The 57,671-nt window shown below is 45.1% G+C and carries 49 protein-coding genes (2 of these 49 only partly in view); 20 read left to right on the top strand and 29 right to left on the bottom strand.

The genetic code is table 11. The features are described 5' to 3' along the window. A protein-coding gene (locus AC1DCV_RS23570; RefSeq protein ID WP_477025445.1) for an SDR family oxidoreductase crosses the window boundary here: on the bottom strand, positions 1 to 17 show its 5' portion. It extends 760 nt beyond the left edge of the window; 17 of the gene's 777 nt are visible here — the first part of the coding sequence; it begins with the start codon at positions 15 to 17; its stop codon lies beyond the left edge, outside the window. Positions 18 to 171: 154 nt separating this feature from the next. Here AC1DCV_RS23570 and AC1DCV_RS23565 point away from each other — a divergent pair, with 154 nt between their 5' ends. After that, complete coding sequence (locus AC1DCV_RS23565) at positions 172 to 540, top strand: winged helix-turn-helix transcriptional regulator (RefSeq protein ID WP_441574333.1); 369 nt, start codon at positions 172 to 174, stop codon at positions 538 to 540. Between the two features lie 13 nt (positions 541 to 553). Here AC1DCV_RS23565 and AC1DCV_RS23560 read toward each other — a convergent pair whose 3' ends face one another. Both AC1DCV_RS23560 and AC1DCV_RS23555 read right to left on the bottom strand, forming a co-directional pair. Next, positions 554 to 1,327 (bottom strand): helix-turn-helix domain-containing protein, encoded by a 774-nt coding sequence (locus tag AC1DCV_RS23560; protein ID WP_477025444.1) that lies wholly within the window; start codon positions 1,325 to 1,327, stop codon positions 554 to 556. Positions 1,328 to 1,455: 128 nt separating this feature from the next. Then, positions 1,456 to 2,322 (bottom strand): NAD(P)-dependent oxidoreductase, encoded by an 867-nt coding sequence (locus AC1DCV_RS23555; protein WP_477025443.1) that lies wholly within the window; start codon positions 2,320 to 2,322, stop codon positions 1,456 to 1,458. A 360-nt stretch (positions 2,323 to 2,682) separates the two neighbouring features. On the opposite strand from AC1DCV_RS23555, the gene AC1DCV_RS23550 reads away from it, so the two are divergent. Continuing rightward, a complete protein-coding gene (locus AC1DCV_RS23550; RefSeq protein WP_477025442.1) occupies positions 2,683 to 2,880 on the top strand; it encodes a winged helix-turn-helix transcriptional regulator in 198 nt (65 codons plus the stop codon). Positions 2,881 to 2,966: 86 nt separating this feature from the next. On the opposite strand, the gene nudK is transcribed toward AC1DCV_RS23550, so the two are convergent. After that, on the bottom strand, positions 2,967 to 3,545 hold the full coding sequence (gene nudK, locus AC1DCV_RS23545; RefSeq protein WP_477025441.1) for a GDP-mannose pyrophosphatase NudK: 579 nt from the start codon (positions 3,543 to 3,545) through the stop codon (positions 2,967 to 2,969). Between the two features lie 58 nt (positions 3,546 to 3,603). Between nudK and AC1DCV_RS23540 the strand changes: the two genes are divergently transcribed. From AC1DCV_RS23540 to AC1DCV_RS23525, 4 genes are all read left to right on the top strand, one after another. Then, positions 3,604 to 4,350: a DeoR/GlpR family DNA-binding transcription regulator gene (locus AC1DCV_RS23540; RefSeq protein ID WP_477025440.1), complete on the top strand. Its 747-nt coding sequence runs from the start codon at positions 3,604 to 3,606 to the stop codon at positions 4,348 to 4,350. Between the two features lie 42 nt (positions 4,351 to 4,392). Beyond that, positions 4,393 to 4,962 (top strand): Crp/Fnr family transcriptional regulator, encoded by a 570-nt coding sequence (locus tag AC1DCV_RS23535; RefSeq protein ID WP_477025439.1) that lies wholly within the window; start codon positions 4,393 to 4,395, stop codon positions 4,960 to 4,962. Between the two features lie 126 nt (positions 4,963 to 5,088). Beyond that, on the top strand, positions 5,089 to 5,478 hold the full coding sequence (locus AC1DCV_RS23530) for a RidA family protein (protein WP_477025438.1): 390 nt from the start codon (positions 5,089 to 5,091) through the stop codon (positions 5,476 to 5,478). Between the two features lie 145 nt (positions 5,479 to 5,623). Continuing rightward, positions 5,624 to 6,313 carry a DUF4272 domain-containing protein gene (locus AC1DCV_RS23525; protein ID WP_477025437.1) on the top strand — a complete coding sequence of 230 codons (690 nt, stop codon included), beginning with the start codon at positions 5,624 to 5,626 and terminating at the stop codon, positions 6,311 to 6,313. A 13-nt stretch (positions 6,314 to 6,326) separates the two neighbouring features. Here AC1DCV_RS23525 and AC1DCV_RS23520 read toward each other — a convergent pair whose 3' ends face one another. Then, positions 6,327 to 6,578, bottom strand: a complete 252-nt coding sequence (locus AC1DCV_RS23520) for a hypothetical protein (protein WP_477025436.1) — start codon at positions 6,576 to 6,578, stop codon at positions 6,327 to 6,329. Positions 6,579 to 6,608: 30 nt separating this feature from the next. On the opposite strand from AC1DCV_RS23520, the gene AC1DCV_RS23515 reads away from it, so the two are divergent. After that, the gene (locus AC1DCV_RS23515; RefSeq protein ID WP_477025435.1) at positions 6,609 to 6,968 is read left to right on the top strand and encodes a hypothetical protein; all 360 of its coding nucleotides are present in this window, start codon (positions 6,609 to 6,611) and stop codon (positions 6,966 to 6,968) included. Here the strand turns inward: AC1DCV_RS23515 and AC1DCV_RS23510 are convergent. The 9 genes from AC1DCV_RS23510 to AC1DCV_RS23470 form a co-directional block, all read right to left on the bottom strand. Beyond that, positions 6,935 to 7,732: an alpha/beta hydrolase gene (locus AC1DCV_RS23510; RefSeq protein WP_477025434.1), complete on the bottom strand. Its 798-nt coding sequence runs from the start codon at positions 7,730 to 7,732 to the stop codon at positions 6,935 to 6,937. The two genes, AC1DCV_RS23515 and AC1DCV_RS23510, sit on opposite strands and share 34 nt — an antisense overlap. A gap of 65 nt (positions 7,733 to 7,797) precedes the next feature. Continuing rightward, complete coding sequence (locus AC1DCV_RS23505) at positions 7,798 to 8,718, bottom strand: hypothetical protein (RefSeq protein WP_477025433.1); 921 nt, start codon at positions 8,716 to 8,718, stop codon at positions 7,798 to 7,800. A gap of 469 nt (positions 8,719 to 9,187) precedes the next feature. Further along, positions 9,188 to 11,140 carry a penicillin-binding protein 2 gene (gene mrdA, locus AC1DCV_RS23500; RefSeq protein ID WP_477025432.1) on the bottom strand — a complete coding sequence of 651 codons (1,953 nt, stop codon included), beginning with the start codon at positions 11,138 to 11,140 and terminating at the stop codon, positions 9,188 to 9,190. A 106-nt stretch (positions 11,141 to 11,246) separates the two neighbouring features. Next, positions 11,247 to 12,050, bottom strand: coding sequence for a hypothetical protein (locus AC1DCV_RS23495; RefSeq protein WP_477025431.1), 804 nt, complete (start codon positions 12,048 to 12,050; stop codon positions 11,247 to 11,249). A 147-nt stretch (positions 12,051 to 12,197) separates the two neighbouring features. Continuing rightward, complete coding sequence (locus AC1DCV_RS23490) at positions 12,198 to 12,806, bottom strand: glycoside hydrolase family 76 protein (protein WP_477025430.1); 609 nt, start codon at positions 12,804 to 12,806, stop codon at positions 12,198 to 12,200. 416 nt (positions 12,807 to 13,222) lie between these two features. Continuing rightward, entirely contained in the window at positions 13,223 to 14,671 is a 1,449-nt protein-coding gene (locus AC1DCV_RS23485; protein ID WP_477025429.1) for a SusD/RagB family nutrient-binding outer membrane lipoprotein, read from the bottom strand. Between the two features lie 17 nt (positions 14,672 to 14,688). Further along, on the bottom strand, positions 14,689 to 18,141 hold the full coding sequence (locus AC1DCV_RS23480) for a SusC/RagA family TonB-linked outer membrane protein (RefSeq protein WP_477025428.1): 3,453 nt from the start codon (positions 18,139 to 18,141) through the stop codon (positions 14,689 to 14,691). A gap of 124 nt (positions 18,142 to 18,265) precedes the next feature. Continuing rightward, positions 18,266 to 19,180 (bottom strand): FecR family protein, encoded by a 915-nt coding sequence (locus AC1DCV_RS23475; protein WP_477025427.1) that lies wholly within the window; start codon positions 19,178 to 19,180, stop codon positions 18,266 to 18,268. An 88-nt stretch (positions 19,181 to 19,268) separates the two neighbouring features. Next, positions 19,269 to 19,799: an RNA polymerase sigma factor gene (locus AC1DCV_RS23470; protein ID WP_477025426.1), complete on the bottom strand. Its 531-nt coding sequence runs from the start codon at positions 19,797 to 19,799 to the stop codon at positions 19,269 to 19,271. A 296-nt stretch (positions 19,800 to 20,095) separates the two neighbouring features. Between AC1DCV_RS23470 and AC1DCV_RS23465 the strand changes: the two genes are divergently transcribed. Continuing rightward, entirely contained in the window at positions 20,096 to 21,406 is a 1,311-nt protein-coding gene (locus AC1DCV_RS23465) for a sensor histidine kinase (RefSeq protein WP_477025425.1), read from the top strand. On the opposite strand, the gene AC1DCV_RS23460 is transcribed toward AC1DCV_RS23465, so the two are convergent. The 9 genes from AC1DCV_RS23460 to AC1DCV_RS23420 form a co-directional block, all read right to left on the bottom strand. Continuing rightward, complete coding sequence (locus AC1DCV_RS23460; RefSeq protein ID WP_477025424.1) at positions 21,407 to 23,824, bottom strand: ABC transporter permease; 2,418 nt, start codon at positions 23,822 to 23,824, stop codon at positions 21,407 to 21,409. A gap of 163 nt (positions 23,825 to 23,987) precedes the next feature. Continuing rightward, complete coding sequence (locus tag AC1DCV_RS23455; RefSeq protein ID WP_477025423.1) at positions 23,988 to 24,377, bottom strand: hypothetical protein; 390 nt, start codon at positions 24,375 to 24,377, stop codon at positions 23,988 to 23,990. A 73-nt stretch (positions 24,378 to 24,450) separates the two neighbouring features. After that, the gene (locus AC1DCV_RS23450; protein ID WP_477025422.1) at positions 24,451 to 25,215 is read right to left on the bottom strand and encodes an SDR family oxidoreductase; all 765 of its coding nucleotides are present in this window, start codon (positions 25,213 to 25,215) and stop codon (positions 24,451 to 24,453) included. 142 nt (positions 25,216 to 25,357) lie between these two features. Next, the gene (locus tag AC1DCV_RS23445; protein ID WP_477025421.1) at positions 25,358 to 27,154 is read right to left on the bottom strand and encodes a TlpA family protein disulfide reductase; all 1,797 of its coding nucleotides are present in this window, start codon (positions 27,152 to 27,154) and stop codon (positions 25,358 to 25,360) included. Positions 27,155 to 27,165: 11 nt separating this feature from the next. Continuing rightward, positions 27,166 to 28,557 carry a RagB/SusD family nutrient uptake outer membrane protein gene (locus AC1DCV_RS23440; protein WP_477025420.1) on the bottom strand — a complete coding sequence of 464 codons (1,392 nt, stop codon included), beginning with the start codon at positions 28,555 to 28,557 and terminating at the stop codon, positions 27,166 to 27,168. 37 nt (positions 28,558 to 28,594) lie between these two features. Then, positions 28,595 to 31,804 (bottom strand): SusC/RagA family TonB-linked outer membrane protein, encoded by a 3,210-nt coding sequence (locus AC1DCV_RS23435; protein WP_477025419.1) that lies wholly within the window; start codon positions 31,802 to 31,804, stop codon positions 28,595 to 28,597. 267 nt (positions 31,805 to 32,071) lie between these two features. Next, positions 32,072 to 33,265: a FecR family protein gene (locus AC1DCV_RS23430; protein WP_477025418.1), complete on the bottom strand. Its 1,194-nt coding sequence runs from the start codon at positions 33,263 to 33,265 to the stop codon at positions 32,072 to 32,074. Positions 33,266 to 33,348: 83 nt separating this feature from the next. Then, positions 33,349 to 33,993 carry an RNA polymerase sigma factor gene (locus AC1DCV_RS23425; RefSeq protein WP_477025417.1) on the bottom strand — a complete coding sequence of 215 codons (645 nt, stop codon included), beginning with the start codon at positions 33,991 to 33,993 and terminating at the stop codon, positions 33,349 to 33,351. 216 nt (positions 33,994 to 34,209) lie between these two features. After that, positions 34,210 to 34,839, bottom strand: a complete 630-nt coding sequence (locus AC1DCV_RS23420; protein ID WP_477025416.1) for a helix-turn-helix transcriptional regulator — start codon at positions 34,837 to 34,839, stop codon at positions 34,210 to 34,212. A gap of 285 nt (positions 34,840 to 35,124) precedes the next feature. Here AC1DCV_RS23420 and AC1DCV_RS23415 point away from each other — a divergent pair, with 285 nt between their 5' ends. The 3 genes from AC1DCV_RS23415 to AC1DCV_RS23405 all read left to right on the top strand — a co-directional run bounded on the left by AC1DCV_RS23415 (position 35,125) and on the right by AC1DCV_RS23405 (position 39,428). Beyond that, the gene (locus AC1DCV_RS23415; protein WP_477025415.1) at positions 35,125 to 35,694 is read left to right on the top strand and encodes an NADPH-dependent FMN reductase; all 570 of its coding nucleotides are present in this window, start codon (positions 35,125 to 35,127) and stop codon (positions 35,692 to 35,694) included. 244 nt (positions 35,695 to 35,938) lie between these two features. Continuing rightward, positions 35,939 to 37,681 (top strand): ABC transporter ATP-binding protein, encoded by a 1,743-nt coding sequence (locus AC1DCV_RS23410; protein ID WP_477025414.1) that lies wholly within the window; start codon positions 35,939 to 35,941, stop codon positions 37,679 to 37,681. Further along, the gene (locus tag AC1DCV_RS23405; RefSeq protein ID WP_477025413.1) at positions 37,665 to 39,428 is read left to right on the top strand and encodes an ABC transporter ATP-binding protein; all 1,764 of its coding nucleotides are present in this window, start codon (positions 37,665 to 37,667) and stop codon (positions 39,426 to 39,428) included. The genes AC1DCV_RS23410 and AC1DCV_RS23405 overlap by 17 nt, the downstream gene beginning before the upstream one ends. Positions 39,429 to 39,439: 11 nt before the next feature. Here the strand turns inward: AC1DCV_RS23405 and AC1DCV_RS23400 are convergent, their stop codons facing one another. Beyond that, a complete protein-coding gene (locus AC1DCV_RS23400; RefSeq protein ID WP_477025412.1) occupies positions 39,440 to 40,348 on the bottom strand; it encodes an ADP-ribosylglycohydrolase family protein in 909 nt (302 codons plus the stop codon). Positions 40,349 to 40,445: 97 nt separating this feature from the next. Between AC1DCV_RS23400 and AC1DCV_RS23395 the strand changes: the two genes are divergently transcribed. From AC1DCV_RS23395 to AC1DCV_RS23375, 5 genes are all read left to right on the top strand, one after another. Beyond that, on the top strand, positions 40,446 to 40,658 hold the full coding sequence (locus AC1DCV_RS23395) for a hypothetical protein (protein ID WP_441574369.1): 213 nt from the start codon (positions 40,446 to 40,448) through the stop codon (positions 40,656 to 40,658). Positions 40,659 to 40,771: 113 nt separating this feature from the next. Then, a complete protein-coding gene (locus tag AC1DCV_RS23390; RefSeq protein ID WP_477025411.1) occupies positions 40,772 to 41,356 on the top strand; it encodes a TetR/AcrR family transcriptional regulator in 585 nt (194 codons plus the stop codon). A gap of 102 nt (positions 41,357 to 41,458) precedes the next feature. Beyond that, a complete protein-coding gene (locus AC1DCV_RS23385; RefSeq protein WP_477025410.1) occupies positions 41,459 to 42,691 on the top strand; it encodes an MFS transporter in 1,233 nt (410 codons plus the stop codon). A 37-nt stretch (positions 42,692 to 42,728) separates the two neighbouring features. Then, positions 42,729 to 43,526 (top strand): PhzF family phenazine biosynthesis protein, encoded by a 798-nt coding sequence (locus tag AC1DCV_RS23380; RefSeq protein ID WP_477025409.1) that lies wholly within the window; start codon positions 42,729 to 42,731, stop codon positions 43,524 to 43,526. A 4-nt stretch (positions 43,527 to 43,530) separates the two neighbouring features. Next, positions 43,531 to 44,652: a serine hydrolase domain-containing protein gene (locus AC1DCV_RS23375; RefSeq protein WP_477025408.1), complete on the top strand. Its 1,122-nt coding sequence runs from the start codon at positions 43,531 to 43,533 to the stop codon at positions 44,650 to 44,652. 1 nt (position 44,653) lies between these two features. Here the strand turns inward: AC1DCV_RS23375 and AC1DCV_RS23370 are convergent, their stop codons facing one another. The 4 genes from AC1DCV_RS23370 to AC1DCV_RS23355 form a co-directional block, all read right to left on the bottom strand. Next, positions 44,654 to 45,418 (bottom strand): ThuA domain-containing protein, encoded by a 765-nt coding sequence (locus tag AC1DCV_RS23370; RefSeq protein ID WP_477025407.1) that lies wholly within the window; start codon positions 45,416 to 45,418, stop codon positions 44,654 to 44,656. 176 nt (positions 45,419 to 45,594) lie between these two features. Continuing rightward, positions 45,595 to 47,469, bottom strand: a complete 1,875-nt coding sequence (locus AC1DCV_RS23365) for a glycosyl hydrolase family 18 protein (protein ID WP_477025406.1) — start codon at positions 47,467 to 47,469, stop codon at positions 45,595 to 45,597. A gap of 34 nt (positions 47,470 to 47,503) precedes the next feature. Next, positions 47,504 to 48,676, bottom strand: coding sequence for a DUF5009 domain-containing protein (locus AC1DCV_RS23360; protein WP_477025405.1), 1,173 nt, complete (start codon positions 48,674 to 48,676; stop codon positions 47,504 to 47,506). 30 nt (positions 48,677 to 48,706) lie between these two features. Then, positions 48,707 to 50,473, bottom strand: a complete 1,767-nt coding sequence (locus AC1DCV_RS23355; RefSeq protein WP_477025404.1) for a glycoside hydrolase family 9 protein — start codon at positions 50,471 to 50,473, stop codon at positions 48,707 to 48,709. 246 nt (positions 50,474 to 50,719) lie between these two features. Between AC1DCV_RS23355 and AC1DCV_RS23350 the strand changes: the two genes are divergently transcribed. Then, a complete protein-coding gene (locus AC1DCV_RS23350) occupies positions 50,720 to 53,620 on the top strand; it encodes a ligand-binding sensor domain-containing protein (protein WP_477025403.1) in 2,901 nt (966 codons plus the stop codon). A gap of 283 nt (positions 53,621 to 53,903) precedes the next feature. Further along, positions 53,904 to 55,169: a glycoside hydrolase family 99 protein gene (locus tag AC1DCV_RS23345; protein WP_477025402.1), complete on the top strand. Its 1,266-nt coding sequence runs from the start codon at positions 53,904 to 53,906 to the stop codon at positions 55,167 to 55,169. 110 nt (positions 55,170 to 55,279) lie between these two features. Here AC1DCV_RS23345 and AC1DCV_RS23340 read toward each other — a convergent pair whose 3' ends face one another. Further along, entirely contained in the window at positions 55,280 to 55,606 is a 327-nt protein-coding gene (locus tag AC1DCV_RS23340) for a hypothetical protein (RefSeq protein ID WP_477025401.1), read from the bottom strand. Between the two features lie 383 nt (positions 55,607 to 55,989). On the opposite strand from AC1DCV_RS23340, the gene AC1DCV_RS23335 reads away from it, so the two are divergent. Both AC1DCV_RS23335 and AC1DCV_RS23330 read left to right on the top strand, forming a co-directional pair. Beyond that, on the top strand, positions 55,990 to 56,661 hold the full coding sequence (locus AC1DCV_RS23335; RefSeq protein WP_477025400.1) for a response regulator transcription factor: 672 nt from the start codon (positions 55,990 to 55,992) through the stop codon (positions 56,659 to 56,661). Beyond that, on the top strand, positions 56,636 to 57,671 hold the 5' portion of the coding sequence (locus AC1DCV_RS23330; RefSeq protein WP_477025399.1) for a sensor histidine kinase. The gene runs 287 nt beyond the window's last position; 1,036 of the gene's 1,323 nt are visible here — the first part of the coding sequence; it begins with the start codon at positions 56,636 to 56,638; its stop codon lies off the right edge, out of view. The genes AC1DCV_RS23335 and AC1DCV_RS23330 overlap by 26 nt, the downstream gene beginning before the upstream one ends.

Here is a 57,671-nt window from a genome sequence, read left to right as displayed (position 1 = left end):
TAATTGGTTGTCGTCATGTACTTGTTTTTTTGATAAATAATACCGCAAAGTGACGTAGATCCGGGGAACAGAACAATAACGGATATTATCTTCCTATACGGAAAATTTTATCCCTATGCCCACTATTCACGGAATAAGGATAATTTTGTCCTTATTAAAAAACAGATAGCTATGTATGAAAAAAAGATCCCAAAAAGTTTTGCATGTGGCATGGCCATCATCATGGAAATTATTGGTGGCAAGTGGAAATCTTACCTGGTGTATCTTATTAACAAAGGCGTAAAAAGACCCAGTGAACTACAGCGTGCCATGCCCAGCGCCAGCAGACGGGTACTGGATTTACAGCTACGGGAACTGGAATTCCATGGTATTGTTCAGCGTACTATATTTCATGAATTGCCGCCTAAAGTAGAATATTCACTCACCGCGTTTGGCGAATCTTTATTACCCGTAGTAGATGCGATGGATAAATGGGGAGAGGATTACCAGGATGTTTTTGAACAGCTCATGGCGAAGAAACTGGAGGCTACAGCCGTATAATAGCAGCATGGCATTACCACCACGTTTCATTCTTAAAAAAAGCCTGCGGTGTTTGCCCGGTAAATGCTTTAAAGTCTTTAATAAAATGTGCCTGATCGAAATACCCGGCATTATAAGCGGCTTCCGTCAAACTCTCTGCTTCAGAATAATGGTCCAGCAGATGTCTTAATCTCACAATGGCTGAAAACTGTTTGGGCGTGCTACCTACGCTTCGCCGGAACCTTTTTTCAAATGCATCATGGCTGATGAATAAGTCCGCCGCCAGCGCCTTTATCTTTATATTTCCGTTGGTATCTTTAATCTGCTGTACAGCATGACTCACCAACAAATCAGGTGATTGTGTTCTTAACCCGGCTAACAGGAACGCCTCTACGATTGCTATCCGTTGCTGATCATCTGCGGCTTCACTCAATCGCTCCTCCACTTCCCTGATTTTATGCAAACGAATCACATCATCCAGTGGTTGTTGTGCTTCAAACAATTCATGCAATGGCGTTTTAAAAAAAGCTGTAGCGCCACCTTCCTGGAATACCACCAACAGATTAGCCGTATTAGGTTCATATTTCAGCAGACGTGCTGATTTTCTAAGTCCGCTTAATGCTGCTTCCGGCAGTTGATTGGTTAACGTTTGGGTGATATGGCTCACTGCACCTTTCACCCGGAAACTCATGACAACAGACGTATCCGGCAATGTTGTATTCTCCATCCCTTCGCTGCTTTCAATAAGGAGAAAAGCTTTGACAAAAGGCCGGAGAACAGCAATCGGAAGATGACGTTCCATTTTCATATCACACGAGATTTCGCCTGCGAAGATAAACAAAATTTAGCCTTACAGTTAGCTGCAATATTTCCATTGGCTGCCCGCCTGCGGTGTGAAAATGATGCAGTACCAACTGTAAGACTAAAGCTTGTTAACTATCGCATGGCTTTTATCAATGCGCCTAATTGCTCCTCTCCATATCCTGCCTTTATTCCTTTGTTCATCAGTTGCTGCAGGAAGTTGGGTACCTCCGCTGTGATGCCTGCTTCCTGTGCTTGTTTTATCATTAAATCCATCGATACAATACAGGTTTTCAGGGTGCTTTGAGGATGGCCAAAATCATTGTTGCTGATTACAACTCCTTCATGTCTTACCATTTCTCCCAACACGGGCGCGATGAGGTTGATCATATTGCCCAATTCATTCACAGGAAGTTTTTCAGATTCAAAAATCCTGGCGCCCTGCAGGAAGCCAGCAATCAGTCCGAACAAACTGGATAGTATGGACAGGTCCCATGCCGCCGCAGCTCCTACAGCGTCTCCCATATACATACTGTTTCCGCCCAATACTTTGAGTATCGCTTCTCCGCGTTCATAAGCGGCCTTAGTTCCTGCTATAAAAATGGGGGTATCTGCTTTACCTATTTGTCTTGGTGTAGCCAGCAAAGCCCCATCCAGGTAATCAGCGCCCTGAGAAACGGCCCACGTTTCCGCATTTCTGGCATCCTGCGGCGTACCGGTGGTGAGTTCCAGCAGTAGCCGGCCACGCAGGTTTGCTCCGGCTGTTTCCAGCACGCTGCGGGTGATCTCATAACTATTCAAACAAGTAATAACAACGGGGCTTGCCTTTACGGCTGCTGCTGCATCCGCGGCAAATACCGCCCCATCCTGCAACAGGGACGCTGCTTTTTCAGCGGTACGATTCCATACTGTTACCTTGTATCCATTATCCAGTAAGGTACGCGCCAATACAAATCCCATGGGGCCCAAACCTATCACAGAGACGTTTTTATCTACGTTCATAGTATTCATTTTAAATGTTTACAATGACGCAAATCTCATCACAATAGCGACCACTAACAATATGGGAAAAAAGATTCGGGCATGGAAAAATTTTTCACTATCCTACTGTGGCGGTTTTGCAGGGAGACAGTCAGCCTAAGGATATCTGCTTCTTTAAAAAAGCTATCTTCATCACAAATATCAACGCATGTACGAGAAAAAAATACCAGAAAACCTGGACTGTGGCATCAGTGTATGCATGAAAGTAATGGGAGGTAAATGGAAAGCCTGGATCATTGAATCTATCCACGATGGCATCAGGCGGCCCAGTGAAATTCACCGGCAAATGGAAACTGAAGGTGCCAGCTACGCGTCATTACCATGCACCTCAGGGAACTGGAAGACCTGGGCGTACTCTATAAAAAGATATATCCCGGCACACCATTAAAAGTAGAATACTATCTCACAGAAGTAGGCATGAGTACGCTGCCGCTGATCAATGCCATGTCGCAATGGGGCAAAGAAAAGAAGCCCTACCTGATCGCAGGCGAACGTACTGCTTATCTGGCGGTTAATTAAAACACCGTCATTGATAATTTCGTTTAGCCGGGAAAGTGATCATATCACTATTCCGTATAGCCGATAATGTTAGATCAAAATTTCGTTTATCCGCACAGGTTATTGATGGCTGCGTACTGCAACAGCATAATGGTTTTCCCATCCTTTATTTCCCCGGTCCGGATCATATCCATAGCTGTTGTAAAGGGTAATTCCAGTACTTCAATATTCTCCTGCTCTTCTTCCAGTCCGCCGCCGGCATGCACCTGCTGCTCTTGGGAATAGGCTGCCACGAAGAAATATAATATCTCAGTTACAGAGCCCGGCGACATATACGCTTCAAATACCTTACGCACATCAGTTATATTATAACCCGTTTCCTCGATGGTTTCCCGGCGTATACATGCTTCCGGATTATCCTGGTCCAGCAGCCCTGCACAACACTCTATCATCATGCCGGTGTCATTGCCATTAATATAAGTAGGCATGCGGAACTGCCGGGTGAGTATTACGGTTTTATTTTCTTTATTATATAGTAAGATGGTAGCCCCATTCCCCCTGTCGTATGCTTCACGCTCCTGCCGTACTACTACCCCATCATTTCCCTTCGCTTCATAGCTAATCTTTTTCAGTACATACCAGTTATCAGACAGGATTGTTGTTTCAAGGATCTTTATCTCTTTCATATTAAATTGATCGTTTTTGATCGTTTTTGTTTATTTTTGATCAAGTTAAAGATTTAAAATGAATTTCCAGTTAAGAAAGCAAAAAATTCTGGCGCAGTTATCCGCACAGGGCGAGGTAGATACCAAAGCCCTGGCACAATCACTGGGCATTTCGGAGATCACCATCCGCAGAGACCTGAACCAACTATCGGATCATGGCCTGCTCTATCGTACCCATGGCGGCGCTATCCCCGTAACACACCCGGAAATGCCACACCGGTTTATTAATAAGGCTGCTGTCAACCAGGCTGCGAAAGATAAAATCTGCAGCAAAGCCGCTGCACAGATCAATGACGGCGATATTATTTTCATGGACTGTGGCAGCACCGTTTTCCGTTTATGTCAGTTCATTAAAGGCAAAAGGATCAAAGTCATCACCAACTCCATGCCAGTGATCAGTGAACTGCAAAACAGCCAGGTATCCCTGAACATCATTGGCGGCGAATATGATGCAGAGCGACAAGCTATTCATGGCAGCATGGCCATAGAACATATCCAGAGATACCAGGCGGGTAAAGCTTTTATTGGTGTGGATGGCATATCCGCGCAGGGATTATTTGCACACAGCGAAAAGGAAGCCGCTATTGCCCTCGCGCTGGCCGCACAAAGCACACAAACCTACCTGCTATGTGACGCCGGTAAAATAGATAAGCCTTCCTATTTAAGGTTTGCTCCACTGGAAATGGTGTACGCCATTGTAACGGATGCTGATCCGGCGGAGTTGAAATATTGTAAGAAGAAAGGCGTAAAAGTAATTGGTGTGTAGGACGCGTTTAAAAACGTATGAACCGCTAAAAGAAATAAGTACATGCAGGAACTACTACGAAAACACATAGAAAAAATAGTCCCGCTCACAGATGAGGAATTTGCGTTTGTAGCGGCTCATTTCACCATTAAAAGTTATAAAAAAAGAGAGTTTCTTATACAGGAAGGTGAAAGCGTAAAGTATACTTACTTTGTTGTCTCGGGCCTGTTAATGCTGATATATAACGACGATTCGGGGAAGCAGCATATTGTTTCCTTTGCCATGGAAGACTGGTGGGAAAGTGATTTCCTGGCTTTTTATACCCAAACTAAAGCCACTATGTCTTTACAATGCCTGGAAGACACCGATGTGTTCTGTCTTTCGCTGGCAGACTATCAAAACTTATGTGCAGGCCTCCAAAAGATGGAGCATTTTTTTCTTAAAAAAGCAAATGGTGGCCACATTGGATCACAGCAACGCATTTTGTCTTTCCTGACCTCTAATGCAAAAGAACGTTACGAACAACTCCTGAAACGATATCCTTTCCTGTCTCAAAGAGTACCTAAAACACTCCTGGCTTCCTACCTGGGCATTTCGCGTGAAACCCTTAGCAGAATTTGGCATTCCTCTTAACCTTGTTTCCATCGGCTTGTAATTGTGATATTTGTCACACAAAAGAAGTCCTATTATGCCTCACCTTTGCCATGTACAATTCGTTAATTGTTGTCTCTGCAGTGGCACAAACAAAAAAGCAAACAAATGGAAAAAAGAGTAATTAATCCGTGGAAATGGCAGGATGAGCGTAGCTATGTGCAGGCAGTTGAAGTAAAACAGACAACAGGTACCCTTTATTGTGCAGGACAGGCAGCCGTACACCCCGATGGGCGTTCCAGTACTGATGACATGAAAACCCAGTTGATACTGGCTCTGCAAAACCTGGAACAGGTAATCAGCGAGGCCGGGTACGAATGCAGCGGCATCGTGCGGTTAAATGTCTATACTACTTCATCAGCAGAATTTTTCACCTGCTTTGACCTTTTTCAGGATTGGATAGCGAAGCATGGTGTTAAACAGGCGCTTACATTGTTCGAAGTGAAAAGTCTTTTTGAAACATTAAAAGTTGAATTTGAAGCGACGGTTGTGAAATAATTATTAAACGTATTAGAAGACCAAGGCCTGGTATTGTGCCAGGCCTTTGGCATTTTTTGAACTAGAATACGCTGAGAAAAAAGACGTGAAAGTGATTACTGCATAGAAATACAAGTTGTATATTGCAACATATCCCTATATACTGATGACAATTGCAACACAAGAACTCCTTACCCGAAAAGAAACGCTGGAAACACGACTCAAAAAGTTCATGATAGATATTGAGGTTACCCATCTTCCTTACCTGGATTATTCACACGAAGAATTTGCCACTGCAAACGAAGCAGGTAAACGCATGATCATTCTTTATGCTGTCGCATACATTGCCCAATCCGGTATTCACGAAACGCAGAATGTCACCAAGCTTATGACTTGGCTCAAAGAAATAAACTTATGGGAAGATGTAAGCCAGAATGAAAAAGAGCTGTTTGAGGGAAGTTTAATCGATGATCCGGACAGGTTGTCTAAATTTTCCTGGAGAATAGAAGCTGCCTATATGCTTGCATGGGCGCTTGGAATCGTAAAAGAAAAGCCATCGCCAACCGGAGAACTTTCCCATGAGCAGGTAGATAATTTTATGAATGCTGTTCCCCGATTACTAAAAGATCCTACTGTTTTTTTGAATGGCCTGATACTGATTGATAAAACGAACATATACCTGGAGAATCTTTTCAACGAACTCGGTACCGCCCATCTCCGGGATTTATATTTCAGTGGAAAAGAGAATATTACCCAACTGCATAGCACGGCTTTATTGGAAAGACATAGAGTACTTAACTGGCTACGAAGATTTTCGGGCATTACAGACTGGGATGATACAGATACTTCCACCTGAGATAATGCTTTCACTATATAACAGCAATACCTGGATACCGGTCCGACAACATCTTTTTAAACACATTAAAATCAGCACTCTCGTACCGGTACTCCTCTTTATAGTTGTCCGTATCCATCACATCATTTCCATCAAAAAGAAAAGCGTATAACTTAAACAATTCATCCCTGTAACTCATTTCCAGCGTATACCCCTCATAATGGAGCACTAAAAGACGTTTATTCTTAAGGGCAACAAATATTCCTTTAAATGTTAAAACTGACATGTCATTTTTTTCAACAACCAAGGTACAACAATGAAAGCATTCATTTACTCTCATCAGCACCTCATCGGTGAAACTGATTTAATGCCCGGTGACGTTAGTATGGGCTGTGTGCAAGGCATCTTTGAGCCAAATGAATATTACATCTTCTCTGTTCAAAAGACTGTACATGAACTCAACAATCATCAAAAAACACAGCACCTTAGCTGGCAGCAATTAAAATTGAGTATACAATTGGAAAATGGGCGCTTTCTTCATCCTGCGGGCGGCTGCGTGATCAACGACCTGGAAGCGCTACCGGATGAACACATCTCCATCGATGTCATGGGACTTGATCACCACATTATCAGCGACTATTTCTATTCCAATATCCGCCCCAATGCAACTTTATAATCCGGATTCTCCGTCATCCCATTATGTCCCTGCCCGGGCAGCGTTATAATCGTATCCGTGGGCTTCAAACAAGCTTTCAGCTTTACTGCAGACGACTCATAATAAATCACCTCATCCTGATCGCCGTGAAAAATAGTAATCGGTGCAGTAGTGGCCTGTACATATCTGTAAGTAGGAAAAGGATATTTTAAGATAAACGAAGGCAGAAAAGGATACTGATGGTTCGCCATATCCGTCATACTGTAATAAGGCGCCTGCAATATAAGCCGGCGGGGATGGTTTGTGGCCGCCAGTTTCGCGGCAGTGCCGGTACCAACAGAATAGCCCAGGATGGTAATTTTACTCTCCGGGTAATTTTTCTTCATGCTATCATATACTGTCTGTGCATCTTCATAAAATTGTGCTTCACTTTTAATGTTGCTGCCACTTTTTCCATAGCCCCGGTAATCAAAAATAAACACGTCATATCGTAAACGTGTATACGTAGCTGCTACTTCTCCCCAGGTATCCAGGGCGCCGGCATTGCCATGCAGATAAAAAATCAATCCTTTGGCGGAATCTCTTTTAAACAACAACCCATGCAGCAAAGTACCGTCATTCATGCGGATCTCCTGCTCTTCAAAAGGCTGATGAAAGTGAAAGCTATAGTCGGCCGGTAACTTCTTAGGAAAAAAAAGTAAATGCTCCTGGATGAAGTATACAAGTATGCACACTGCTACATAAAGCAACAATAATATACCAGCTATTTTCCAGATGATCTTCATCTTACTAATATACACAACAAAGCCGTTCCAACAGAGCGGAACGGCCCTACTATTAACAAACTATTTTATAAGCTTCCTATCAATGCGGTATTGCTATAATCACACTGATTGCAACCATCTACAGTACCCAATGCGCCATCGGTGCCTCTGCAGGAAGTGTAGTTCCAGTAAGCGCGGTCGCGATAAAGCGGACCACTGCCAGGGCTTCCCCAGCTACCGTTGAAATTGAACTGGGTAATATTGCATGACATCTCCACCAGGTTGTTACCGGTAATAGCTTCATCTTTGGTACCATTAGGATTCCGGTAATCGCCCCAGTAACTGCAGGAATAACCGGGGAAGCTGATCGTATTTCTAAAATGATAGCTGCCGTGGGCAATCTTGCCTACAAATACCGGTATCTGATTATTTGATATTACATTAGAAGCTTTCTTGGTATACCAACCGGCATGTTGGAAATAAGTAACCGTGATTGCCTGTTGGGTAGACCGGTTAAATTGCACCACTACATGTTCCAGGTCATAATCATGACCACCTAAGCTACCGAAGCAATTCTCCTGACGCTTATACACCCACCAGTAATCCACAAATATTCTGTTGGCGTCATTGGGACTTGCCTGGACTTCATAGTAAGTGGGAAATAGCAAACTACGGGGAGGGATGTTGTTGGTGAGTACCAGTGTACCACCACAAACGATGCTAGCCGGACTGGTACTATTCCACACATCTTCCACAGAGGTGGGATAATCAGGCGCCGCCTGGTCGAACTTTAACAGCGGCGCAAACTGTACGGCCCATGCGCTGGCATTGGCACCGGTAATTTTATTGCTGCTTTCATTGCAGTTACAAGCCAGCGCAGAAGTAGCAACTAACGCCTGCAATGGCTTACCGGTTAAGGGATCCAGGCCGCCATTGGCCTGTTTACTACATTGTGTGAATAAGAGCGCAATGCTGCCGCTCAATAAAAACAGGGGGAGTTTTTTCATGTGAGGTGAATTTTAAAGTAACAAATATGAACAGCCTGGGTTCTGTACCAGGTCAGGATTTAGTACCTACTCTCTCCATGAAACCGAAAACCGTCACTCATCTATCTTGTCATCGTCATAGCAGCGTGGACCTGCGTGTTTACAGCACTCATTTGTTTTTCTACTGTTTTGGGGAAGACGCGTAATATTGCTTTAAATGCAGGATCACTACCGGGAAAACACAATGAAACAGCAGATTGTATCAGATCTGGCATAAAATGGAAGCGGATTACAACACAAAGTAAAGAGGTTATATGAACTCAATGTTATTAAGCGGCTTGCTGCCATAAAAGACGGGTAAGCGCTATCCCCCGGATGATGATAACTGGTAGTAATTGCTCATGGCTGATAATAATAACGTGGAATAAATAAAAATACAATGGGCCTTCCACATATGGAAGGCCCTAATAAGTTACATCAAAAATTTTGATTAATGAAAATATTGCTTCAGCATCTCTGCTGCGGTTAATGCACCTGTAGTGGTATTTAAAGAGTCGATCTTCGACAACTCCAGTTTGGCAGCTGAAATGGTTGTTGTTTCCAGCATACGTTTCATTGTCAGCATTTTTGCCGCAGGCAGGGAATCCCGCAGGTACTTTTCCATCATCAGGTTGGCAATAGGTACTGCAAAGGTGGAACCCATACCGGCATTTTCCACAATCACAGCAATAGCAATACGGGGATGATCCCTCGGCGCAAATGCCACAAATACAGAATGGTCTTTAAGGTCAACTACTTTGCCATCTACGATGCCCCGGTTCTCTGCAGTGCCGGTTTTACCACATACATCAATTCCGTCCATGTGAGCTCCCCTGCCGGTACCATGTTCTATTACATCTTCCATTCCAAAAATAACAGATCGGTAAGCGGTATCAGATACGTTCGCTACCACATGCTTTTCCTTGTATTTTTTCAGCAGGTCAGAATTATCCTGGTCAATCGACTCCACCAGGTGCGGTATATAATAGAAGCCCCTGTTGGCAATCATACACATGGCATTGGCCATCTGCAACGGTGTTACCGCTACCTGCCCCTGTCCCATGCCTACATATAATTCAGAACAGGAATTCCAGTTGCCGTTATAGAGCCGGTTCAACACGGTAGTATCAGCCACTATGCCCGGGCTTTCGCCCGGTATGTCAATACCCAGTTTATGCCCCAGTCCGAATTTAGACATATACTCTTTCCATTTGGTATGTCCTTTTTTCACACCACCCCATTTATTATTGTCTACTTCCATCCGGTACAGATGCATAAAATAGGAATTGCAGGAATGTGCCATGGCAATACGCAGGTTGCTGGCATGACCAGCTTCACTGTGCATACAGTGAACAATGTGTCCACAGGCGTTATAAGCCCCGCGGCAGGGATATCCAAAGTCGGGTGTAATCAGTCCCTCATCCAGTGCTACTATGGCCGTTAGTGGTTTCATGGAAGATCCTGGCTGATAGGTAGCCTGTATGCCCCGGTTCAGGAACGGCTCTGTAGGATCCGTAAACAGCTTGCTGACATTTTTTGTGCGGGAACTACCGGTGAGCAAATTAGGATCAAAAACAGGCCCGCTCACCATCGCCAGGATACCACCACTCTGCGGATCAATGGCTACGATGCTGCCTATCTTGTTGCGCATCAGTTGTTCTCCCAGCACCTGCAATTCAATGTCCAGCGACAGCCGCAGGTTTTTACCTGCAATAGCAGCGGTATCAAACACACCGTCCTCCAGTGATCCCTGGGGACGGTTTAAATTGTCTTTTATAATATACTGTGTACCCCGTTGCCCCATTAATATGGACTCGTACGTTTTCTCCAAACCTGTCAACCCTACATAGTCACCCGACTGGTAGTCGGCATATCCTTTCATCTTCAGCATAGCCGGCGATATTTCACCAATATAGCCCAGTATATTGGCGGCGGCCTTATAAGGATAAGCACGTACCGGCCGTTGTACCAGCTCAAAGCCGGACTGGAACAGGTACATACTTTCCTGCAAACGACTGTAAGTGGAGGGAGACAATAACCCTGCGAAAACGGAAGGACGTACCCTCCCGTTTTTTTTCACGGCATCGGCTATACGCGATTTAAATTCTTCGGTCGTTATCTGTAGAATATTACAGAGGTAGGCCGTATCTATCTTCCTGACGGCAGCAGGTGTAACCACCAGGTCATACAAAATATCATTACTGAGAATACTCCGGTTTTGACGATCGAAAATGATGCCCCTGCTGGGATACACAATTTTCCGCGTGACAGCGTTGGCATCAGCCAGTCGCACATACTTTTTATCGATTACCTGCAGGTAGAGCAACCTCGCAACAAAAATTAAAACTAATCCTGTGATAATGAATATTACAACAAGTTTCCTGGGTTGATTATAAACGGACATGGTAAGTGATGGCGGGCATCTTTTAGAATTACAAAACTATTTCATAAAAATAGTTCTGTATAGAAAAATAGATGAGCGGCCATTACAAATGATGAGATCACCAACTTTACTTCCCTTCTTTTTTGAAGGTACCATTCACGCCATCCCAACTGTATTTTGCAGCGTCTTTCGTCACAGACATAATCGGTTCTCCTTTCTTATTCACTTTCTCTGTCTCTACTTCCTCCACCATATTCCAGAAGATCATATCAGGTTGCCCATTCTTTTCTGCCGGGAAAGTAAATGTTTCATCGTGATAAAAAACACCAGCATCACCTACCGTATATCTATCCGGCAAAGGTACAAGGCGGCCGCTATTCATCCAGGCAAAGTAGTAAAAGTTGGAAGGTACTCCACAGGCGGCCCCGTTAAAGCCCAACGTGATAATGTTCTGTACATTGGAAAGTCCCAGCCCACTCATTATTTTAGACTCTGTAAAATTAGCATCCTCCCCGTCAGATATGAGGCAGGAACTGATAGCCATCAACTTCCCGGCCTGCACCACTTTCAGCTTTACCAGGAACATCTTTGAAACAGTATTAACACCATCGTTGACAAACGTTGAATCTACATGACGATCAATGGCATATACAAACTTAGTATCCCCCCTGCGCATTGGTGTAAAGGAGATTAATCCCTGCCAGAGAAATCCTTCCTTATCGATACCGTTCTTTTTATATTTTATCTCTAACCAGGGACCTTTAAGCCCTTTCAGGGTAAGCAGTTTATCGGTAATGGCGGTAACCGTGATATCATCGCCGGTTAAAAGCGTGTCTATTGGAGGTTGCTTGGTATCTGCGCTGATACGCACATAGGCAGTATCTGCAAAAATATAGCGGGAGTCATTTACCTGTAAACTCCAGGTACGCATATCAGGCTCAGTTTCCTGGGCAAAAGCTACAGCCGTAATAAGAAAGGAGCAACAAACAAACACAAAAAAAGCCATCGTTTTCATGAAGTATAAATAGATATTGAAACCCAAAAGTAACACTTTACCTCCTGAAAACGATGGTCCTTATCATTTTGCAGGAGGACAGATCTGCATCATATACACTGCACTGCTGACCTCATAGGATTGCAGCACACCCGTTGCACAAGGCACCTTATAATTGCGGTAAGTAAGTCCCCTGGTAACATCCCGGTTGCCCCAGGCGGCATTAATATTTTTCTGCATCCAGGGCAGGAACTGTGTTTGTTTAGCATCGGTAATCAGCAGCAGCATGTACTCACCCAAAATAGCTTTCAGCACTCCCTGCTCATTCCAGCCACCTTCTGCCGGCAGAATACCGTTTACATCACTCATCGTTTTCTGTGTGTAAGTCGCCGCCAGATTGGCCTGGTCAAGATAGCTTTTCGTGCCGGTCACTTTATACAACATCACCGCTGCACCAATAAAGGTACCCTGGTTATAGGTATAATCAGACCAACCTTTATTTCCATTGACATTGTTATCGGCAACCCTGCCGGTATTGGGATCAAACAGGTTATTCACACCCCAGCTATACACCTCTTTCGCTTTCTGTAAATAGCTGTCGTCACCAGTAATTTTATAGAGCGTCATGGCAGCTATAACGGTTGGAAAATTGATGCAGGAATTTTTACCACTATGATTAAAATCCCAGAACATGCCTCCCTTCACCGGATCATAGGACCCATCTCATACCCGTTTGAAACCAGACACAGAAAAATCCAGGTATTCTTTGGTACCGATGAGCTGATGCGCTCTGGCCAGGGATATTACCCACCACATGATATCATCATAAGGGCCTGCCAATATTTATCATAAATCGATTCAAAAGCAGTGGTATCATCTCTTTTTATGAGCTGTAATAAATCTCCATCACTCAACATTTGTTCGCGCATATTAAAAAGTGGGGGGATACCTTTATAATTTCCCGCGGACGAAAAATAATGATAATCTTTTAGCTTTTAGCCATTAGCTTTTAGCTTTTAGCAAAAATGCAGCGAAAAGAGAAGCGTAAAGGCTCATCTTCGCTGCATTTTTGCTAAAAGCTAAAAGCTAATGGCTAAAAGCTACTATCGCTACTGCTTATCCCACCAAAMCCGGCTGCTCAGATCATCCGGCCCGCCGATGCGCTGTACAGCCTCATCATAATGCTGCTTGTTCAGCAACGCCTCCCTGGATGGATACCCATGCCTGCGGGGTATTTGTCCGTCACGGGTTTGTGCATTCGCCGGCGGCAGTAATTTCGGGAACCCGGTTCTCCTCCACTCATACCAGGCTTCCCATCCATTCAGGAAAAGAGCTACCCACTTCTGCGTACCTATCAGCTCCAACGCTTTAGCAGGACTGTACACCACCCCGGGCGAGGTAATACAGGCGGCATAGGCCGCATCGGTATATACTCCGAACTGCTGCATCGATGCTTTGATGCCTGCCAGGTAATATAATTCTGCATCTGCATCGGTACCGGGTATCCACGTTAACTTCACCGCCTCTGCCAGCGCAAACTGGACTTCTGCAGCGGTATAAAAGTATACCGACGATTCCGGCTTACGCATGGCGGCACCCAGCAAAGACATAGAGGAAAAATTAGTGTTGATCACCCCATACGCCTGTCCGTGATATAAACCATCTCCCGCCTTGTCCCCGAATTTGGGTAACCGGGGATCATTGCTGGCCTGTAAATTATTCACCAGCGTGGCAGATAAAGCATAAGGGTTATTATCTACCCGCCAACTGAAAGACCAGTAATTCTCATTGTTCTGATCTCCTGTGAGATAATTATATACCACGTTGTCTTTATTATCCAGGATCACCCCATCCGCAAGTGCAGCATTAAATGCAGCTTTCCCTTTTACGGCGTCAATCTTCGACAACCGCAGCGCCATTACCAGTCGCATCGTATTGGCAAATTTTTTCCACCTGGCCGGATCTCCGCCAAACAGGATATCTCCTTTTACATTTACGCCGCCATCAAATTGTGCCGCCGCTTCCTTCAATTCTTTAAACAGATCCGTGTAAATATCCTGTTGCTTATCATAGGCAGGCGTCAGGTTATCACTTCCTTTCAGCGCATCTTTATAAGGTATATCTCCCCAACGGTCTGTCATGTGCAAAAAGAAATATGCCCTGATGATACGGGCAATGGCCAGCTGATTGGCATTGGAACCAAATGAACTGGCTTCCAGTTTTTTTGCAGGATCCAAATTGGTATTGATCACTACCTGCAAATCGTTCAATGCCCCCTGGTAATATCCATAGTCCCAATTCCCTCTTACGTATACTCCTTCCCGTTGGTAAGTCATCTCCGCCAGGTGCTGTGAATACAAGGGCGCCTCCCGCATCAGGTTATTGCTGCTGCCTACAATAGTGGACGCCATATCACGCAGAATATTAGTAATCAGGTAACCGGTATAAGGCCGCTTAGGCATGTTGGGATTGGTGTTGATATTCCCGAAATCTCCCGGTTTACAGCTGTATAATGTCAGTATAAGTAATAGTATGCGAGTAATAAATGGATGCTTCATAAGTAAATGTTTTATGGCTATAATACCAGTTTCAGATTAAAACCAATGGTGCGTGTGGCCGGCACCTGTCCTCTTTCTTCCCAGAAGCTTTCCAGCTCGGAAGTATCAATACCTTTCAGGGCCGTATAAATCAACCACGGATTTTGTGCATACAACGCCACGTTCAAACTGGTAACGCCCAGGCGTTTGGTCCACGGCTTCGCGGCAAAAGTATACCCCAACCGCAGCTCCCGTAGTTTCACATAACTGGCATCATAAATAAATGGTGGTGCTACCTTGTTAAACAGGTAAGTCCAGTAATACGTACGTGCTTCCACGTAGCCGTTGAAAGGCGTACCGTCTGCCAGTACCCCATCCGGCTTGATACCACCACCCTGTGCTACCGGCAAACGCCAGTCGTTGCCCTTGTCGTTGGTGCCTACAGTAGACGGATCCAACCCGGTACCCAGCAGGAACATTTTGGTGAGTGACAGGAACTTGCCACCTACCTGGTAGTCGATAGAAAAAGTAAAATCAAAATTCTTATACACAAAGGTGCTACCCAAACCACCGGTAAACTTTGGCAGAATAGATCCCAGCGGCTGATTTTCATTCGTGAGATAAGCACCGTTGGCATTTACAATCGGTTTACCATTATAGGGACTTTCTATGTTTTTACCATTGGCATCTTTGGCCTGGTAATACTGGAAGGTAGGCCCTACCAGCAATCCCCACTCAGCTCCTTTCCGGTGATCCAGCTCCAGCCGTAACCCGTTTTCCCGGGAAGCTGCCAGGTAGTTGTCCATGTTCGCTGCCAGATCTATGACCTTGGATTTATTAGTCGCTGCATTCACATACAGGTCCCAGGAAAAATCCCGGTTACGTATAGGCGTAGCTGTGATGGCAATGTCCATTCCCTTACTCTGTATTTCTCCCAGGTTAGTTAAATAGCTGTTGTAACCATTGGTTTCGCTGATGGCCAGGTTAGCAATCTGCTTGGTATTTTTATTATTGTAGAAACTAACATCTACCCCTACACGATTATTAAAGAGCTTTAAAGCCAACCCGGCTTCTATACTTGTACTGAGCGAAGGCGACAACCGCGGATCTACCAGCTGATCCGGTGTATTCAATGCCGGTGAGCTACCATAAGGGTTTTGCAGGTTATAACCGGTATTGATCGCATAAATGCCGGCATCAGATCCGGCCTGTGCTACCCCCAGTCTTACTTTACCAAAGTTCAGCCAGTTACTTTTAGGCAACAGTTCTGTAAAAATAAAACTACCGGATACAGAAGGGTAGAAATAATAATTTTTGGCTACGGGCAAGGTAGACGACCAATCGTTACGCCCTGTAATATCTACATACAGTAAACGCTTGTACCCCAGCGACACCTTAGCATACAGACTTCTGATCTCCTGTTCCGCGTAGTCATTAAAAGCATTGGGACGTTGAATGGAAGCTGTAATAGCATATAGATTAGGAACACTTAATCCTCCAACAGTATTGGCTTCATTGCGGGTTGCTTTATAATGGCGGATGTTACCGCCTAACAATCCATCTATAGAAAAATCATGCAGTTGTTTGTTGTAATTCAGCGTCATTTCATAGTTGAACTCACGCGGCAGTGAAGCACCGGATTTATACATATCCTGCTTTACCGTACCGGAAGCGATGCGATCATCATAATCATCTACCATGATATCGGCACGCATCATCGATTGTAATTTCAGGTTGGGTAATATTTTATAATTGAATCCTGCATTACCGAATACCCGGAAGTTGGAATAGCGGCGATAGCTTTCATAGTACACACTGTAAGGATTATCGCGCTTGCGAGGCCGTAAGGTGGTAGCGGAGTCGTTGCCATTAGGGCCTACAATATTCCAGGTACGGTAAGTACCATCTGCGGTTTTATAATCCCGCAGTCTTTTCATATCTACAGACCGTTGAAACTCCTGGTTGAACTGCGCCATGATACTACGCTGATTGGAGTTTCCACCATCAAATGGTTCTGCCATCTGTGTAGTACTGACTACGTTGATATCTGCAAAAACAGAAAACTTATCGGTCACATCAAAGTTACCGGTGAAGTCAATAAAATTACGTTTACGGTTGGCATTCGGATAAATAAGGTCGCGGTACTGATTGGCATAAGACAGGCGGTAGGAGGCTCTTTCCGTACCGCCGGAAAATGCTACGCTGTTATTAAGGTTGATGCCGGTCCTGAAAAAATCGCGTACATTGTTAGGATGCGAAACGAAAGGAGTTTCTTTTCCAAAGTCTTCCCCCGGGTACCAGCTAAACCATTCCCTCACCATAGTACCATCCATTTTTGGCCCCCAGCTCTGGTCCATATAATATTGCACCATTTTCTGGCCGTCAAATTTCTGCCAGTCAGCCGGATGTTTGTTGGGATCAAAATGGAAGACATCAAAATTCATATTGTCGCCAGCGCCATAAGTATTCTGGTATTCCGGGATCACGGATAATTTTTCAAAGGCGGTACCGGAGTTGATTTCCACCCGCATTTTCTGATTGCGCTTACCGGTTTTGGAGGTAAGCAGCACCGCGCCGGCGGCGGCACGGATACCATACAATGCGGTAGCAGCGGCGCCCTTCAGCACAGAAATAGATTCAATATTATCCAGGTTAATATCGGTATGTGAAATGATGGTACCATCCAGTACATAAATGGGGGATCCTCCACCTAAGCTGTTGGCGCCGCGTATGCGCAAGCCGGCATCACGGAAAGTGGAGCTGGGCGCACCTACCAGCTGGGCGCCGGCAATTTTTCCGGCCAGCGCTGTTTTCAGATCAGTGAACTTACCGTTGTCGACCTGCTCTCCGCCTATTTTCTGAATGGCATATCCCAGAGAACGTTCTTCCCGTTTTATACCCAGGGCAGTCACCACTACTTCGCCGAGCTTCTGAAAATCGCCTTCCATATTTACATTCAGCGTACCTTCTTCTGTTACGGGAAGTTCCTGTTTTTTCAGGCCGGTAATGCTGAACAACAAGGTAGTGGGAACGTTTTTCAATTTAATACTATAGCGACCATTTTCATCGGTAATGGTACCGTTGTTGGTGCCCTGTTCCAGTACGGTTACCCCGGGTAAGGGGCCTGTTTTGTCGCTGACAATACCGCTGGTCTTTTTGACCGGCTTCCCGGGAGCTGCTTCTGTGGCGGATCCCGGCAAAATTACAATCACGCCGGATTGTTCATTGATTACCGTTCTGGTGTTTTTCAGGATACTGGTTAATATTTCCCGGAGACTTTTATTATCAAATGCCTGATGATTTACGGGGAAGTTCTTCAGCTGGTTGGCATTATAGGCAAAATTAAGCCCTGTGGCTTTTTCAATCTCCTTCAGGGCATCCAGGGCATTCCCGGCAGAGATCACCAGGTGCGGTATTTTCTTGTCAAGTTGCGGGCTTGTTTGCCCTAAAGCATTGTTGCTTAAGGCTAAGGGCAGCAGCCATAAAAACAATCGGAGCACTTTTACCTTAAATAATTGGCAAATAGGTATCCTTTCTCTAATTTTAGAAATGAGAATCATGAGCTTACATTTTATGTGAGAGTTTTCAGCAGCATTCGTTAGGGCGAATGCTGTTTCATTTTACATACACGTGAATTTTGTTTTGTTGGTCTTTTTTGCTAAACCGTACATTACTTATTTTCTCAACAATCGTGAGCACATTCTGCAAAGGCATACTGGCATTAAAGGTAATCGTCCGGAGTGAGTCATCGGATAGTGAATGCTTATCAAACTCCACCCCATAGATCATCTCCAGACGTTCCAATATATTAGACAATGGTTCCTCTCTCATTACAATACGACCGCTGGTCCACTCATCGCCGCCCAATCCTTCTTCATGACGCGTGGTAAAATGATAGCTTTTACTGTCTATCATTACCTGGTCTGCCGGCAGCAGGTTACAAAATGTTTGTCGGGCTTTTCCCACACTTACCTTACCTGTTTTCACCGTAATCTTTACCGCAGGGCTGTGTGCATATTTCATCACATTAAAGGAGGTACCGAGTACGGTGGTGGTGATGCTGTCGGTGAGCACGCGGAACGGACGGGCAGTATTGGGTTGTATGCTAAAAAAGGCTTCTCCTTTATGGAGGATAACGATGCGGTCTTCTTTATTAAAATGGTTGTTGAAACTAAGTTGTGAGTTAGCGTTGAGGATCACTACAGAACTATCCGGCAGCATCACTCGTTTCTGTTCCCGGATGCCTGTACTGATCCAGGTCAGCGTTAATGGCTTTTCGGGCTGCGGCTGTAACCAAAAGTAGTGGATGCCCCAGCACAGCAATGCAATAGCAGCAGCACTGCCGGCGATGCGGTACACCCAGGTAAGCGGACGTACCTTTGCTGCTGCCGGTTGGGCATTGGCCAGGATAGACTGCAGCAACCGTTGCTTCGCCTGTTGCCGTTCTTCTTCAGAGGCAAAAGGAGTTTCCTTATTTTGTTCGTTCAGCCGATCGAAGAGATCGGATATCTTCTTATCATGTCGCCCCATAGTAACCCGTATGTGTATACGAAGACAACTCAGCGATCATTTTTTGATCAGACGAATCTAATAATTAACATTTCATTAACATAAATATTTACTTTCGCAGTAACCGTCGCTTTACGTTGTTCAACTGATTGCGAACGGTATGCTCTGAAAGGGAGAGCAGGTCGGAGATTTCTTTCACATTAAGGCCGTCCATGAGGTAAAGACGGGCAATTTCCCTCATTTTGCCAGGCAAGGCCTCCAGGTGCTGCAGTAACCGGCGGGCATATTCTTTTCGCTCTATAACGGCGTCTTCTTCACCGGCACTATCGATGCTGTTGAGTAGCGCCTGATAGTGGGCATTTTTCACCGCATTGGCTTTCAGGAAATTGTAGATCCTGTTTTTCAGACTTTTGAACAGGTAAGCTTTTACGTTGGTGTCTATCTTAATACCTTCCCGTTTATCCCATATGTGCAGGAAAAGTTCCTGTAATACATCTTCCACATGATCTTTATCGCCCAATATCTTCCAGGCATAGCCATACAACTCTTCCCAGTGGCGTAGATACAGCTCTGTAAAGCCTTCCATGCTGCCAGTTTTAACCAGGTGAAACAGTGCTATGTCTGTTAAATGGATAGTCATATTAATTGAATGATCGCACCTGACGAAATTACTTTTATCCGCGTAGCCGGTGAACAGCAGGCGTATTATTAAAACATTAATTAAGTTGGGCTGATTATTTCATATGACGCGGAATGGCGCGGATATTGCTTTTCATAACGATCAGAATTACATTTTGGCTGTACTGCTTATCTTTTTGAAAATTAATCAAATTGTAAGAAGAATACCGAAAAAAATTATGAGATTACAATAATATGATTTTACCCTGAGAGAGTACTTTCACGTACTTAGCAGTTGTTTTTGCTTAAATTCGTCATATGTCAACAACCGGTACCCGAAATCTATCACAACGAGTGAAAACATTTTCACACTTTATCGTAGGAGACCCTCAGCAGTTTACCTTGGAAAACCGCATCTTTAATGCCATTTGCGCGATTGCCCTCATCATTATTGCCATTAATGTTCCTTACAACTACATAACGGGGCTCACTGTCACCTCGTTTATTTTTTCTATCCTGGTACTGGCATTTGCCGGTATTTATTATTTATCAAGATACCGGAAGATGGTAAATCTATGCATCGCCATTTCTGTGATCACGATTAACGTGTCATTTGCCATCAACTACTTCTACAGTGGAGGTATAGAAGGCGCCTCCCTGTTATCTTTCACACTGGCCTTCTTCCTGACCATGCTAATTTCACCAGCTAAACAATATTACTGGTGGATAGGCCTCAACCTCTTTACTGTACTGGGATTGATCATCTATGAGTATTATCATCCCCATGCAATCCAACAAGTCTATAAAACGAGGGGAGACATCTTTGCAGATATGACACCCACCTATATTATTAGTGTGGTCGTTATTTTCGTGGGCACCATTTACCTGAAGAATGCCTACAACAAAGAAAAGAATCAGGGAGAAGAAAAAACCCGTTCGCTGGAAATCATGAATACAGAGAAAAGCAAGCTTTTCTCGCTCATTTCGCATGACCTCCGCAACCCGCTGGCATCTATCCAGTCCTATCTTCAACTGATGCGGGAAATAGAAATTGACCCTCAAAACAAGATACAGATAGAAACGGAGCTACTATATGTGGTAAACAGTACACAGGAGATGTTGTACAATATACTCGTATGGTCCAAGACACAAATGGATGGACTCAATGTAAACCTCACTCCGGTAGATGTAGCGGCAGCCATACTGCCCATTCTGAAAATTAACAAAATGGCCGTAGCCAAAAAGAAAATCAGCCTGGACACCAATATAGACGCCTCTATTAAAGTAATGGCAGACATAAACATGTTACAACTGATTGTCCGTAACCTGGTAGGTAACGCGGCCAAATTTACACCGGCAGGCGGCTCCATTTTTATTACCACCTGCAGAAGGGGTGATAAATGTTTAATTGAGGTGAAAGACAGCGGAGCCGGCATTGACGCCTCCAGGCAGGTAGATATGTTTTCTTTGAAAGTACGCTCTACCTTCGGCACCGACAACGAGAAAGGAATCGGGTTGGGCCTGTTTCTCTGTAAAGAGTATACTACTGCGCAACAGGGACAGATCTGGTTTGAAAATAATAAACATGGCGGAAGCTCCTTTTATCTGGAGCTTCCGCTGGCTAATTAGTTATTCTGCTTTCAGACTGTTGACCGGATTGGCCACTGCCGCCCGGATAGCCCGGTAGCTCACCGTTAACATCGTTATCAGGATAGCAATAAAGGCGGCCGATACAAATACCGTCCAGCTGATCTGCACGCGATAGGCAAAGTCCTGCAACCACCGGTTCATCATAAACCAGGCAAGGGGAGTGGCAATAACGATGGCCAGTAATACCAGTTTCAGAAAATCTTTTGATAACAGCGTTACTATACCGGTTACAGAAGCGCCCAGCACCTTGCGGATGCCTATTTCCCGGGTACGTTGTTCCGCGGCATAAGTAATCAGCCCAAACACCCCTAAGGAAGCAATCAACACGGCCAGCACGGCAAAGGAAATAAAGATCTTGCCAGTGCGCTGTTCAGCCACATATAACCGGTTAAAATCATCATCCAGGAAAGAATATACAAAAGGCTGTCCGGTCATGCCCTCCTGTGCCTCATATTTGCTTTTGATCTGTGCAATCACCTGCTGAATATTGGCGGTGCGCACCCGGAATATCATTTTACGACGATATTCACCCAGACGGAACACCAGGGGCGGTATTTTATTTTTTAAAGATCCGGTATTGAAATCTTTCACAATACCAATCAGCTTTATCTGTGCCTTACCATTGTTATTATCATACAGGTACTTATCATTTACATCTGTAAAGCCCATCAATTTTGCAGCGGTTTCATTTAACAGGAACGCAGTAGTATCAGAAGGCATGTCTGGCGAGAAGTTCCTGCCGGCAGCCATCTGCATACCCATAGTAGGAATGTAATCCGCATCCACATACCAGTCATTTATACCCATTACCTGTCCGTTACTACTTCCGGCATCCCTGGAATAGATACTGGTATTTATTGCAACATCAGTAGGCAGCGAAGCCGTCATCGTACCTGCTTCCACCCCTGGAATCGTCAGTACTTCCTGCCGGAAACTTTTGGCATGTGTCCATAGCGCAGCCGTATTTCCCAATACMAGCATTTGCTCTTTATTATATCCCAGTTTCTTATTGCGGATAAAATCTAACTGGTTTTTGATGACCAGCGTACCCACTATCAGTAAAATAGCAGCGGTAAACTGAAATACCACCAGACTATTTCTTAACCAACTCGCTTTAAAACCACCCGACAGCTTACCTTTCAACACCTTCATCGGTTCAAAACCAGACAGGAAAAATGCAGGATAGCTACCCGCCAGCAAACCTATTGCTGCAGCCGTCACTACTAAAAAAGGAATCATCCAGATCAGATATGTTGTCTTCAACATCATATGCTTGTCTGATAACTGATTCAGGAATGGCAACAGCAATATGGCAATAGCAACGGCGAGTAATAAGGCAAAAAAACTAGTCAGTGTGGATTCCGTCAGGAATTGAAAAATCAGTGATGACCGCTGGGAACCCAGTACCTTCCTCACCCCTACCTCTTTTGAACGTCCGGCAGAACGGGCCGTAGAGAGGTTCATAAAATTCACACAGGCTATCAGCAAAATGATGATAGCTACTGCGATAAAAATATATACATATTGAATATTCCCGGAAGGCTCTACCTCGCTGGACAAAGGAGAATGCAAATGAATTTTGGAAAGAGGTAACGCCACATATCCAAAATGTCCGCCGTTCTTTTCAATATCCGCAATAGTACCACCCGTCATTTTTTTCAGAGAACTCTCCATATATTTTTGAGTAGCTCCCTTCAGATACCCTTCCAGTTGTCCACAGCTCCCTCCCGGCCGCATCAGTATATAGGTGGTATAGTTATCTGCCATCCACTGCGCACTGCGACTGTCCTCCAGTTCTGACATAGCACGGATAAAATCAAAGTGCAGATGCGACTGGTCAGGCACATCTTTTATCACCCCGGTTACCTGGTAGGTATTGACGTTATCTGTCAACAAAGTTTTTCCTAATACATCAGTGCTGTTAAAATATTTAAGTGCCATGCGTTCAGAAATCACAATAGAATGTGGTTGCGTTAACGCGGTTTTAGGATCACCCGCAATCATAGGCAGGGTAAATACATCAAACAACGAAGAATCTGCAAAACTGGCGTTATTTTCTAACAGCGTGGAAGTCCCCTTTCTCACCATTATACTACCTTGCTGAAAAAAACGTACATAATTCTCCACCTGTGGATAGTCCTGCATTAATACCGGTCCCAGCTGACTAGGTGAATATCTTTCCTTAAAGGCATTGCCATTCACAAAGAAATCTGCATCCACACGAAAAATGCGATTAGCCTTCTCATTAAATTTATCGTAACTCAATTCATCTGTTACAAATAAGGTGATCAGCAAACAGGTAGCCATGCCTATAGCCAACCCGAAAATAGTAATCGCTGAAAACCCTTTGTTTCTCCATAAATTACGTAATGCTATCCTGAAATAATTTTTAAACATAGTGCGAATTATAGAAGTTCCTTGTATAGACACATCAATTGAAGGTTGGTTGCTCCAAATAAATGCCGGAAAGGAAGTCTTTTGATTACCAACACTTTACAATAATTCCGCACCGGGCGAATGCCCGTAAACAGCACATAATATGTCCGATTCCGAACAACCACTATCTGTTGATGGGCCTTGCTCTTAATGCAGTCCAGGTATCATCTATAGACACACTCGTTACGGCCTCCAACCCTACTGCCTCAAAAGCTGTCCATACCGTTTCCCGCTTAATATCGCTTTTAATACTGCCGCTGCCTTTAGGATAACAGGCCCAGAAAATACAATCCGGTTTACCCGATGCCACATGCACCTTCACCAGTTTCTCCAACTCAGATTGTGTAAGCGCAAATACCTGTACAAAATCATAAGCACCTTTATTTTTAGCTGCAGGTTTCGTATCGTAACTGACATCACCTATGAGCGTGATATATTCAGAAGGGGCATTGATGATTAAAGCACTGGCGGCTTTATGGAAGTATAGCTTTTTTAGTACGGCGGATTCGGGCATTTGCTTTTTGTTATAAAAATAAAAAAGAACGACAAGATTCCTGTCGTTCTTTTTTACAAGTTGATAATGAACTTTACAAAAACATCCCACCTGAAGCCTCAATACGCTGCGCTGTAATCCAACGCGCTTCTTCTGTACACAGAAAAGCTACTACCCCGCCAATATCATCCGGCACACCGGTACGTCCCAGCGCTGTTTGAGCAGAGATATGTGCAATGGCCTGTGGCGCATGATCAAATACGGCTTTGGTAAAATCTGTTTCAATAATACCTGGAGCCACTACATTGGCAGTAATGCCACGTACACCCACTTCCTTCGCCAGGTACCTGGTGAATACTTCTATAGCGCCCTTCATGGAAGCATAAGCTGCATAACCGGGAGTTACAAAACGGGCCAGTCCGGTAGAAAGATTAATGATACGACCATTGTCGGCGATGAAAGGCAACGCCTTCTGTGTAAGGAAGTATACGCCTTTTAAATGCACGTGATACAATTCATCAAAGTCTGCTTCTGTTGTTTGTGGAATCAGGGATCCACGATCAATGCCGGCATTGTTTACCAGGAAATCAAAGGTACCGCTGCCGGTTGCTGTCTGCAAATGAGTGGATACGGTATCGAAAAAAGCATCGAATGCTTTTGTATCGGCGGTATCCAGCTGGAAAGCCGCTGCTTTTTGTCCCAGTGCCTGTATCTCCCCTACTACTTTGTCGGCTTCTGTCTGGTTGCTTTTATAAGTGATAATGATATCGTGTCCGTTTTTAGCAAGATGTAAAGACATATTCCTGCCTAAACCACGACTACCGCCCGTTACCAGGGCAATTTTATTTTTCGCTGCCATTTTTGTTATCTTTTTTTGATAGCACAAATTTCAGGTAATCTTTTGGAGTGGTTGTGGTGATAGCTTAAGTATTTTAAAACGAAACCGACCATTCTATGCAGGGTATTGCGCATAAAATGGCCGGCTATTATTAGTGGCGATATTAATCGTTTAGCAGCATCTCCAGCTGCTGCTTCAGTTTCTCTTCTACTTCTGGTCCTTCAAATCCTATGTTGGTGAAAATGATGTTACCGTCTTTGTTGATGAGATAGGAAGCAGGAATAATATTAAAGCGGAACTTATCTCCTATGGCTGGATCTGTATTATAATACACCGGGAAAGTATATTTCTTGTTTCCGCTCCAGCCTTGTGCATCGGCCAGGGTATTTTTAGCGCCACTGTTAGTGATCATAAATACCACATCCGGATGTTGTTTGTATTGATCATATAATTTTTGCAGATAAGGCATTTCCTGCATACAGGGGATGCACCAGGTAGCCCAGAAATCAATCAGGATGACCTTACCTTTCAACGATGCCGCGGATACTGGTTGTCCTTTCATATCCACAAACGTATTCAGGAGTGGCGCAGGTTTGTTCATCCGTTGTTTTTTCACTTTGGCTATCAGCATCTTTTTCCGGAACACCTCCAGCTGTGCCAGTTTGGTGGCATTATTGGTATGCTGATAAAAAGCGGCAGCGTTATCCAGTGTTTCTTTGCCGGCATATTCATCTATTGCCTGTTCCATGTATTTATCTGCTGCTGCGAGATGTCCCTGTTTCATGGCGATCAGTCCCAGTATAGATAATAAATGCCCGCTGCCTTTATGAATCGTTGCCTGTCGCGTACTATCATCTACTGCAGGATAGATATAACCTGTTTCAGGGAAATAACGGATCACACCTACCGGGTAACTACCTGCACTATCCAGTGCACGTTGTGCGTAGCCGCGGGCACTATCCAACGCCAGACTGTTGTCAAGCAATGTTTGCGCGATCTCCTGCCAGGTGAGCAACTTATAAGGGTTCTCCTTTTCGTTGGTCATAAAACGGGCGTGATACAATACTTTGTTGCTATCCTTTTTTACGCTGTAATATTTAAACAGTACGTCATGCATGCCGGTAAAAGATTCGCTGTTCGCTGCTGTTTCCTTTTTCAGTTCATTTTCAAAAAAGGTGATCTGCCGTGCCGTATCTTTTCCTTTTGCTACTTCTTCTGTCATTAGCTCCCTGCCTACTGCCGAGGCGGGATAGCGTTCACGGATAACTTTCCGGATAGAGTCCAGCCGGGTGTTTTCACCAATGATCAGGTAGCCCATGGTCACCTTGTTAATGTTGCCTCTGTCAGTAGGCGCTGCATTAAATTTATCAGCAATCACCTGATGCGCCTGCGTTCTGAATTGTTCTTTTTCCTTAGCAGTAGCAGCCTTATTGATTTGATACGTCAGCAGCCGCAATTTTGCTTCGTAGTTATCCGGATAATGTGACAGCTCTTCTTTATAAAGTGCGGCTTGTTTATCCGCCAGCAAAGGAGATTTCCCCATTTGCGCGCTCATGCTATATCCTTTATAGAGCGATACATCTTTTACCGGCATTTTATTTTTAAAGACAGTGATTTCATAGTGCCGGTCTTTTGCTGGTTTGTCAATCGCCTCTCCGCTTTCCAGGTAAAAGGTGGCGAACGTGCTATAGTCAGCCAGCACAAAGGAGGTCGTCCATTTATTGCCGTTGCGCTGCATGTTCATTCTCCACGCCTGGTTGTAAAAATTGGAATAGGAAAATACCACAGTTACCGGGCTATCAGCAGGCGGGATGGTCGCTCCCGGCGCCGATGGATCGTAAGTAATAGTGACAGTCTGACCGCGTTCCGGATACTCCGGTGTGATCACCACCCGTTGTTGTGCATACGTTTCACTAACGGCGAGTACCGCCAGTAAATGTAGCAGGATTAAATGTTTCATACGAACGATGGTTATTTGTACCCTTCATTCTGGGTAAGGTTAACATTAGTTCTGATAGCATCAGAAGGAATCGGGTACAGCGTATCGGTAGACTGCCAGTTAGCGCCTTTGAGAGGCCCCAGTACGGCGTCTGATCGTTTGGTACGTTTCAGGTCAAACCAGCGATGGCCCCACTCTGCAAACAATTCCACTTTGCGTTCCTGCTCTACCGCCAGCAGTAATGCAGGCTGTGTCAGGGAGGTAGACAGATCAGGCAATCCCGCACGTTTGCGGATTGCATCCAGGTCATCACGTCCGTCGGACAATTTGCCCTGTTGTATACGGGCTTCAGCACGAATGAGGTATTGTTCTGCAATGCGCATCACCATGGAATACTCCGTTATAGCACCAACTGTTCCCAGTCTTACTTTATACTTATATGGGAAGTAATACGTTGCTCCGGCAGTAGTTTTTCTGAACCCTGTCCAGTTAGCAAGCCGAAGATCATTCGGTTCAAATTTCCGGATCAGCTGTATGGTGTCCAGTCTGAATAAAGCGGAGGCAGTAGGTGTGCCGGGAGTAGACGTGAAACCTTCCCAGGTATTGCGGCCACCAGTCACATTTACCGGCTGTAATTGCCAGATTGCTTCCTGGCTGTTGGCGAGGAATACAGTATTCAAATCTTTCAACAGGGAATAGCGACTGTCGCTGATCACCAATGTGGCGGTAGCTTCTGCCAGCGCCCATTGCTGATTATACAGATAAGTTCTGGCCAGCAAAGCATTGGCTGCCGCTTTATTGGGACGCAACCGCAAACCAGTGGGGTAATCATCTCCCATGAGTTCCACGGCCTGTTTCAGGTTGGCGATGATCATATTGTATATTTCTGCGCGCGGTGCACGCGGCTTTACGCCATTGACTTTATAATCTGTACTGGTAATCATAGGCACATCTCCATACATATTTACCAGGTAAAAATACAGGAAGGAACGGGTGAAGTAAGCCTCTCCCAATAATTGATTTTTCACAGAGGCAGTTAAACCGGTGGCAGTGGAAAGCCCTTCTATACAGGCATTCGTCTGATAAATGTAAGCATATACTGCTGCAAACATCCGTTGTGGAAAAGTGCTGCTGGGCAACAACCTGTTTTCGCGGAATACATCATAGTCTGCATACCCGGTATAGTAGTACATTTCATCTGCCTGCATCGCCGACAGATAACTCACCAGTACATTGGCAAACTGGTAATTGAGGGCATTCATGTCGCTGTACAAACCAGTGACTGCTGCCGTTGCCGTTTTATCATCTGTAAAAACAAGACCTGATACCAGCTCATTCTTTGGTAAAGGCGTTTCTACGTATTTGTTGCAGGCACTGGCACTCAGCATCATCAGGCCAGCTAAAAATATATGAATACGTTTCATGTTAAATCTTTTATTATCTGCTGAACAGGAAATTTCATTATAAACCAAACTGTAATCCTATCACATAGGATTTTACCGGAGGCATTTTCATGCCCTGCGTTTCTGGATCCAAACCATTATAGTTAGTGAAGGTGAGCAGGTTTTGCGCCAAAGCATATACACTCACATTATTCATCTTCCATTTCTTTGTATACTTCGATAAATCATATCGAAGGGAAATATTTTTAAGGCGGATGTAAGATGCGTCCCCCCAATTGGCGGAGGAGAGCGCATAATTTCTGAAATCTGCGGTCCCGCCACTGGCACTGGCGCCCGGCACGTTAGTCACATCACCTTTATTCTTCCAGCGATCCAGTGCGCTGATATCCTGGTTCGCAAACGTACCTATACCTGCTTTGCCATAGCCATAGTTAATACCTGGCCCTTCCTGTTTTACAAACTGCAAGAAAAAATCAAAGCTGATACCTTTCCAGGTAAACGAGTTCTGTAAACCACCGTAAAACCTTGGATCCGTATTACCCAGAGTAACATAGTCATCATTTTCGGCAGGTGTACTGGCGCCGCTGTTGCTGAAGAACAGAGGTTTGCCGGTTTGTGGATCTATACCCACGAATTTATATCCTCTTACAACAGTCAACGGCTCTCCTATCACATAGGTGTTTTTATAAGCAGAAGCTTCAAAATCGGGGTATTCCTTCAGTTTATTTTTAGGGATTGATATATTGAACGATGTTTTCCAGGTAAAGTCCTGCTTTGAAATATTGGTGCTGCTTACTTCAAACTCCCAGCCCTGGTTTACCACGCTGGCGGGCAGGTTAGCCGTAATGGAAGAAAAGCCTACCTGGGGTGACAGTTGCAAATCCACCAGTTGGTTATCGGAAATATTGTAGTAGTAGTTGGTATTAAAAAAGATACGATCCTTCAGGAAGCCCAACTCCAGGCCGATCTCTCTTTTATGACTTTCTTCCCAACGGAATAATCCATTCGCCAAACGGGAAGGTACCAGGCCGGGTACGCCGTTATAAGGGTAAGAGGTAGATGACCAGCTATCCAGGTATTGATAATCCCCTACCTTGTCGTTGCCGGAGTTACCAATACTTCCCCTGATTTTACCAAAGCTCAGGAAGCTGTTGTCTTTCAGGAAATCTTCCTTGCTGAATATCCAGGCGGCGCCAATGGCGCCGAAATTGCCAAACCGCTTGTCTGGTGCAAAACGCGTAGAACCATCGCGACGGAAGGAAGCATTTACAATATATTTTCCGTCCCAGTTGTAATTAAGCCGGCCGAAAAATGATGCATAGCGATAAAAAGAATACACAGAGGGACGTGGGGTTATCTGGCTCGCGGCATTCTGATCTTCCAGCAACGCGTCGCTGGAAAAGCCACTTGCTGTTACCGACTGTCCCTGCGTGAGACTTTGCTGCCAGCTACCACCCAGTAATACCTGCAGGTCGCCCTTTGCAATTTTCTTTGTATAGTCAGCCTGTGGCTCTATGATATAAGATCCAAAGCTGGAAGAGCCAAAAAGTGATTGACTTCCGGTAGTTGTTATCGGGTTAAAGCTGGCATCAGGCATGGTCTGCGTCTGCTTCATGTCTGTACGGGTATATCCCAGGTTGGCTTTAATGTTCAGACCAGGCAGCAGGGTATACCTGATGACACTATTTGTTGCCAGGTTATTCGTACGGATCTCTGATTTTCGCAACAAAAAAGCGGCGGGATTTTGCAGCATATCAAACCAATACAGCTTACCGGTAGAGTCATACAACGGCATATTAGGCGCCAGGTTATAAAACATAGTCAGATCGGTAGGCAACGTATTATCACGACTGCTGGTATAATTTACAGAAGCACTGATATTAAACTTACCGTTTGTGCTGCTATGGTTCAGATTTATATGACCGGCTCCGCGCTGAAAGCCCAAACGATCTGCCATCACACTTGATTCTTTATGGTAAGTACCACTCAAGAAAAACTGTGTTTGTTCGCTGCCACCGGAGATAGATCCCTGTGCTTCTGTAGTATGTGCGGTATTACCCATATAGAACTTTTGCCAGTCAGTTGTTTTTTGCTGATCCCAGCGTGTCAGATCAGGTGCATTCTCTTCATCATATGGTTTATTGTCATTTTTATACGCTTCTTTACGCATAGTAATGTACTCCGGCGTACTCAGCATCTTCATGGTATTTACCACCTTCTGCGCGCCCGTATATACGTTGAAGTTAGTTTGTGTTTTTCCACTCTTCCCTTTTTTGGTTTTGATCAGTATCACACCGTTAGCCCCCCTGGAGCCGTAGATAGAAGTAGCATCTGCATCTTTCAGAATAGAGATACTTTCAATATCAGCGGGATTAATAGCAGCCAGCGGACTTTGCTCGCCATTGGCAGCAGTAAACTGATTGAGCGGTTCTGAATAAAAGGGTACATCATCAATTACATATAATGGATCATTGGGACTGAGGATAGAACTCTGGCCTCTTATGGTCACCTTAAAATTGGAACCGGATAAACCACTGGAGGAGTTAATAATTACACCAGACGCCCGTCCCTGCATTGCACCTAATGCATCCAGCACCGGCTGCGAGGCAATATCAGCCGATTTAATAGTGGCTACTGATCCAGTGTTATTACGTTTACTGGTAGTACCATAACCCACGATCACCATTTCATCCAGACTGCTGGGTTGTGGTTTCAGGTATAATTGCAGTGGACCGAAGTTCCCAACGTGGAAGGTCTGGGACTCAAAACCAACATAAGATACCACCAATTCATCACCCGGACCTGCTGCAAGAGAGAAGTGTCCTTTGTCATCGGTAATGGTACCAATATTAGTTCCCTTCACCTTCACGGTTACTCCGATCAGCAGGTTACCTGCAGCATCTTTCACTACACCGGTCAACGGCTGTTGTGCAACTCCCGGAACAAGATTAGTATAGTTTGATCCCGCCGGTAATGCTTTCTTCTTAATAAAAATTGTTTTGTCCTTAATCGTATAATCCAGTGATTGTCCCTTGAAGATTTCCGCGAGGAAGTCTGCCAGCGGCTTGTTCTCCGCCTTAATGGTCAATGGTTTCACTGTACGTAACAGATCCCTGTCGTAAAAGAACAGGTAGCCGGTTTGTTGTTTTATCGAAGAAAAAACCTCCTCTATAGGAGCATTTTTCACCGATACAGATACTGTTTGCGCAAAAGCACCCGCAGATACTTTTAAGGTCGCCACAATCATGAGAAAGATCGTTAATCTCATAGTAAGTGCAATTTTGGTTGCGGAAAGTCCAGGCATAGAAAGGACTTTACCATGATAAGTCAATTGCATAAATTTGCATTTGTTAGGATGGATAATCAGTATTCAAGTATGTACAAGCTTAGTGCGGTCATCATCCGGACATTTCCCCGGAGGTGGGTCCAATCACCTCCGGTTTTTTTTATTGTCCGGACAACCGCCTTATAATCTCTAAAGTTGGTCGTGCATAATATTCAGTTGACGATAGCTAAAAATTAAACTGGCTGTTACCTATGGTTCCACGATGATACTGCGGCCCTGCAGGCGGAAATGGATACCGATATTTTCCAATCCGTCCAATACATCAGACAGTGGCAGGTTACGTTGAATTTCTCCCTGAAATCTACGGGCGGGAATAGTACCTGCATAAACAATTGTTACATCATACCATCTGGCCAGTTGACGCATCACGGTGGGTATATCTGCGTCACGGAAATAAAACTCATCCTTTTTCCAGGCCAGGATGGCGGCAGTATCTGACTTTGCTATTATATTGATATCGCCAGGGTCATTTACCAATGCCTGCTGGCCGGGTAATAATACCCTTGATCTATTACGGGAGTTTACTTTTACGGCACCTTGTATAAGGGTCGTTTTAATGCCCGGTTCATCTGTATAGGCATTGATATTAAAGCTGGTTCCTAGTACTTCTATATTGGTAAGCGGGCCTACTTTTACATTAAACGGCATTTTTTCCTTTGCCGCCACTTCAAAATAAACTTCTCCTTTTATCTCCACTTCTCTTTTCCCTTGCTGAAAAGCAGTAGGATAGGTGATGGAAGAAGCAGCATTCAACCAAACCCTGGTGCCATCCGGCAGCGTAAGCCGAAATTGACCGCCTCTGGGTGTGGTGAGGGTATTGATGGTAGTTTGAGCGGAATAGTCCTGCGTATTATACTGCAACTGACCATTGTTCAAATGAATAAGCGCCCCCTGTTGTTGAATCACCTGGTTGCCGTTACTATCCAATGGAATCACTGAACCATCTGCCAGTGTTAACATGGCTTTACTGGATCCCGGCAATATCCGGGCAGCCGGTACTGATACGGCGGCTACCCGTGGTGCCGGAGCGGAAGGACGGAATAAATAAATGCCTGCACCCAATAGCAGCAACACCGCTGCGGCAGCACTCCACCAGCGGTACATGTTGCGTACCCGCCCCTTGTCTACTACCGGAAAATGTTGTGCACTAAAGGCGGCCCAACCGACGGCAGTATCAAATTTCTCATACTGCGCCAGCTTATCACGAAGGATCACCGGATCCGTTAGCTGTTCAAAAAAAAGACGATTTTCTGCTGACGCGGCTACCCATACCTGCAGTTCTTCCTGCTCTGTAGTGGTTAATATGCCCTGCTGATACCGGTATATCAGGTAAGCCATTCGTTGTAATACCGGGTTGGTTTCACTGTTTTGTTCTGCTGCCACTTCGTCCTTTTAATATAGAAACAATGAAATTTTCATTTCGATTAAAGAAATCAGAAAAAAAATTTCTCCCTTAAAACAAATGATTAATAATTATAATAATGTTTGATCAGGGTGATATAAACCCCTAACAATGGTAATATGTTCTTTTTTATCAGGCTGCTTCTGATGAGTTTAAGCGCCCGTAGCTTCTGTGCCCTGACAGTATTGTAGGAGATCTGTAAGKTTGTGGCAATATCCTCGTTCTTGCGTCCTTCGAGGTAGCTCATTTTGAAAATCCGCCTGCATTGGGTCGGAAGGTGTTCTATTTCCTCGTATAACTGCTGTATAATTTCTGTTTCCGTGAGTACGGCATCAAAACCACTCATCTCATCTGTTACCTGCTCTTCCTGTAAATAAGAAAATTCCTTTTCTTTTATAGATAACCGCTCCCGGCTCTTCAGAAAATTGAGACAAGCATTTTTGGTGGCAATAAAAAGAAAGGCTTTTATATTGGTGGCAGATTTAAAATCGCCCCGTTTATCCCAGAGCTTTGAAAAGGTTTCCTGCACGAGGTCCTCTGCCTCCTGTTCACTATCAACAATAGTAAAGGCAAAATAACATAGCGCTCTGTAATGCTGGTTAAATATATATTGGAAAGCAGATTGGTCTCCACCAGCGAACTTTTGCAGTAAAATATGCTCCTTGTTTGAATACTCGGCTATCATCCCTGGAACCTCCTCTCCTGACAATATAAGTGATTATTTATCGCTCTCAAAATACCGATAAAAGCTGATTTATTTATAGTTATTGGGAAAATAGATGGGACGATTCAGCTGATAACCGTTGATAACGTTTACTCCTCAATGGAGTCAACATCGTTTTAATAAACAGTCGCGCAACAACCAAGAATTTTTTTAGTGAATCATMATAGTACAGGATATTATCTCGCTAAAATATAAAATAAATCACTTCTCCGAAATACGGTACACACAACGGCGTTGGCCGCCGGGTATATGCTCTATCCGTTCTATCGCAGCATTTTTTCCGAGCACTGCTCCAAACACATCCTGTTCCATCTGGCAAAAATAACTGCAACATTTGGCCGCCGCCTGGATAGGACAATGATTCTCTATCAACAGGAAACTATCTCCTTCTTTTTTGAACTCCGCCATGTAACCTTCCCGCTTGCGGAGATCCGCCAGTTGAAGCACCTTACTTTCCAGGTCTTTACAATCTTTCAGTTCTTCCTGGTATTTCTCCTGTGTACTTTGTGCGGTAGCATCCAGTACTTTGCCCATGTTTTCGGGCGATAATGTTTTACTCATATTACAGAGCAGCTTCAGCGCCAGGTCCTGGTGGCGGTCCGGAAAACGGGCATTCCCTGCGTCAGTTAAAGACCAGATCTGTTTTGGTCTTCCTCTTCCCTTCGATTCTGTAGTAGCTTCTACCAATCCTTCATTTGCCAGTTTGAGTAGTTGAAAACGCGCTCCCTCCATGGTTACCTTCAACTCTTCGGCTAGTGCGCACAAAGGTTGTGGTCCCCTGGTTTTGAGTATCCATATCGCCCGCTCATTGTCAGCAAAATTATTATTCATAATAAACAAAGTGTTTATTTGGTTTATTCAGCAAAGATACTATCTTTGTCCCATAACTAAAACGAATAGTTGCGATCCCGCAATACCGGCACTGCCGCGCGTATACCGTGTGCAGCACAGGTGTATGCGGCGATTCAAAACTACTGCTCCGTCATATCAACCGGCAGGGCCCTCCGGCTGATATTATTAAACATATACGAATCAACAGCTAAGGCTATGGCAGCCTCGTTGCTTTCAGCAGCAGGCCCCCGCATGTACTTACTTTAAACATAAACATCCATTACAATGAAAATAGCAATAATAATTGGCAGTATCCGTCAGGGAAGACAATCTCAGAAGATCGCCCATTACCTGCAACATAAATTACAGGCAAATGGAAGCACTATTGATCTGATAGACCTTGCAGAAACGCCCCTGCCCATGCTGGAAGAGCGTGTGGGCAAGCATCCGCAACTGCCGGCAGCAGTACAGGATTTAAGTAACCGCCTCCATACAGCAGATGCGGTGATCCTGGTTACACCAGAATATCATGGTAGCTTTTCCGGTGTATTAAAAAATGCACTCGACTATTTTTACGGCGAATTTTCGAAGAAAGTAATCGGAATTGTGACTGTCAGCGCCGGCAAATTCGGAGGCATTAATGCCGCTACGCAGCTACAACAAGTGATCCTCAGCTTAGGCGCCTTCCCACTTCCCACCAAATTACTGGTGCCGGAAGTATATGGCGCATTCAATGACGCACAGGAATTAACCAATGAATTTACACTCAGATCGGCACAAAAATTCATGGATGAATTTCAATGGTTTGCAAGCGCCATCTGCGAAAAGAAACAACAGGCTACACTTAGTATATAAACACATCCCGGATACAGCGGAGAATACGGGCATTCTTCGCTGTATCCGGTTTTTAACTATTAGTTTTTAAGCCATAGCTTTTAGTTAAACCATGATATTCTCCGCTGCATTGCCTAACAGCTAATGGCTAACAGCTAAAAGCTAAAAAAACATGCTATCTTGCCCCCTATTATACAATATTTACAGGAAGTATTCGTCTTCAAAATGGAAATCCTGTTTTTAGCTGCAAAACATATCTGGTAAGATGAAACAAGAAGCTGGTACTAAAAAGAAAGAAGCCGGCATATTCAGTCTGCTGCAACCATATATGGGAATGGTTGTTTTGCTGATACTGTTTACGCTGTTGAGCAATGGCCTCAACTTATGGCTACCCAAAATTATCGGAAACGGCATCGATGCATATGAGCATGGTACCTTTCAGCTCAATCCGTTACTGATAAAATTCCTGGTGGCTATCGTCATCATCCTGGTGTTTACTTATCTTCAGAATATCATACAAACATATGTGTCTGAAAAAGTAGCCCGGAACCTCCGCACCCAAATTTCAGATAAAATATCCGGCCAGAGTTATGCCTGGATAGAACAGGCCAACCCTTCCCGGTTGCTGACCAACCTGATTGCAGATGTGGATTCCATCAAATTATTTGTATCCCAGGCGATCGTTTCCCTGGTATCTTCCCTGTTCATTATTATTGGTGCCAGTATATTACTGCTCACCATCAACTGGAAACTTGCCCTGGCCGTAATTGCCACCCTCCCCGTTATCGGTATTACCTTCTTCCTGGTATTGCGTAAAGTAAGGGCTTTGTTTATCAAAAGCAGGGAAGTAATGGACTGGCTCAATAAGGTTATCAACGAAAGTATCCTCGGCGCAGCACTCATCAGGGTTATTAATTCCCAGCAACTGGAATATGAAAAATTCCTCGATGCCAATGGTAAAGCCATGAACTTTGGCCTTTCTATCATACGGATGTTTGCAGGCCTGATCCCGGTGATCACTTTCTCTGCCGGCATAGCCGGACTCTTAATCCTCGCACTCGGCGGACATTTCGTTATCACTGATACCATGAGTCTCGGCGACTTCGCTGCGTTCAACAGCTACCTCGCCCTACTGATCTTTCCTATACTGGTGATCGGCTTTATGAGCAATATTATCGCCCAGGCCACTGCTTCCTACCAAAGGATCAGCGCCGTCATCAATATGCCGGATATTATGCCCGGTGGTACCATTAATACTCCTGTTAAGGGAGACATTGAGTTCAGGGATATCACTGTGAACTACGGTCAGAAACCAGTGCTTAAAAACATCTCCTTCTCCGTAAAAGCCGGATCAAAAGTAGCGGTGATAGGTCCTACTGCTGCAGGTAAAACCCAGTTGCTGTATTTGCTTACCGGCCTCATAAAACCATCTTCCGGCACCGTGCTGATAGATGGCCGTCCGGTATCTGATTATAATTCCGAATCCTTTCACAGCCAGATTGGCTTTGTATTCCAGGACAGCATCATTTTCAATATGAGCATCCGGGAAAACATTGCCTTCAATGACAGTGTCACTGATGCATCCCTGGAAAAAGCATTATACACATCTGAACTCAAAGAGTTCACAGAAGCGTTGCCTGAAAAACTGAACACCATCGTGTCAGAAAGAGGCTCCAGTCTTTCCGGCGGACAAAAACAACGCATCATGCTGGCACGCGCACTGGCCATCAACCCAAAGATCCTGCTGCTGGATGATTTCACCGCCCGTGTAGATACCAATACGGAAAAGAAAATACTGGCCAACGTTCAGACAGAATATCCTGGCATGACGCTCCTGTCGGTGACACAGAAAATTTCTTCTGTAACACATTACGACCAGATCATCCTGCTCATGCAGGGCGAAATTATTGCCAGTGGTACACACGATGAACTGATCAATTCCAGTCCTGAGTACATCCAGATCTTTAATTCCCAACAAAGTACCAGCAACTATGAATTACAATCTTAATAAATATACCGGGAAGGAGCATAAAACATCCAACTACGCTGCATTCAAAAATCTGCTGCAGCTGATTTCCCATGAGAAAAAAAATCTGATCATCGCGTTGTCAGCTATCCTGCTGAACTCTACGCTCAACCTGCTGGGACCTTTTTTAATTGGTTACACGATCGATCATTATGTGCAGCATAAACAATATCACGGCGTACTGGTGTTCTCCGGTATATTACTGTGTATGTACCTGGTAGCCTTATTTACCAGCTTCTTTCAAACAAAACTGATGGGAGGTGTAGGACAACGTACCCTGTTCACACTCCGTAATTCCATCTTCAGTAAAATACAACAACTACCGGTTGCCTTTTTTAATCAGAATAAAGCAGGAGACCTTATTTCCCGTGTCAACAACGACACCGATAAACTCAACCAGTTTTTTTCACAATCACTGATGCAGTTTGTGGGTAACATTGTCACGATGATTGKCTCCGGTATCTTTTTGCTGGTGATCAATTACAAAATAGGCATCGCTGCGCTCGCACCCGCTTTGCTCATCCTCATCTTCACGAGGATATTATCACCCTGGATCAAAAGAAAAAATGCTGCCAACCTGAAAACAGTGGGTGGTATGAGTGCAGAAATTCAGGAAAGCCTCAGTAACTTTAAAGTAATCGTTGCCTTTAACCGCCGCGACTATTTCAGAAAACGCTTCAACGAAGCCAACGATAAGAATTACGAAACTGCTATTGGCGCTGGTTTAGCTAATAACGTATTTCTCCCATTCTATGCCATGTGTGCCAGTATCGCACAACTGCTGGTACTAACTGGTGGTATTTACCTGATTACACAAGGAGAATTCAGTATAGGCTTATTGGTGAGTTACCTCGCATATGCTAACTACTTTTATAATCCATTAAGACAACTCGCCACACTCTGGGCCAACTTCCAGGTGGCGATGGCAGGATGGGACCGGATTTCTGAAATACTGGCGCTGGAAACAGACCTGGTCACCGTACCTGCAGTAACTACCAATACATCCAACGCACCATTACTGGAGTTCAGAAATGTACATTTCGGTTACCCGGAAGGCAGAGAAATATTACACAATATCAGTCTCTCCCTGGAACAAGGTAAAACCTATGCTTTAGTAGGACCAACCGGTGGCGGTAAAACGACCACCGCTTCTCTCATTGCACGTTTATACGATCCTACGCAAGGCACTGTACTGTTGAATGGAAAAGATATCCGCGGCTATGATGCAGATGAGCGCTCTCAGAAAATTGGTTTCATTTTACAGGAACCATTCCTGTTTACCGGTACGGTAAAAGAAAATATATTATACGGCAATCCACTGTATAAAGATTATACCAATGACCAGCTGACAGAAGTGATCAAAGAAGCCAACCTGGAAAAACTGCTGGCTATCTTCGAAGAAGGCCTGGAATCAAAAGTAGTATCCGGTGGCGATGGAGTGAGCCTGGGACAGAAACAGCTGATTGCCTTTATGCGGGCCGTTCTCCGCAAACCAGACCTGTTAATACTCGATGAGGCCACTGCAAATATTGATACCGTTACGGAACAATTGCTGGGTGAAATACTGGAGAAATTACCGACATCTACTACGCGTGTAATTATTGCACACCGACTGAATACCATTGAAAATGCAGATGAAATATTTTTCGTTAATTCAGGAGAAGTAACCCGCGCTGGATCTCTTCAAAATGCGATGGAGAAATTATTGCATGGGGTAAGAGTAAGTTAGTGATACAACCATTAAGTAGGGTAACTATCCGTTAGTACCCGATTGATATATACATATTCCGGCAGCGATTGTAACTTTTGTAACAATGCAGCCGGAATTTTTGTTGGTCCTGATAGTGCACCGGCTACCTGCCCTGCTATGGAAGCGTTTGTATCCGTATCTCCACCAGCTGCAATGATCTCCTCAAACATATGCTGCATACCAACATGCTCCACCCTGGAAGCGGCAAACAAGGCCAACGGCACAGAATTCACTACATAGCCATTATTACCTAATACAGCCACTTCCTTTATTCCGACCTCACTTCCGAACTTCTGAATATCCATCATTCTATCTCGTAGACGCGTATCCGGTAGTTGCGGAATCAGGATATCAAAAAGTGTGGTTTCAGTGGTCCAGGTGCCAGCTATGGCAGCACGTATCGCCAACACTACAGCCAGCGCACCAGTATAAGCTTCTTCATTTTTATGTGTTATCCGACAGGCCTCTCTGATGTCCTCTCGCGAACGGCTACTCCAAAACGCAAAAGGCGCTACTCTCATAGCAGCACCATTTCCTGCACTATATTCTCCACTGCTCCCGGCATAACGCCAATGTATACCCGCAGATAGATCCTTCATTGCTTTTAATGTGCTGGCCCCGATACCTGCCATTCTGTTTGTTTTAAAATACTGCAGGAATTGTGCTGCCAGTGCGTCCGCATCACCTCCCTGCGATAATACCTCACAGGTAGCAAGCGTTAGCCAGGTATCATCGGTCAGCATCCAACGCGGAGCCTGAGGCTCGATCTTGCCCAGGTAAAAAGTCCGTTGATCACTTTTGGTGGCTACGTTTTCAAAACAACTACCCCACGCATCGCCAATAGCGCCACCCAAAATACAGCCTTCAAATCGCGCCCGCTTACTTAATTTCGCAACCATACTGTAAAATAGTAATATATCAGGAGAATAGTGCATGGCATGGACCCTCTCCACCGAACAGCTCCCCAATCCCGTTTTTTTTTATTATATTCACCACATGTCAAAATTCAAAGATGTAGTGGTAACACTATCAAAAAAGCATCCTCAAACAGCTGAACCGGTGCAGGCCGGGCATACGTTTGTTATCGGCGTATTAGGTAAAAAGTCTGCCTACTACGAAATAGCAACCGAGCAGTTAAACAACCTTCATAATGATGATTTGCAAAAAGCGTTGTTTCAACTACTTCACCCACAAACCCCGCACCACTAGTCAATCTATTTCCAACACAAACAAAAACCTGCGCAGATCGCAGGTTTTTTGTTGCCGGAAAAATTTTGTACTAACTGGTAAAGAATATACCTTTGGGCTAAAATAACCACAGCATGTCAGGCAGACCTAAAATATTCGATGATCAGGAAGTGATTGGCAAAGCAGCCGATCTCTTCTGGCGGCAAGGGTATGAAGCTACTTCTACGGAAGATCTCCTGGCGGAAATGGGCATCGGCAAAGGCAGCTTTTACCTGGCATTTAAAGGAGGCAAAAAAGAACTCTTTGAAAAAGCACTGGCACAACACAGCGAAAATGCCATTGCCCGGTTTAAAAAAGAACTGGACGAAACGGAAGACTCTATTGAATACATCCGGCAATTTTTCCGCAGGATTACAGAGAGCCCCAAAAAAATACACCAGCGGGGCTGCATCATGGGCAACGCCATCGCAGAATTATCTAACACCGAAATCCTGCTGATGAAAAAAGCAGTGCACCACCTGCAGGACCTGGAAGGTCTTTTCCTGAAAGCCTTGCTGCGTGGCAAAGAACAAGGCAAACTCACCTCAAAGCTGGAACCCCCACTGCTAGCCCGTTTATTACTCAATAACTGGAACGGACTAGGTATTACCCGGAGAATTTATCCGGATAACGAATCCCTCGCTGCCATCATAGAAACGCAATTGAAAATATTGGAATAGATCCTGATAAAGTTCAGCTCATCTGTTCTGCTAACAATGTAAACAGCAAACTAATTTCATTAATTATTTTGTACCATTTAGTACAAAACAAACAATCCTTTCATGGAAAAAACCGTACCACTCGCCAAAGCCACCGCTCTGCTATTTGCCGCCGCCAGCGGATGCGCTGTAGCTAATGTATACTATGCACAACCATTGCTCAACACCATGGGGCAAGACCTCCATATCAGATCAGGTGCAGTAGGTATTGTTGTCACCATCACGCAAACAGGCTATGCCCTGGGACTACTATTACTACTGCCCTTAGGCGACCTGTTTAACCGCCGCCGCCTGATCGTTACCCAACTGTTACTCGCAGTGGTGGCCTTATTGTTAGTCGCCTGGGCGCCTGCCCAGCCTCCCTTCTTTGCCGGCATCGCCGCCGTTGGATTACTGGCCGTTGTCACTCAAACACTGGTGGCCTATGCTGCTACGCTGGCGGCTCCTGCAGAACGTGGGCGTATCGTAGGACTCGTTACCAGCGGAGTGGTACTGGGCATTCTGCTCGCCCGCACCATCTCCGGCACTCTCGCTGATCTCGCCGGATGGAGAGCGGTATATGTCTTCTCCGCAGTCCTGATGCTACTCACAGCCATCGCACTATTCAGGGCGCTGCCCAAAAATGATCCCGATAAAGTAGCCGCTTCCTATCCCCAACTGCTGGCCTCCGTTTTCCGGCTTTTCTTCGAAGAACACATCCTCCGGGTCCGCGCCATGATCGCCATGTTCATCTTCGCTGCCTTCAGTGTGCTATGGACTTCCCTCGTGTTACCCCTCAGTGCTCCCCCCTATCAGTTCACGCATACCGTAGTGGGCATGTTTGGTCTGATAGGCGTAGCCGGCGCGCTGGGAGCCACCAGAGCCGGACATCTCGCCGATCGCGGCCTTGGACAATGGACCACAGGCGTAGCACTCACCCTGCTCCTCCTTTCCTGGATACCCGTTAGTTTCACCACACAATCCATCTGGGCACTCATTGCTGGCATTATCCTCCTCGATCTGGCTATACAGGCAGTACATGTCACCAATCAAAGTATGATCTACCAGATCCGCCCGGAATCACGCAACCGCCTCGTAGCAGGCTATATGCTCTTCTACTCCATTGGCAGCGGCATAGGTAGCATTGCAGCCACCACTACGTATGCCCATGCGGGGTGGACAGGTGTATGTATACTCGGTGCTGCCATCAGCGCCATGGGATTAATATTCTGGGCAATCACCCTCCCCCGCAGCAACAGGCATACAACACAACCCACCACCAACACTCATGAAACACACGCAGATCAACACGCTTAAAAACAATAACTTTGGGGTCCAGCAAATCATCTTCGTCATGCCACATATACCCATTTACCAGGTAGATGCTTTCACCGATGAACTGTTCCGCGGCAACYCGGCCGCAGTTTGCCAACTGGAAGCCTGGTTACCAACAGATATCCTGCAGAAAATAGCCGCTGAAAACTTTCTGCCGGAAACCGCATTCTTTATACCCTCTGCACAGTCCGGCCACTATGAACTCAGGTGGTTTACACCCGAAATAGAAATGGATCTCTGCGGACATGCGACCCTCGCCACAGCACATGTACTCTTTAATCACCTGGGCTGGGACATGCACCAGCTCACCTTTCATACACAAAGCGGCCCCTTGGCTGTGAGCAAAAATAAAGACCTGCTCACGCTCAACTTTCCGTCAAGACCCGCGACAACGGCTTCTCTCCCACCTGAAATACTCAAAGGCATGGGTGTATACCCTATGGAAGTACTCAAGGCAAGAGATTATATACTCGTGTATCATGACGAAGAAATTATCCGAAACCTGCAGCCAGACAAAGCCATACTGGACCAGATCAACCTCGACCCCGGTGGCATTATCATCACTGCCAAAGGAAAAGAAGTGGATTTTGTATCCCGCTTTTTTACTCCACAAGCCAGCATCTTTGAAGATCCGGTAACCGGATCCGCCCATTGCTCCCTCATACCTTTCTGGAGCGCACAACTAGACAAGAAGGAAATGGTCGCGTTACAGCTATCTGCCAGAAGAGGAAAATTATACTGTGTAGATGCCGGCGATCGCGTATATATTGGTGGCCACTGCAAGACTTACCTCGAAGGAAATATTTTTGTACCTTAAACAAATGAGATCACTCCTTATACCATTCTGCCTGCTCATCGGCATGGCCCAAAGCCGCACTGCTACTGCGCAAAGCTTACCGGTAGTAGATAATACTGTCACTACTTTCATGAAGCAGTATCATATTCCCGGCATGGCCATCGCCATTACACACCATGGTAAACTGGTATATGCGAAAGGCTACGGTTACGCAGATACGCTGCAACAAACCACTGCAACTACCAATAGTTTATTTCGTATTGCCAGCGTTTCGAAATGTATAACGGCTACGGCTATACTTACATTAGTGGATGCTAAAAAACTGTCGCTCGATGCGACTGTGTTTGGGAAGAAAGGCGTACTCGATACCATCTATGGTCAACCACCCTACCCGGAAAAGCTGCGGAAAATTACCGTCCGTCAACTGCTGCAACATACTGCCGGTGGCTGGACCAACAACGGCACAGATCCTATGTTCAGCCACCCTGCTATGTCGGAAGATGAACTGATTTCATGGACCATTACCCATCAACCACTGGAAAATACGCCCGGCTCTGTATACGCCTATTCCAATTTCGGTTACTGCATACTCGGCAGGATCATCGAAAAAGTATCCGGCATGCCTTATGATGCCTACGTAAAAAAAGCAGTGCTACAACCCTGCGGTATCACCACCATGCAGATAGGTGGCAACACCTTAGCGCAAAGAAAACCAAATGAAGTAGTGTACTACGGACAGCATGGCGAACAACCCTACATTTACAATATTACCCGCATGGATGCACATGGTGGCTGGATTGCTTCCGCTACTGATCTTGCCCGCCTGCTGGTACACGTAGATGGTTTCCGTACTCCGGCAGATATACTCACAGATACTGCGATCACTGCTATGAGCACTCCTTCCACCGCTAATCCCGGCTATGCCCTGGGATGGGCCGTGAATCCCTATCACAACTGGTGGCACTCCGGTTCACTCCCCGGCACTGCCAGCGAAATCATTCGCTCTCATCATGGATTTACCTGGGTAATGCTTTGCAACACCCGCACCGATAGCAGCTTTTTTAATGACCTCGATGGACTGCTCTGGGAAGCAGTGAATGATCCCAATACGCCCTGGCCTGCTGTGGATTTATTCACCGGTAAATAATCTATTTTTTCTTACGCCCCACCCATAACAGGGCATCTTCATACATTTTATTCTGCAGGGAATCGGTAAATATTTTATCGCCATGTCCCATATTAACATACAGCATATTGTATTTCTTATTGGTCCATACAACCGGGATATCACCGGAAGTCAACAGGTTCTTTTTTCCCAGCGGATAATTCGCAACATCTAGGGTGACCAATACTTTTACATCTTTACTCAACCGGGGGCTGGGATCCCATTGGTACCACTCATTAGCAGGACTAAGATAGTCAGCGGGTAAATGCCGTGTCACCGGGTGATTGGTAGGATCCACATGCAATTTTGCCGGTAATGGCGGCCAGTTGTTATTTACAAAAACGGCTCCGCCCAGGAAGTTTACAAACCAGGGCCACTGCGTATATTTATCGTTGTAGCCCGCCACATGAAATCCAATCCATCCACCGCCATGTTCCATATAGGTGCTGAAAGCAGCCCGCTGCTCCGGTGTGGTGGGGAAGAAATTTAACCACAGCACTACCTGGTACTTACTCAATACTGCTGCATTCATTTTAGACCAATCCGTAGTAGTATCAAACTGAAAATTTCTTTCCACCGCCAAACGTTTGAAATAAACCAGCGCATCATTTGCAAAATCAACATGGTCCGGCTCTACATGGAGATTATAAAAGGCAAGTACTTTAAAGGCAGGTGGCTTGTTAACAGCTGCTGCTGCGAAGCTGATATGTAACAACAGGCATAATAACAATGGGCTTTTCTTCATCATAATTGTGTATTTGTGTTTAATTAATAGCGGGTATCTTTTACATACTACGTGGGAACAAATGGCAATGACGGGCAATAGGAAGTCCGGGGCAATGCCCATCAAATAAAAACGTAAACGCGTATACGAAAATTGGTGCAGGGCAGTTTCACTACACCTACTGCAGGGTAATTCCCAGGCTACTTAACGGCGACCCAGAAAATAGCATTCTGAAACAGTTGTGTATAAGCCGGATCATCCAGCAATGCGGGGCCATGCCCCATAAAAATGTATATATTCTTTGCCTTTACATGCTCGTTAGTCCATACCACCGGATGATCGCCCATCTTTTTGTCAGAGGCGGGCACATAGGAAGATTCATCTACGCTGGCCAGTACATGTACCTGCGGCCGCGGGCTTTTATCGTAGGTATACCATTCTTCTTTTTTAATAATAAAGGGAGATATAATGCCCTTCATTACCGGATGCTTTTTATCTTCTATCGTCACTTTACCATCGGCAAAGTCAGGGATATAATTGGTAAAACGAATGCCTCCCATGAAGTTGTAAAACCAGTTCCACATAGGGAAACCATCAAACTCCCCTAGCAAGGTTGCGTGGTGAAAACCTATCCAGCCACCACGGCCTTCAGAAACGTATCGCTCAAAAGCCGCTGCAGCCTCCGGCTTCCAGCCATAGGGTGCGTAATCCAGTTGAATGAACAACTGGTAATTTTTCAGATAAACATCATTGATACTGTCTGTGTTATTAATATAGTTGACCTCAAAATGATTCTTCGCAGCGAGTTGGTCCAGCCATACCCGGGCGGCTTTAGAAAATGCTACGTGATGTCCACCGTTTTCATATAGCACCAACGCAGTGAAGGCGGGCTTACCAGCCACCGCTTTCTTCCCGCGCAGCGAGGTATTAATCTGGTCCAGCAGATATTCCTTTTCGTCAGAAGAATATTCCCAGAACATCACTCCTGCCATTTTATGCGTCGTCACATAATCGCACTTATTTTGCACTGACTGCTCATCATCGTAGGTGATAAACTCTCGTGTGGTTGGGTTAAAAAGATAAGGTGCCTGGGCACTTTCATCGCGGTAAGCAATGAACCCATTTTTATTCACCAGGCTATCTTTCGTAAACGTATAGCCTTTACCGAAAGACTGTGATACAATCTTTCCACCCAGCCCGGTGCCGGTGCTATCAGCCAATATAAAACGCCGGCCGTAAAAGGCGATTCCCATCACCAGTTTATTTACCGGTACACCTGCTGCTACGTAGGCTTTCACTGCCTTATCAGCAGAATGCCCCGCAGGATTGCCGGCAGCGGTCATCAGGTTGGTATGATGGCCAGCATTTTTATCTGAATAAAAATCATAGGTCATCAGGTTGATGTAGTCCAGGTATTGCTGGGCTTTTCCCATCTCTGAAGTTTCCAGGAAAGACTCAAAGCCACCAACAGCCGTTGTCAGCAATTTCTTCTGATGTGTTTCTTTCTCCAGCTTATTCAACTCCGCCCGCAAGGCAGCAAACATCAGCGTATAATTCTGCTTGTCTTCCGGACGATATACGTTGCCGGTTTCACCGGGTCTGGCTGGATATTCCCAATCGATATCTACCCCATCCAGTGCATATCTCCGGATAATATCCACTGCACTGGCAGCAAACGCCCGGCGGGCAGTATCTGTTAACACCGCATCTGAAAAATTAGCACTCCAGGCCCAACCCCCAATAGAAATCAGGATCTTTAAATCGCGATTCTTTTCTTTCAGCAGATTTAACTTGCGCAGGTTGATCGTATCTGTTTTCTCATTGCTTAACACCGCGCGGTTATGCTGCACATTTACGAATGCGTAATTGATATGCGTCAGCTTATTGGCCGCAATTTTGTCAACGTCTACCAGGCCACGGAAGCCACCTACATAACCAATAATCACCGGCTTCTCCTGCTCTGCCGTGTTTTTTTCAAATACGCGCAGAGCAGGTGTAGTAGCGTTAAGTAAAGCCGGGAGTAGTAGCATTAAAAAATAGATACCTCCTTTCTTTGGTGAATGCAAATACTTCATAACCTCTTGTTGAAATGAATATTTTTGTAGCATGCTAGATTTTTAATCTTAATTTCTTTTTCTCCAGGAATCCCACTATAATGATCAGTACAAAGGCCACCGCAAAAGAGCGGAAAATACCGCCTATACCACTGTTGAGCCATTGCGGATAATGAAAACCTACCAGCGAATAAAGTGAGTACAACAAATAAGGCATCAGGTAGCAGGTCAGCGTGCTGGTACCCGCCGGTTTGATGATCCTGAACCAATGAAATTTACCTTTCACATCTACCAGGAAAATCAGCAACTCAAACACCAGGATACCAATACCTCCGCAAATCAATACCCAGGCCGGCGTAGATCCGATCTTTGAAATACCACCGGTATAAGGCCGTACCAGGAATCCCAGTACAATGGCGCCTATACCTATCAGCGCAAAAACCGGCCATACTGCGTTGGTGCGTCCTCGTTGGAGCAACCTGCTGTACAAGGCAGACATAAATGCACCGCCCAGGATCAGCGTAATAGAAGATGCATCGCCGATAATCCACAGCCAGAAAGGAAACCAGCCTCCATGCGTGCCCAGGTTAATAGCCAGGAATACCAGCAGCGCTATCAGCAACAATTCGAAGCGACCCCGGATCAGCAAATACACTGTAGCACTTACCAGGTAAGCCCATCCTATAATACCGAGGATACCACCCCAAGACTGCTGCATGCCATGCGGATGTTCCGCATCACCACCCTTATAGAGCCAGGCCATCGATGCCAGCAACACAATCCCCGCAGCAGTCAGGCTATACCTGAGTGTTTTAGACATCGCTGCCGGATAATCCAGCCATACCAGGAAAAAGCTGAGCGTAATAATAATTTCCCACACCGCATAAGGTAACACAGCTGCGGAGCTGTAGCTTTCCAGGTTGACATGGAAGAAGCCCATTACAATCAACGCTACCGATCTCAATACGATATGCGTTTCAATTTTCAAAAACGACTGCTGCTTTTGTATGCGATACCCAATGGCATACGGAATAGAAAGTCCCACAATAAAGAGAAAGGTAGGAAATACCGTGTCTGCAAAGCCCATCCCGTCTTCATCTCCCCGGACATGTTCTATCCAGGCCGGGATATTACTGACTCCACTTACATCATTCACAAAAATCATCAGCAACATGGTAATGGCGCGAAATGCATCAATAGATAGTAATCTGCTTGTTTTGATTGACATGTGATTTGGTTATGTACTCTCAATATAATTCTATTCTTTCGCCATTGCAGTGACAGCCTGCAGAAACCAGGCGGAATGCGGAATCCATTGCTCCGTCCATCGCCACTCATTACCATTGTCTTCTTCTTTGAAATCAATACCGCTACCATCACCACTTCCCTTGTGACCGGTGATCCCGTTGGAAACACCGCCCTTACCGGTACCATGCCCGTATAATGCTTTCATATAGGGCACATTGTTTTTTCCATAACCATACAGGAAACACATATCATAAGGGTTTTCACCCAGGATCCACGACAACTGATGAGCAGCATAATCCGCCAATGGTGCACGTACACCCCAATTACCTTTGGCCGGATATACCAGTCTCCCGCCGCTGATAGCCGCTGCTGCCAATGATCCCAGCCGCGCATTTTCTCCCTGCCACCACCAGCCGGTTTCATTTTCATGCGGTATAAAAAATCCAGCCTTTACGGTACCGTGGTATTTAAAATGCTGCCGCGCATATCCATAAGGATTACTCACGCTGCCGGTGACCGCCAGGTTGTAATCCAGGGCTTTACGAATGGTGGTTAACGCCGTATCACGGTAACGGCTATCTTTTTCCTTATCAAGATACCGTACCAGTGCAATCACTGGCAGCCCCGCATCGGAGGCATGGAAGAAAGGCCGGTCGCCATCGTCTGCTATAAAGTAACCTGTGGGAGATAAACGCCGTGTCAGATTACCGGCGCGCTGCCGCGCTTCATTTCTGTAAAGCGCACTGTCGGTGGCAATCCATAGTTCAGTTGCCGCCATCAATGCACAATAATCATCTATGATATTTTCTTTCCCGTCATCATCATACTCCTTATTATGTATCAACAAATGGGCAAAAGCTCTCTTAGCCCCATCGAGATACTGAGCTGCGGTAAAGTCGCCGTTCTTTTTCCAGCGGGCAATTCTCGCCAATGCTGCAATCCCCATCCCACCGCCTTCCCGGAAGGCGCACTGGTAATCAGCCGTGGTGACACTGTTGGCCAGCAAACCAACGATTCTCCTTGTATGTGCATCTTTATTAAAATAGCTGAACACCGTCATGTAGAAATAGTTGCTGTCGGACAAGGCACGCATCATATAATCCGCTCCCCACAGGGCTTCCTGCTCTGCCGCTGTTGTTTGTTGTAAAGAAGACAGCAACTTCGGCGCGGTTTCCCGCAGGTTAATCAATGACCAGGTCACCAGCGGGATTTGCTGCGGTGACATGAAATTGGCGTAGGCCAGGTGAGAAAAATACTTGCTGACGTCTCCGGAAGCATCACACCAGCCTCCACGGATATCTACCCGCTTATCACTGCCATACAATAACACACCTTTATCGGCATCTTCTTCTTCAGGTGTATTGGCCCGCTGTCCTTTATAAAAGTGTAAGATGGCCGGTACCGCTTTTAATGCCAGTACATTATCCCCGATTTCAAAAGGAGCAGAAGTATAAGTAACCTCTTTAACGGTAATGGTTATACGGTAATTACCCGCTGCCCGGAAGAAGGAAAAATCCGCCCGGTAATAATATTTACCGGCAAACCATTCCGGTACCTGTGCCGCTTTATCGGTCTTACCGATATACACGACTTCATTATCTGCTGTATTTTGCACAGAAAAGTGCAATGGTACCGGCAGCGGCACGTCACTACTTACAACGGCAGTTTTCGGACCACGGCTATCATAAGCCACCTGGTTCACATGAATAACAGATTGAGAGAATGCCGGCCATGAAAACAATACTTCTAAAATGATATACCCCAGCAAACGAGTCATAGGCGATCTTAAATTTAAACAGTGGTTTTACAGTTACCTTTTTAACGTGGATCAGGAAAAAATTGGTGGACCTCAGTGCCATTCCTGTGAAAACAAATATCCGGCTTAATCCCTTCACCTGCTATTTTTCCACCTAAACATTCCCTCTACCAATACTGATAATCAATTGATTCCGGATATTTATTACCCCTACAATACCACTACATGAGAAATTTCCGGAAGAAAAACCCTATTTTGTTTTGGTCTATGCATCGAGTCCTKATATTCCTTTTACTTTTCATTTGCCTTTCCATACCTGCCGGAGCACAAAACACGATCGGCCTGCCGGACATCATTAATTACAACAGCCTGGACTTTCACGCAAGTGCAGATATAAGATGTATCCGACAGGGCAGCAATGGCATTTTGTACATGGCCAACAACGATGGCCTGCTCACCTTCAATGGCAGATACTGGAAACTACACCGGCTCCCTAATAAAGCGGAAGTAAGATCTGTGGCAGTAGATCCCACGGGAAAAATTTACGTAGGCGGACACGATGAAATTGGTTACTTCTTCCCGGCAGCTAATGGTACACTGGAATACCATTCCCTGAAACACCTCATCCCACCGATAGATCACCAGTTTGCAGACATCTGGGATATCATTATCGCCGGTGATGTGGTTTATTTCCGGACTATAGAAAGCATTTTCGAACTGAAACAAAACAAAATCACCTTCTTCGATGCGCCCGGTGGTTGGCTCATGATGACCTGGGCCAACCATCAGTTATATACCACCGACCGCACCCTGGGCCTGCTGACATTAAAAAATGGTAAATGGGAGCCTGCCTGCAATAACATACCCACTACCAGCCTGCGTATTAAAGATATCACCGCCTACAAAGGCGATACCTTGCTGGTAGCTTCTCTTAATAATGGTTTATTTCTGCTCTGTAATAATACTCTCCTGCCACATAAAACCAGTATCGATCCCATTTTGCAAAACGACCGGATCAACTGCGCCTGGAAAATAGCAGATAACCAATACGTCATTGGCACTATTGGCAATGGCCTGTTTATCCTGGATGAGAAAGGACGTCTCTTCCAGCGTTTTTCCCGCAGCGAAGGACTCCAAAACAATAATATCTTTTGTCTTTCTCCTGATAGAGACCACAACCTCTGGCTGGGACTGGAAAATGGCATCGATCTCGTTAACTACAGCACTTCCCTCCGGCATATCTATCCCGATAAAAACAACGGGGTATCCGGCAGTGCCATCACCGTTTTCAATCATCAGCTGTACGTAGGTACCTCCAATGGCTTATTTACGCTCCCGTTAAATCCGGAAGAAAAAGATCTCAGCGCCAACAGCGGCACTTTCACAGAAGTAGCACATACCAAAGGCCAGGTATGGGGCTTGCAGGAAGTAAATAAACAGTTGTTAATGGCGCACCAGGATGGCGCCTTCCGGATCAGTGATGGCCAGGCCACTCCGCTGGCAGATAAAGGTACCTGGTCTTTTTTACCACTGGAACAAGTGGCTGGTTATCAGCCATCCGTTATCGCGGGCACATATACAGGTTTGTTATTGCTCCCTTACACCAACGGCATACTATCAGATGATATCGTAAAAATTGACAGCCTGTATGAATCCATGCGTTTCCTGGCAACGGATAATAACGTCATCTGGGGCTCCCATCCTTATCGTGGCGTCTTCCGCATGGAACTATCGCCAGATAAAAAAAAGGTGATACATAAAACTATCCTGACACAAAAAGACGGACTACCTGCCGGCACCAACAACTATGTTTATCATGTAAAGAACAGAATCGCTATTGCCACCGAAAAAGGCGTGTATGAATACAATGCCGCCACTCACAAAATGGCACCATCGGCCTATTTCAAACCTTTTTTTAAAGATATGCCGGTCCGCTTTCTGACAGAAGATAAAGAAGGCAATATCTGGTTTGTCAGTAATCAACTGATCGGTGTAGTGGACTTCAACCATCCGGCAGACAGCAGTTATTTTTCGCTGATCTGGTTTCCGACGCTTCCTGCGCAGGCGCCAGCCAGCCCCGGTTATATTTATCCTTACGATAAAGAAAATATTTTCATCTGCTCCAGCAAAGGCATTTATCATATCAACTACCTGCAGTACATGAATGCCAGCACACATCTCAATGTGCTCCTGAGCAGTGTTACCGCCTTGTCGCCGAAAGACAGCCTGATTTTCGGAGGCTATACCAGCACAGCCGCGGAAAACATCGCACGTCTGCCCAAGCAATGGAACTCTTTTCACTTTGAATATACCGCTAACGTATATCCACAAAAAGACAACGTTGAATTCAGCTGCAAACTCAACGGCTTCGATCGGGATTGGTCCGATTGGTCACCCCGCACAGAAAAAGATTATACCAATCTCTCGTATGGCACCTATACTTTTTCGGTGAGGGCACGCAACAGTACAGGTAACATCTCAGATGCCGTCAGTTACACGTTTGAAGTGATGCCGGCCTGGTATCAAACCGGATGGGCATATGCTGCCTATGTACTTCTTGCGCTGGGGCTGATTTTCGGGTTACTCGAGCAACATAAAAAACGGGTACGCCATCTGCAACAGCAACATGATGCCGCACAGAAACAATTAAATTACCTCCACCAGCTGGAACTATATAAAAATGAAAAAGAAATCATTGCGCTGCAGAATGATAAACTGACCTCTGAAGTCAATCTGAAGAATAAAGAGCTGGCCACCATTACCATGCACATGGTAAACCGTGGTAAGCTGGTATCCCGCATCCGGGAAGAACTGTCCCTGCTCCTGAAAAAAACAGGCCTGTCAAATGCTGCCAGCGAATTTAAGCCCATCCTCCGGTTGCTGGAAGATGCAGAAAAAGGTGACAACGACTGGGAACAATTTGCCGCGCACTTCGATGAAATACATCATAACTTTCTCCATATCATAAAAAAGAAATATCCCATTTTAAGTGCCACAGATCTGAAACTGTGTGCCTACCTCAAATTGAATTTAAGCTCTAAAGAAATTGCACAACTGATGAATATTTCCGTAAAAGGAGTAGAGATCAGTCGTTATCGTCTCCGTAAAAAACTACAACTGGAAACAACCGTCAATCTTTTTGATTTCCTGATAAGCGTTACTGCATAAGGCTTCCAGCGCACATAAGGTGAAATTAATGTCGTTAATAGGACATTAACAGGGCCAATTAATGCTTTGTTAACGCTTTCATTAGTCCTTCCCGCTTTACTTGCAACATATTCCGGCCTCATAGCCGGAAAAAACAATTAAGGTGAATGCAAAACCTTGGGAGAAGCCGGGAAAGCCGGGTTCTCCTCTTTTTAACACCAGGATGCCCGCTGATACACAAAAACTATAAATGCCATGCGCTGCACCTTTCATTATTCCACCGTTAATAACAAACAGTATAGATATGAAGCGTATTTTGACAGCTTTACTCCTCCTGCTGGCGATGCCTTCCCTGGCGCAATTGAAACACAGCAGGGAATCCCAGTATCCTACTTACCACGGACTCATTATGGCTGGCTATCAGGGCTGGTTTCGTGCTTCCGGTGATGGCTCCGGCGCCAAACGGTATTCCTATGGCGATGAAACCCGCAGCGGCATTGATATGTGGCCCGATGTAAGCGAATATGAAAAAACATATGCCACACCTTTTAAACTGGCCAACGGACAACCCGCGCGTTTCTTCAGCTCCTATGACAAAAGCACTGTAGACCTTCATTTTAAATGGATGCAGCAATACAACGTGGACGGTGTTTTCATGCAGCGCTTTTTTAACAACGCCAAACACCGCGACAGCATTTCCGGCGTGATCCTGAAAAACGCATTTGCTGCTGCATCAAAATATAAGAGAGCTATTGCAGTGATGTACGACCTCTCCGGCTTAAAAGCCTCAGGAGAAGACTGCTCTGCCATTATTGAAGACTGGAAATACCTGGTAGATCAGCTGAAAGTGACCAATCAGCCGGGTGCCAAAACTTATTTACAGGAAAATGGTAAACCAGTGGTAGCAATATGGGGGATCGGTTTTCCGGACCGTCCATATAATCTCCGCAATATCGGGTTGGACAGATTGATCGACTTTCTGAAAAATGATCCGGTATACGGCGGTTGTGCCGTGATGCTGGGTGTGCCCACCGCGTGGCGTACACTCAATGCCGATTGCCTACCAGATCCTTATCTGCATACCCTCATTAAACAAGCGGATATAGTGCTGCCATGGAACGTACAGCGTTATTCTCCGCTACTCCACAATGATATGGACCGCTTCCGTGATAACCTGATAGAGGATCTGGCCTGGTGTCGCGCCAACAAGCTGGAATATGTGCCTTGCGTATATCCAGGATTCAGCTGGCATAATCTGAGCCGCTATGAATTTCCTGATGATGTAAAACCATCTGGTTCTATTCCAAGACAAGGCGGACGTTTTTACTGGCAGCAAATTACGACCGCACTCACTGCGGGTGCCAGTATGCTTTATGTAGCCATGTTTGATGAAGTAAATGAAGCTACGGCCATCTTTAAGGCGTCTGACCAGCCACCAGTGTGCAGCACCACGCCGTTTATCAATTTAGATGGTAAACCATCAGATCATTATTTATGGCTAACCGGGGAAGCAGCTAAAATGCTGCGCAATGAAATACCGGTTAGTGTGAAAATGCCGGAAAGAAAATAAACAGATGAGTAGAATAGATAGGTAGACAAAATGGCTGATTAAAATACTATTTTAATCGGCCTTTTTTACGCGGTGCATGTTAGATACAGTTATAAGGGTACAATCAACGCTTATTTTAACGCCTGCACTGCCAGGTACTTACCTTTGGTTAACAGGTATACGCCACCAAAATAAGAGGCAATACCTACAAGTGAAAATACAATCAGCATCCAGATAATTTTGCGTCGGTTTCCTTTCCGCCGTTGATCTCTGCTCAGGATCATCTGTTCCACTTCCAGCCATCCCCGACCGGGATCGCCGGTTCTGAAACGTTGATCCAGTCTGCCAGATCTTATCATTTGCTGATAAATAGCGGCGACAGATTTAGCATTGGGAATATTATCCATCAATGCAATCAATTCCCTCGTATCATCATCTGCTATGCGCCCGTCTGACATTGCCTTTTCAGGCAAATTTTTTAGCGTAAACCTATCTGCAATCATTTTAAAATACGAATTCATAATAATGCCTGCATGAGTGATTTGATATCGGTATTGTATCTACGATATTGGGGCATGCATAGTTTTAATTTCCGTAAGAAAAACCTTTTAGCAACGGCAGGCGCCGTCTTACCTCGTATACTCATATACATACTTTATTTACATTAAATAAATAACAACCCTTTGCTTTCTCCGGGGTAAAAACAGCTCAAACACACTCCTTTAATACGGACACCTAACAATGATTTCTGAAACCTTTTACCACAGCCTATTTTAGCGACAAAAAGTTCTGAATCCCGCTACTACAGAATTCCTTTAGGAATTATCCCTATTTTTAGCCCATGAAAGTGCTGATTATAGAAGACGAACCCGCGCTCAGAAACAGTATACAGGAATATCTTGAACATCAGGGCTATATCTGTGAACTGGCAGCAGATTTTAAACAGGCAATAGATAAAGTCAATGAATTTGACTACGACTGTATTGTGGCAGATATAGGTCTTCCACTGGGAAATGGCCTCGATATAGTGAAAGAATTAAAAATGCTGGAATCCAGAGCAGGTATCATCATCATCTCTGCAAAAGATTCACTGGAAGATAAACTCAGTGGCCTGGAACTCGGTGCAGATGACTATCTGACCAAGCCATTCCATTTATCAGAACTCAATGCCCGCGTAAATGCTATTTTACGTCGTAAAAATTTTGACGGCAACACCACCATCACTTTTAATGAAATTGTCATAAAACCAGCATCCAAAACAGTACTGGTACACAATAAATCTATCACCCTCACTGGTAAAGAATATCAGTTGCTGTTATACTTCATTGCCAACCAACACAGGGTAGTCACCAAATCAGCACTGGCAGGACATCTGTGGGGAGATGAATACGATCAGGCAGGATCTTATGATTTCATTTACACGCACATAAAAAATCTCCGCAAAAAGATGCTGGAAGCCGGCGGAGAAGATTACATCAAAACAGTTTATGGCACCGGTTACCGCTTTGGTTAACCCGCTGGCAAATATAAATATACACACTGCTATCATGAAGCTGCTGACTAAAACAACGGTTTATTTTCTGCTTATCATGTTACCTGTTTTTGCAGCAGGTGCGTTCTTCCTGTATGCTAAATTCAACAAAGAAATTAAACATGAAACAGATGAAGAACTGGTGAACGATAAACTACAGTGGATGCGTTACCTGGACACAGCCAGCGTGAACAATCCCATATTCAGCATCAGCACACCGGAATTCAATTTACAGCCTACCGAAAAAGCCGCACAAAAAAAGCATAGGCTAAACGGCGTCAGCATCTACCAGGAACCGGAAAATACTTATGCACCTTTCCGGCAACTCACACAGGTGATCAGTTTGCATAACAAAAACTATCAATTCACCCTGCGTAAATCACTTATTGAAAAAGATGACCTGATCCGAAATGTGGCATATGTAATGCTCTCCGCTTTCACAGGTCTGCTGCTGTTTGTGCTGATTTCCAATTGGCTGATCAGCAAAAGCGTGTGGAAACCATTTTACCGCTCCCTCGATCAGATACAACGCCTGCAACTGAATAAGCTGGAAAACACCGTATTCGACCAAACCGCCATCCACGAATTTAACCAGTTGAATACCGCACTTGGTAACATGACCACCCGCATTCACCAGGATTATACCAGCATCAAAGAACTAACGGAAGATGCCGCCCACGAAATGCAAACGCCCTTAGCCATCGCACAAAGCAAACTGGAATTATTATTACAGGACGATACACTTTCTGAAACGCAAATGAAAGGAATTCTGATCAGCTATGATGAGCTGCAACGCCTGTCCAGACTCAATCACAACCTGCTGCTGCTGGCGAAAATAGAGAATCAGCAATACCCTGTTACCGAACAACCTGACCTCTGTACTGTCATAAAAAAATACCTGTTGCTTTTTGAAGAATTAATCAGAGAGAAAGAACTCCACATCCATCAGGAAATGACAGACACCGCCCCATGGCCACTACACCCTGCACTCA

Source organism: Chitinophaga sp. 10T418 (genome assembly GCF_056394125.1).
Note: the sequence above shows the minus strand (reverse complement) of the source record. Positions and strands in the feature narration are given on the sequence as shown.

Bases quoted from the DNA above. Each gene is read 5' to 3' on its own strand.
- AC1DCV_RS23515 (WP_477025435.1), top strand. From the start codon at position 6,609: ATGAAAGCATTCATTTACTCTCATCAGCACCTCATCGGTGAAACTGAT.
- AC1DCV_RS23400 (WP_477025412.1), bottom strand. From the start codon at position 40,348: ATGGTTGCGAAATTAAGTAAGCGGGCGCGATTTGAAGGCTGTATTTTG.
- AC1DCV_RS23510 (WP_477025434.1), bottom strand. From the start codon at position 7,732: ATGAAGATCATCTGGAAAATAGCTGGTATATTATTGTTGCTTTATGTA.
- AC1DCV_RS23440 (WP_477025420.1), bottom strand. From the start codon at position 28,557: ATGAAACGTATTCATATATTTTTAGCTGGCCTGATGATGCTGAGTGCC.
- AC1DCV_RS23385 (WP_477025410.1), top strand. From the start codon at position 41,459: ATGGAAAAAACCGTACCACTCGCCAAAGCCACCGCTCTGCTATTTGCC.
- AC1DCV_RS23455 (WP_477025423.1), bottom strand. From the start codon at position 24,377: ATGCCCGAATCCGCCGTACTAAAAAAGCTATACTTCCATAAAGCCGCC.
- AC1DCV_RS23390 (WP_477025411.1), top strand. From the start codon at position 40,772: ATGTCAGGCAGACCTAAAATATTCGATGATCAGGAAGTGATTGGCAAA.
- AC1DCV_RS23505 (WP_477025433.1), bottom strand. From the start codon at position 8,718: ATGAAAAAACTCCCCCTGTTTTTATTGAGCGGCAGCATTGCGCTCTTA.
- AC1DCV_RS23495 (WP_477025431.1), bottom strand. From the start codon at position 12,050: ATGCGTACCTGGAGTTTACAGGTAAATGACTCCCGCTATATTTTTGCA.
- AC1DCV_RS23445 (WP_477025421.1), bottom strand. From the start codon at position 27,154: ATGAAACATTTAATCCTGCTACATTTACTGGCGGTACTCGCCGTTAGT.
- AC1DCV_RS23370 (WP_477025407.1), bottom strand. From the start codon at position 45,418: ATGATGAAGAAAAGCCCATTGTTATTATGCCTGTTGTTACATATCAGC.
- mrdA (WP_477025432.1), bottom strand. From the start codon at position 11,140: ATGTCCGTTTATAATCAACCCAGGAAACTTGTTGTAATATTCATTATC.
- AC1DCV_RS23560 (WP_477025444.1), bottom strand. From the start codon at position 1,327: ATGAAAATGGAACGTCATCTTCCGATTGCTGTTCTCCGGCCTTTTGTC.
- AC1DCV_RS23375 (WP_477025408.1), top strand. From the start codon at position 43,531: ATGAGATCACTCCTTATACCATTCTGCCTGCTCATCGGCATGGCCCAA.
- AC1DCV_RS23490 (WP_477025430.1), bottom strand. From the start codon at position 12,806: ATGTTCTGGGATTTTAATCATAGTGGTAAAAATTCCTGCATCAATTTT.
- AC1DCV_RS23355 (WP_477025404.1), bottom strand. From the start codon at position 50,473: ATGACTCGTTTGCTGGGGTATATCATTTTAGAAGTATTGTTTTCATGG.
- AC1DCV_RS23435 (WP_477025419.1), bottom strand. From the start codon at position 31,804: ATGAGATTAACGATCTTTCTCATGATTGTGGCGACCTTAAAAGTATCT.
- AC1DCV_RS23535 (WP_477025439.1), top strand. From the start codon at position 4,393: ATGCAGGAACTACTACGAAAACACATAGAAAAAATAGTCCCGCTCACA.
- AC1DCV_RS23410 (WP_477025414.1), top strand. From the start codon at position 35,939: ATGAAACAAGAAGCTGGTACTAAAAAGAAAGAAGCCGGCATATTCAGT.
- AC1DCV_RS23450 (WP_477025422.1), bottom strand. From the start codon at position 25,215: ATGGCAGCGAAAAATAAAATTGCCCTGGTAACGGGCGGTAGTCGTGGT.
- AC1DCV_RS23520 (WP_477025436.1), bottom strand. From the start codon at position 6,578: ATGTCAGTTTTAACATTTAAAGGAATATTTGTTGCCCTTAAGAATAAA.
- AC1DCV_RS23555 (WP_477025443.1), bottom strand. From the start codon at position 2,322: ATGAACGTAGATAAAAACGTCTCTGTGATAGGTTTGGGCCCCATGGGA.
- AC1DCV_RS23360 (WP_477025405.1), bottom strand. From the start codon at position 48,676: ATGTCAATCAAAACAAGCAGATTACTATCTATTGATGCATTTCGCGCC.
- AC1DCV_RS23565 (WP_441574333.1), top strand. From the start codon at position 172: ATGTATGAAAAAAAGATCCCAAAAAGTTTTGCATGTGGCATGGCCATC.
- AC1DCV_RS23345 (WP_477025402.1), top strand. From the start codon at position 53,904: ATGAAGCGTATTTTGACAGCTTTACTCCTCCTGCTGGCGATGCCTTCC.
- AC1DCV_RS23415 (WP_477025415.1), top strand. From the start codon at position 35,125: ATGAAAATAGCAATAATAATTGGCAGTATCCGTCAGGGAAGACAATCT.
- nudK (WP_477025441.1), bottom strand. From the start codon at position 3,545: ATGAAAGAGATAAAGATCCTTGAAACAACAATCCTGTCTGATAACTGG.
- AC1DCV_RS23530 (WP_477025438.1), top strand. From the start codon at position 5,089: ATGGAAAAAAGAGTAATTAATCCGTGGAAATGGCAGGATGAGCGTAGC.
- AC1DCV_RS23420 (WP_477025416.1), bottom strand. From the start codon at position 34,839: ATGAATAATAATTTTGCTGACAATGAGCGGGCGATATGGATACTCAAA.
- AC1DCV_RS23470 (WP_477025426.1), bottom strand. From the start codon at position 19,799: ATGACTATCCATTTAACAGACATAGCACTGTTTCACCTGGTTAAAACT.
- AC1DCV_RS23335 (WP_477025400.1), top strand. From the start codon at position 55,990: ATGAAAGTGCTGATTATAGAAGACGAACCCGCGCTCAGAAACAGTATA.
- AC1DCV_RS23465 (WP_477025425.1), top strand. From the start codon at position 20,096: ATGTCAACAACCGGTACCCGAAATCTATCACAACGAGTGAAAACATTT.
- AC1DCV_RS23540 (WP_477025440.1), top strand. From the start codon at position 3,604: ATGAATTTCCAGTTAAGAAAGCAAAAAATTCTGGCGCAGTTATCCGCA.
- AC1DCV_RS23340 (WP_477025401.1), bottom strand. From the start codon at position 55,606: ATGTCAGACGGGCGCATAGCAGATGATGATACGAGGGAATTGATTGCA.
- AC1DCV_RS23395 (WP_441574369.1), top strand. From the start codon at position 40,446: ATGTCAAAATTCAAAGATGTAGTGGTAACACTATCAAAAAAGCATCCT.
- AC1DCV_RS23550 (WP_477025442.1), top strand. From the start codon at position 2,683: ATGCACCTCAGGGAACTGGAAGACCTGGGCGTACTCTATAAAAAGATA.
- AC1DCV_RS23525 (WP_477025437.1), top strand. From the start codon at position 5,624: ATGACAATTGCAACACAAGAACTCCTTACCCGAAAAGAAACGCTGGAA.
- AC1DCV_RS23365 (WP_477025406.1), bottom strand. From the start codon at position 47,469: ATGAAGTATTTGCATTCACCAAAGAAAGGAGGTATCTATTTTTTAATG.
- AC1DCV_RS23475 (WP_477025427.1), bottom strand. From the start codon at position 19,180: ATGGGGCGACATGATAAGAAGATATCCGATCTCTTCGATCGGCTGAAC.